Annotated in this window: 51 protein-coding genes and 1 riboswitch (1 of these 52 only partly in view); of the genes, 28 read left to right on the top strand and 23 right to left on the bottom strand. The window is 64.8% G+C overall.

Annotated elements, in window-relative coordinates; all coding sequences use genetic code 11:
- Positions 1-1067, bottom strand: partial view of an nSTAND1 domain-containing NTPase gene (locus tag HBF25_RS17015; RefSeq protein ID WP_166950506.1) — the 5' end (the start) only. Its footprint begins 2212 nt before the window's first position; 1067 of the gene's 3279 nt are visible here — the first part of the coding sequence; its start codon is at positions 1065-1067; its stop codon lies off the left edge, out of view.
- Between the two features lie 237 nt (positions 1068-1304).
- Between HBF25_RS17015 and HBF25_RS17010 the strand changes: the two genes are divergently transcribed.
- Genes HBF25_RS17010 through HBF25_RS17000 form a run of 3 tightly spaced genes read left to right on the top strand, consistent with a single transcriptional unit; the run spans position 1305 to position 2856 of the window.
- Positions 1305-1865 carry a response regulator gene (locus tag HBF25_RS17010; protein ID WP_166950504.1) on the top strand — a complete coding sequence of 187 codons (561 nt, stop codon included), beginning with the start codon at positions 1305-1307 and terminating at the stop codon, positions 1863-1865.
- 52 nt (positions 1866-1917) lie between these two features.
- On the top strand, positions 1918-2466 hold the full coding sequence (locus HBF25_RS17005; RefSeq protein ID WP_166950502.1) for a glycoside hydrolase family 108 protein: 549 nt from the start codon (positions 1918-1920) through the stop codon (positions 2464-2466).
- 3 nt (positions 2467-2469) lie between these two features.
- Complete coding sequence (locus HBF25_RS17000) at positions 2470-2856, top strand: hypothetical protein (RefSeq protein WP_166950500.1); 387 nt, start codon at positions 2470-2472, stop codon at positions 2854-2856.
- A 134-nt stretch (positions 2857-2990) separates the two neighbouring features.
- On the opposite strand, the gene HBF25_RS16995 is transcribed toward HBF25_RS17000, so the two are convergent.
- Entirely contained in the window at positions 2991-3941 is a 951-nt protein-coding gene (locus HBF25_RS16995; protein WP_166950498.1) for an MASE1 domain-containing protein, read from the bottom strand.
- A 117-nt stretch (positions 3942-4058) separates the two neighbouring features.
- On the bottom strand, positions 4059-4703 hold the full coding sequence (locus HBF25_RS16990; RefSeq protein WP_166950496.1) for a carbapenem self-resistance protein CarG family protein: 645 nt from the start codon (positions 4701-4703) through the stop codon (positions 4059-4061).
- Between the two features lie 222 nt (positions 4704-4925).
- On the opposite strand from HBF25_RS16990, the gene HBF25_RS16985 reads away from it, so the two are divergent.
- The 3 genes from HBF25_RS16985 (at position 4926) to HBF25_RS16975 (ending at position 10038) form a co-directional block, all read left to right on the top strand.
- Entirely contained in the window at positions 4926-9119 is a 4194-nt protein-coding gene (locus tag HBF25_RS16985; protein WP_166950494.1) for a cytochrome P450, read from the top strand.
- 395 nt (positions 9120-9514) lie between these two features.
- Complete coding sequence (locus tag HBF25_RS16980; RefSeq protein WP_166950486.1) at positions 9515-9718, top strand: hypothetical protein; 204 nt, start codon at positions 9515-9517, stop codon at positions 9716-9718.
- A 29-nt stretch (positions 9719-9747) separates the two neighbouring features.
- Entirely contained in the window at positions 9748-10038 is a 291-nt protein-coding gene (locus tag HBF25_RS16975) for a hypothetical protein (protein ID WP_166950484.1), read from the top strand.
- 519 nt (positions 10039-10557) lie between these two features.
- On the opposite strand, the gene HBF25_RS16970 is transcribed toward HBF25_RS16975, so the two are convergent.
- Genes HBF25_RS16970 through HBF25_RS16960 form a run of 3 tightly spaced genes read right to left on the bottom strand, consistent with a single transcriptional unit; the run spans position 10558 to position 12450 of the window.
- A complete protein-coding gene (locus HBF25_RS16970; protein ID WP_166950482.1) occupies positions 10558-11199 on the bottom strand; it encodes an NrsF family protein in 642 nt (213 codons plus the stop codon).
- On the bottom strand, positions 11196-11768 hold the full coding sequence (locus tag HBF25_RS16965; protein ID WP_208392646.1) for a sigma-70 family RNA polymerase sigma factor: 573 nt from the start codon (positions 11766-11768) through the stop codon (positions 11196-11198). The genes HBF25_RS16970 and HBF25_RS16965 overlap by 4 nt, the downstream gene beginning before the upstream one ends.
- A 40-nt stretch (positions 11769-11808) precedes the next feature.
- Positions 11809-12450 carry a DUF1109 domain-containing protein gene (locus HBF25_RS16960; RefSeq protein ID WP_166950478.1) on the bottom strand — a complete coding sequence of 214 codons (642 nt, stop codon included), beginning with the start codon at positions 12448-12450 and terminating at the stop codon, positions 11809-11811.
- A 130-nt stretch (positions 12451-12580) separates the two neighbouring features.
- Here HBF25_RS16960 and HBF25_RS16955 point away from each other — a divergent pair, with 130 nt between their 5' ends.
- The 14 genes from HBF25_RS16955 (at position 12581) to pnuC (ending at position 27406) form a co-directional block, all read left to right on the top strand.
- Positions 12581-12853, top strand: coding sequence for a BufA1 family periplasmic bufferin-type metallophore (locus tag HBF25_RS16955; protein ID WP_166950476.1), 273 nt, complete (start codon positions 12581-12583; stop codon positions 12851-12853).
- 4 nt (positions 12854-12857) lie between these two features.
- Positions 12858-13688: an MNIO family bufferin maturase gene (bufB, locus tag HBF25_RS16950; RefSeq protein WP_166950474.1), complete on the top strand. Its 831-nt coding sequence runs from the start codon at positions 12858-12860 to the stop codon at positions 13686-13688.
- Positions 13685-14437 carry an HvfC/BufC N-terminal domain-containing protein gene (locus HBF25_RS16945; RefSeq protein ID WP_166950472.1) on the top strand — a complete coding sequence of 251 codons (753 nt, stop codon included), beginning with the start codon at positions 13685-13687 and terminating at the stop codon, positions 14435-14437. Before bufB (HBF25_RS16950) ends, HBF25_RS16945 begins: the two co-directional genes overlap by 4 nt.
- Positions 14434-14907 (top strand): DoxX family protein, encoded by a 474-nt coding sequence (locus HBF25_RS16940; protein WP_208392645.1) that lies wholly within the window; start codon positions 14434-14436, stop codon positions 14905-14907. The genes HBF25_RS16945 and HBF25_RS16940 overlap by 4 nt, the downstream gene beginning before the upstream one ends.
- A gap of 94 nt (positions 14908-15001) precedes the next feature.
- Positions 15002-15268, top strand: coding sequence for a BufA2 family periplasmic bufferin-type metallophore (gene bufA2 / locus HBF25_RS16935; RefSeq protein ID WP_166950470.1), 267 nt, complete (start codon positions 15002-15004; stop codon positions 15266-15268).
- A 46-nt stretch (positions 15269-15314) separates the two neighbouring features.
- Positions 15315-16154, top strand: coding sequence for an MNIO family bufferin maturase (bufB, locus tag HBF25_RS16930; protein ID WP_166950469.1), 840 nt, complete (start codon positions 15315-15317; stop codon positions 16152-16154).
- A complete protein-coding gene (locus HBF25_RS16925) occupies positions 16151-16885 on the top strand; it encodes an HvfC/BufC N-terminal domain-containing protein (RefSeq protein ID WP_166950467.1) in 735 nt (244 codons plus the stop codon). Before bufB (HBF25_RS16930) ends, HBF25_RS16925 begins: the two co-directional genes overlap by 4 nt.
- Before the next feature lie 330 nt (positions 16886-17215).
- On the top strand, positions 17216-17434 hold the full coding sequence (locus HBF25_RS16920; RefSeq protein ID WP_166950465.1) for a hypothetical protein: 219 nt from the start codon (positions 17216-17218) through the stop codon (positions 17432-17434).
- Between the two features lie 202 nt (positions 17435-17636).
- A complete protein-coding gene (locus tag HBF25_RS16915; RefSeq protein WP_166950463.1) occupies positions 17637-18761 on the top strand; it encodes an efflux RND transporter periplasmic adaptor subunit in 1125 nt (374 codons plus the stop codon).
- A complete protein-coding gene (locus tag HBF25_RS16910; RefSeq protein ID WP_166950461.1) occupies positions 18754-21852 on the top strand; it encodes an efflux RND transporter permease subunit in 3099 nt (1032 codons plus the stop codon). The genes HBF25_RS16915 and HBF25_RS16910 overlap by 8 nt, the downstream gene beginning before the upstream one ends.
- Before the next feature lie 2 nt (positions 21853-21854).
- Complete coding sequence (locus HBF25_RS16905) at positions 21855-23351, top strand: efflux transporter outer membrane subunit (RefSeq protein ID WP_166950459.1); 1497 nt, start codon at positions 21855-21857, stop codon at positions 23349-23351.
- 9 nt (positions 23352-23360) lie between these two features.
- On the top strand, positions 23361-24494 hold the full coding sequence (locus HBF25_RS16900) for a phosphotransferase enzyme family protein (RefSeq protein ID WP_166950457.1): 1134 nt from the start codon (positions 23361-23363) through the stop codon (positions 24492-24494).
- A gap of 19 nt (positions 24495-24513) precedes the next feature.
- Positions 24514-24609: riboswitch (TPP riboswitch) on the top strand.
- A gap of 54 nt (positions 24610-24663) precedes the next feature.
- Positions 24664-26835, top strand: a complete 2172-nt coding sequence (locus HBF25_RS16895; protein ID WP_166950455.1) for a TonB-dependent siderophore receptor — start codon at positions 24664-24666, stop codon at positions 26833-26835.
- Positions 26825-27406: a nicotinamide riboside transporter PnuC gene (pnuC, locus tag HBF25_RS16890; RefSeq protein ID WP_425483503.1), complete on the top strand. Its 582-nt coding sequence runs from the start codon at positions 26825-26827 to the stop codon at positions 27404-27406. The genes HBF25_RS16895 and pnuC overlap by 11 nt, the downstream gene beginning before the upstream one ends.
- A gap of 855 nt (positions 27407-28261) precedes the next feature.
- On the opposite strand, the gene HBF25_RS16885 is transcribed toward pnuC, so the two are convergent.
- The 7 genes from HBF25_RS16885 to HBF25_RS16855 all read right to left on the bottom strand — a co-directional run bounded on the left by HBF25_RS16885 (position 28262) and on the right by HBF25_RS16855 (position 35217).
- On the bottom strand, positions 28262-29323 hold the full coding sequence (locus HBF25_RS16885; RefSeq protein WP_166950454.1) for an aldo/keto reductase: 1062 nt from the start codon (positions 29321-29323) through the stop codon (positions 28262-28264).
- A 686-nt stretch (positions 29324-30009) separates the two neighbouring features.
- Positions 30010-30927, bottom strand: coding sequence for a hypothetical protein (locus HBF25_RS16880; RefSeq protein WP_166950452.1), 918 nt, complete (start codon positions 30925-30927; stop codon positions 30010-30012).
- A gap of 66 nt (positions 30928-30993) precedes the next feature.
- Positions 30994-32076, bottom strand: a complete 1083-nt coding sequence (locus HBF25_RS16875; protein WP_166950450.1) for a DNA topoisomerase IB — start codon at positions 32074-32076, stop codon at positions 30994-30996.
- Positions 32077-32124: 48 nt separating this feature from the next.
- Positions 32125-33294 carry a class I SAM-dependent rRNA methyltransferase gene (locus HBF25_RS16870; protein WP_166950448.1) on the bottom strand — a complete coding sequence of 390 codons (1170 nt, stop codon included), beginning with the start codon at positions 33292-33294 and terminating at the stop codon, positions 32125-32127.
- Between the two features lie 30 nt (positions 33295-33324).
- Entirely contained in the window at positions 33325-33768 is a 444-nt protein-coding gene (locus HBF25_RS16865) for a hypothetical protein (RefSeq protein WP_166950446.1), read from the bottom strand.
- Positions 33769-33823: 55 nt separating this feature from the next.
- A complete protein-coding gene (locus tag HBF25_RS16860; protein ID WP_341778099.1) occupies positions 33824-34768 on the bottom strand; it encodes a serine/threonine protein kinase in 945 nt (314 codons plus the stop codon).
- Positions 34765-35217, bottom strand: a complete 453-nt coding sequence (locus HBF25_RS16855) for a hotdog fold thioesterase (RefSeq protein ID WP_166950442.1) — start codon at positions 35215-35217, stop codon at positions 34765-34767. Before HBF25_RS16855 ends, HBF25_RS16860 begins: the two co-directional genes overlap by 4 nt.
- Positions 35218-35249: 32 nt before the next feature.
- On the opposite strand from HBF25_RS16855, the gene HBF25_RS16850 reads away from it, so the two are divergent.
- The gene (locus HBF25_RS16850; protein WP_208392644.1) at positions 35250-36323 is read left to right on the top strand and encodes a 2Fe-2S iron-sulfur cluster-binding protein; all 1074 of its coding nucleotides are present in this window, start codon (positions 35250-35252) and stop codon (positions 36321-36323) included.
- A gap of 147 nt (positions 36324-36470) precedes the next feature.
- On the opposite strand, the gene HBF25_RS16845 is transcribed toward HBF25_RS16850, so the two are convergent.
- From HBF25_RS16845 to HBF25_RS16835, 3 genes are read right to left on the bottom strand one after another with little or no spacing between them, the layout of a single operon-like run.
- Positions 36471-36917, bottom strand: a complete 447-nt coding sequence (locus HBF25_RS16845) for a rhodanese-like domain-containing protein (protein ID WP_166950440.1) — start codon at positions 36915-36917, stop codon at positions 36471-36473.
- Between the two features lie 48 nt (positions 36918-36965).
- The gene (locus HBF25_RS16840; protein WP_166950438.1) at positions 36966-37379 is read right to left on the bottom strand and encodes a hypothetical protein; all 414 of its coding nucleotides are present in this window, start codon (positions 37377-37379) and stop codon (positions 36966-36968) included.
- Between the two features lie 29 nt (positions 37380-37408).
- A complete protein-coding gene (locus tag HBF25_RS16835) occupies positions 37409-37873 on the bottom strand; it encodes a YiiD C-terminal domain-containing protein (protein ID WP_166950436.1) in 465 nt (154 codons plus the stop codon).
- A gap of 127 nt (positions 37874-38000) precedes the next feature.
- Here HBF25_RS16835 and HBF25_RS16830 point away from each other — a divergent pair, with 127 nt between their 5' ends.
- Genes HBF25_RS16830 through HBF25_RS16820 form a run of 3 tightly spaced genes read left to right on the top strand, consistent with a single transcriptional unit; the run spans position 38001 to position 41236 of the window.
- Complete coding sequence (locus HBF25_RS16830; protein WP_250878959.1) at positions 38001-38771, top strand: uroporphyrinogen-III synthase; 771 nt, start codon at positions 38001-38003, stop codon at positions 38769-38771.
- A 45-nt stretch (positions 38772-38816) separates the two neighbouring features.
- On the top strand, positions 38817-39986 hold the full coding sequence (locus HBF25_RS16825) for a uroporphyrinogen-III C-methyltransferase (RefSeq protein WP_166950434.1): 1170 nt from the start codon (positions 38817-38819) through the stop codon (positions 39984-39986).
- Positions 39983-41236 carry a heme biosynthesis protein HemY gene (locus tag HBF25_RS16820; protein ID WP_166950432.1) on the top strand — a complete coding sequence of 418 codons (1254 nt, stop codon included), beginning with the start codon at positions 39983-39985 and terminating at the stop codon, positions 41234-41236. Before HBF25_RS16825 ends, HBF25_RS16820 begins: the two co-directional genes overlap by 4 nt.
- A gap of 2 nt (positions 41237-41238) precedes the next feature.
- Here HBF25_RS16820 and HBF25_RS16815 read toward each other — a convergent pair whose 3' ends face one another.
- From HBF25_RS16815 to HBF25_RS16800, 4 genes are all read right to left on the bottom strand, one after another.
- Positions 41239-42375 carry a hypothetical protein gene (locus HBF25_RS16815; RefSeq protein WP_166950430.1) on the bottom strand — a complete coding sequence of 379 codons (1137 nt, stop codon included), beginning with the start codon at positions 42373-42375 and terminating at the stop codon, positions 41239-41241.
- A 4-nt stretch (positions 42376-42379) separates the two neighbouring features.
- Positions 42380-44095: a molecular chaperone HscC gene (locus HBF25_RS16810; protein WP_166950428.1), complete on the bottom strand. Its 1716-nt coding sequence runs from the start codon at positions 44093-44095 to the stop codon at positions 42380-42382.
- A 106-nt stretch (positions 44096-44201) separates the two neighbouring features.
- Positions 44202-46397, bottom strand: coding sequence for a DNA helicase II (uvrD, locus tag HBF25_RS16805; RefSeq protein WP_166950426.1), 2196 nt, complete (start codon positions 46395-46397; stop codon positions 44202-44204).
- Between the two features lie 58 nt (positions 46398-46455).
- The gene (locus tag HBF25_RS16800) at positions 46456-46674 is read right to left on the bottom strand and encodes a hypothetical protein (RefSeq protein WP_166950424.1); all 219 of its coding nucleotides are present in this window, start codon (positions 46672-46674) and stop codon (positions 46456-46458) included.
- A 595-nt stretch (positions 46675-47269) separates the two neighbouring features.
- Between HBF25_RS16800 and HBF25_RS22570 the strand changes: the two genes are divergently transcribed.
- A complete protein-coding gene (locus HBF25_RS22570; RefSeq protein ID WP_166950422.1) occupies positions 47270-47956 on the top strand; it encodes a helix-turn-helix domain-containing protein in 687 nt (228 codons plus the stop codon).
- A gap of 483 nt (positions 47957-48439) precedes the next feature.
- Complete coding sequence (locus tag HBF25_RS16790) at positions 48440-49957, top strand: hypothetical protein (protein ID WP_166950420.1); 1518 nt, start codon at positions 48440-48442, stop codon at positions 49955-49957.
- Positions 49958-49975: 18 nt separating this feature from the next.
- On the opposite strand, the gene polA is transcribed toward HBF25_RS16790, so the two are convergent.
- Entirely contained in the window at positions 49976-52708 is a 2733-nt protein-coding gene (gene polA, locus HBF25_RS16785) for a DNA polymerase I (RefSeq protein WP_166950418.1), read from the bottom strand.
- 94 nt (positions 52709-52802) lie between these two features.
- Here polA and HBF25_RS22280 point away from each other — a divergent pair, with 94 nt between their 5' ends.
- On the top strand, positions 52803-53318 hold the full coding sequence (locus tag HBF25_RS22280) for a DUF2782 domain-containing protein (protein ID WP_243853290.1): 516 nt from the start codon (positions 52803-52805) through the stop codon (positions 53316-53318).
- 203 nt (positions 53319-53521) lie between these two features.
- Here the strand turns inward: HBF25_RS22280 and HBF25_RS16775 are convergent, their stop codons facing one another.
- Both HBF25_RS16775 and HBF25_RS16770 read right to left on the bottom strand, forming a co-directional pair.
- The gene (locus HBF25_RS16775; protein ID WP_166950416.1) at positions 53522-54220 is read right to left on the bottom strand and encodes a glutathione S-transferase; all 699 of its coding nucleotides are present in this window, start codon (positions 54218-54220) and stop codon (positions 53522-53524) included.
- Positions 54221-54424: 204 nt separating this feature from the next.
- The gene (locus HBF25_RS16770; protein WP_243853289.1) at positions 54425-55315 is read right to left on the bottom strand and encodes a LysR family transcriptional regulator; all 891 of its coding nucleotides are present in this window, start codon (positions 55313-55315) and stop codon (positions 54425-54427) included.
- A 110-nt stretch (positions 55316-55425) separates the two neighbouring features.
- Here HBF25_RS16770 and HBF25_RS16765 point away from each other — a divergent pair, with 110 nt between their 5' ends.
- The gene (locus HBF25_RS16765) at positions 55426-56421 is read left to right on the top strand and encodes a bile acid:sodium symporter family protein (protein ID WP_166950412.1); all 996 of its coding nucleotides are present in this window, start codon (positions 55426-55428) and stop codon (positions 56419-56421) included.
- Positions 56422-56571 lie beyond the last annotated feature (150 nt).

Raw genomic sequence — 56571 nt, 5'->3', positions numbered from 1 at the left:
AGGCCGGCCGCGCGGGCGGGAAGGCGGATGATCTGGGCCATCTCGCCCTGCGTCGGCGGCGCGAGGTCGTAGCTGCCGCCGTCGTGCTTCAGGGCCAGCAGGCCGGGGATGGCCATGAGCTGTGGATAGAAATCGTTGCGGCAGGTGCCGAGCACGATGACCCGGCCACTGCGCGCCAGGCGGTCGAGGGCGGCAATGGTCGCCGTGACCTGCTCGGAAGCCTGGGTGAGCAGGCCCTCCATGGCATCGACCACGAGCAACAGGCGGCCGTTGCCCGCTGGCACCTCGCGCTCGATGCGTTCGATGACAAAGTCGAGGTCGTTCACCAGCGCCTTGCCCAGGGCCGGGCGCTCGCTGTCCACGAAGACAGGGCGGCCCCCCGGTGCCCAGCGGCACAGCGCACCGGCCAGGGTATCCACCAGCGGCGAAGTAGGAGTGCGGGCCACGAACGAGGTCCAGGCCGTGGCGCGCAGGCCATCGTGACCGGCCTCGCCCAGCAGCGCCGGCACGATACCCGCCTGCACCAGCGACGACTTGCCGCAGCCGCTCGGGCCGGCCACCAGCACGAAGGCGCAGCCATCGGCGTCGCTGCGACGGATCGCCCGCAGCAGTTCCGCCGTGGCGCGGGCGCGGCCGAAGAAGACGTCGCGGTCGTCGCTGCCGAAGGCCAGCAGGCCGCGGAAGGGCGAGCCGTCGTTCCAACTGCGCCGGCTGACCGTGGCGCGCTCGCGGGCGTCGGCGAAGGCCACCTTCGCCACCACCTGGTAGCCGCGCTTGCGCACGGTGGCGATGTAGCGGGGCGAGCGGGCGTCGTCCTGGAGCGCCTTGCGCAGCAGGGCCATGGTCTTGTGGACCGGGTTGTCGCCATAGAACGTGCCCCGCCAGCAGGCGGCCAGCAACTGCTCGGTGCTCACCACTTCCCCGCCGGTACCGGCCAGGTAGGTGAGCACGTCGATCAGCTTCGGCTCCAGGACAACACGCTCGTCCTGCCGCTCGATGCTGCGCTGGGACGGCCGCACGGTCCAGTCACCGAAGCTGAAGAACGCCGGATCTTCGCTGCTTTGCATGTCTTCCCTTCCGCCGCCACCTCGAAAAAGGCGCAGCGGTAAGTCCCCGTGTCTAAAGGGTTTTGCAAACCGTAAGGTTTCCGGAAGGACGCGAAAGGGCCCTCACCCCGAGGGTGTGCCCACTGTCGCCTCCCATGGATTCCCCCCAATGCCTGGTTTCCCGCTGCCCGGTCACCACGCCTCTCGCATTCTGTCACACGCCTCCTGCTCATGCCGGGTGCCGGAAGGGGTATCGCCGTGACCACGGTGACCGTCCTTCTCGCCGACGAGCATGAGGTGGCCCGCGACACACTCGCGACCCTGCTCTCGTCGACCCCGGGCTTCCAGGTGGTCGGCGCCACCGACGACGGCCTCGAGGCCGTACGCCTGGCGATGGCCACCCGGCCGTCCCTCATGGTTTTCGACAGCTCGATGCGGGGCTTGAGCGGTTTGCACGCCGCCCGCCGGATCGCGGGGCTGTGCCCGGAGACGAGGCTGCTGTGCCTCACGGCCCAGGAAGAGGCCGGCGCCATCCGCTCAGTGTTCGACGCCGGCTCGCATGGCTTCGTCCGCAAGCGCGACGGGTACGAGGTGCTGATGGAGGCCATCGAGTCCGTGATGCGCACCCGCTACTACGTGAGCCCCGAGGTCGCGGCCTTCCTGCTGCACGGCAAGCGCTGGCAGCGGCTGGCCCCGGTCCAGGGCCGCCACGCGCCTGAATTCACCCCCGAGCTCGAAGCCCTTATGGCGCCGCCGGCCCCCGTGGCCCTGCGCTATCCGCGGCCGATGCCGCGACCCGGTCTGCGCGAACCCTGCTGACCCGACGCCTGAACCCTTTCCCATCCACGCCACTGTCTTACCGGAGAGACCCATGGCCGACTTTCAGCGCTTCCTGCCGACCCTGCTTCGTTTCGAGGGCGGCTACTTCAACGACATCACCGGCCCGGGGATCATGTACAAGGGCATCACCCTTGCCACCTTCCAGCATTGCGCCGAGCGCCTGCTGGGCATCGAGCCGACCCTGCACGCCCTGCTGGCCCTGACCGACGAGCAGGCCGGCACCATCTACAAGGCCCTGCACTGGGACGTGGTGGGCGGCGACCAGATCGCCTTCCAGCCCGTGGCGAATATCGTCTCCGACTTTCATGTGAGCTCCGGCGAAGCGGCCACCCGCCTGCTGCAGCGGATGCTCAACGGCCTGGGCGCGGCGCTGGCGGTGGACGGCCGCGTCGGCAAGGTCACGCTGACCGCCCTGGACCGCGCCGATCCGTACACCGTCTACACCCGCTACAAGCACGCCCGTGGGGAGTATTACCGTGAGCTGGTACGGGCGCGGCCGGTGCTTGCCCGTTACCTGCATGGCTGGCTGGAACGCGTGGCCGCCTTCCCGGATTTCCCGGCGGTGGAGCGGGAGCACTGAGCCATGATCGAGTGTGCCCTCGACACCTTGCTATATACGTTGCGCGACGCCGTGGAAAAAACCTCCGACGCCAACAGCGTCCGGGTGGACCTTCCCGGTGCCGGCGACCCGGCCAGCCCGCTGGTGCTGCCGATCGCCACCTTTCGCGATCATCGCCAACCGGACATGACCCTGCTGTCGCTGGAGTTCGACTGCTACCTGCGCCTGCGCCGCATCCGCGGCCAGCCCCTGCCGGAGCTGATCCTCAACCTGGGCAAGCCACGCTGGCGCTGGCTCAGCCGCAGCCGTCCCCACCGCATGCGCATCTCATATCGCGCCGTGGACGGCTGGCGCCCCCGGGTAGAGCTCGACGGCCGCCCCCTTCCGCTCAACTATCACGGTGAGGAATAAACCCATGGAACGTAGTGCAAAAATCCGCCGCATCCGCGTCCCGGTGGAATGGCAAGCGCTGGTGCTTGAGCAGCTTGATGGGCAGTACGCACCTGCTCGGCGCCGACCATATGTCGGAGGCCTCGTCGTATGCCTCATGGCGGTGCTGGCGACCGGCGCCATTTTGTTGCCAGGCTTCTGAGCCCGTCGGTGGCGGTCGAACGCCATGGCTTGCCTGAACCGAGAACCATGCATGTGGTCATGGTGAAAGCAATCACCGTCTGCGCAGGAACAAGCGACGGATCGTAGAAGTCGCTGGCGGTGAACATGAGGGCAACGACGGATAGCGTGCCGCCTATGGCGGCTCCATGCCAATGATGCCTGGCGGCGAGCATCAGGAGAGGGAGCAAGGTAGCCATCCGGCCGTAAACCAGTGCGCGGCCTCCGCTCACATGAACGTAGATGAGGATGAAGGCAAGCAGCGGTATCTGCAGGAACAGCACATCACGGAAAAGCCTGCTTTCACGAACGTGATGCCAGCGTAACGGAATGTCGAGAGCACGGTGTCGCTCTCTCAGCGCAAGGCATGCAGAAACAAGTGTCAACGCACCCAGGTAGTAACCCAGGAAGAAGGCAAGGGCTTCATCACCGGGTATGTGGTACAGAGAACCTCCATCCGGAGCGCGCGGCAGAAGGATGGATGCGCAGGATGCGACCGTCGTGGCAAGTGCGCTCAAGGCTACGGCGAGCCACATCCCGTTTATATCGATGTTACCGTCAGGCCGCTTCAATCGGGTGTATTGCGTGAACCACGCTACGATCGGCATGCAAAGAACGATGGGCGGCAGCGATGAGATCATGCTGTACGCCGGGCCGAATCGATCAACGGTGGTGATCGCCATGGCCGCAACGGGTAGTGCCTCGCCAATCACGAGTGCTGTCCAGTACCTGCGTGGCACCAGCAGCAGGCAGATCAGTCGAAGTCCCGCCGTCGGAACAAGGTGAGCGAGGGTAAGATTGCGAAGAATGTCGTACGTGCCCGTGTAAGCGGCGGTGATCGCAAAGTGGTGCCCCCAATAGACGGGCGCCCTGGATTTCCACTGCATGCGAAGTCCCCCCTTCGACTGCCAAGAACTACCTGCAACGTCCGTAATATCTCGCCGACCCGCAGCCTTGCGTCGTCTTCGGGATATTAGGAGCGATCGGGCTGTCTGTCGACGCCCTCAGTCGTGCGTATCCGAAAAGCCGCCCGTGCCGCTCTTCTCGCCGAGATGAAGCTCCCGGTCAAAGGCGACATTGACGTCGCAGTAGCGCTTCTTCGATTGGGTTTGCCGATCCTGCTTGAAATATAGCGCCGGCTGGCCAACATCCTGATCCTCGTTCTTCGTCAGGTTGAACCAGATGAAGTGAACCGGCGCGTCATCCGCATAGCTCTCGCCGAAATCGCGATGGGCCAGTACCAGGGTCTCGATCTTGCCATCGGCGGAGCGAAGCAGGCGGAAATCATCCAGCGTGCAATCCGCGCCACCACCGGCCGTGATGTTCAGCTTCTCGTCGTCCAGCTTGCCGTCGGGTTTCTTGAATACGGGAACGAGATTCCAGGTGGCCTTCGGATCGCCAGAGGAGCGAACGTAGAAGGTGATCACATCGAAGCTATGTGCATTGAAGTTATCGCGCCACGCACGCATGGCCATGGCGGGAAGTCCACCGAGCGTGATGGTGTTAGGTCCGTTGTTAACCGGGATAATCTTCGGAGTGCTGCCGGCGGCGAAAGCTGGCGCGGCGATCAACAGGGCGGAAATGATCGTGAAGGGGCGACGCATGGTTCGACTATCCTGGCCGGAATTCAGCCAGTCTAGCAATTCCATGAATATTCATTGGAATGCGCCCCGTCGCTGGCCGAACCAGGCATTCCTGCAGGCGTGAAATCCTGGCGTCGCACATGGCCGTCTTCGTTGCTAAAACATCATTGAAATCAATGACGTCATAGCCCGGTGCTTGATATCGCATATTGATATCTATTGTGGATACCGGGTGAGGGAGAGTAGGGCTCAGGCGTCACTGATGACGCCTTGATGGAGGCTGTGCCCATGAACCACGGAGAGGCTCTTCTGCACGAATCGATCCGTCGATGGGCGGAGCACGATCCGCTTCAGGTTGCCGCGACGTTTCTTGACGGCGATGGAAATATCACATCCAAGCTGACATTTTCCAGCTGGTGGCGCCGGGCGACACGAATGGCATACCGTCTTCGTCAGCTGTGTCCGGAAGACGAACGTATTTTGTTGCTTTTCGAGTCAGGTCCGGATTTCCAGGTGGCACTGCTAGCGTGCTTCTTGTCCGGGCATGTAGCTGTTCCGGCATATCCGCCAGACGCTCGACGCCTTGATCGGACCCTGCCGCGCCTAAGTTCCATGATTCGCGACGCGGACATCCGTATGGCGATAGGAAGCCATCAGGTCATTGCAGCCGCGAGGGCAATGTCCGCGATGGCCGATGGCATGGATCGAATCCGCTGGCTCAGCATGGCGGAGCTGGAAGATGACCAGGTCACGCAAGTGAGTGAGGATCATTGGCCTATCGATCCAGATGCCGTCGCAATGCTCCAGTACACATCGGGCTCCACCGGCCAACCGAAGGGAGTGATGCTTAGCCACGGTAATATCGCGGCCAATATGCGTATGACCCGGTACCGGGGACAGCTTGACGAACATCGCCGCATTGTCACGTGGTTGCCGGTATACCATGACATGGGGCTTGCCCTCGCCGTATTTATTCCCGCTGCATGTGGTTGTACCGCTTATGTCATGTCACCCGTCGACTTTCTCCGGACACCCTCCTGCTGGATGCTCGCGATAGATCGATTCAACGCGACGGATACCGGAGCGCCCAATTTCGCATTGGACTATCTTGTTGACCGCATCGGTACTTCAGCTCCTGGAACCTACGATCTGAGTACTCTCAAGATTGTCCTTATCGGGGCGGAGATGGTGAGGTCATCGACCATTGATTCGTTCCTTGGTTTTGCAACGGCGCAAGGCATGAATCCAGCCGCTCTCATGCCGGCCTACGGCCTGGCAGAAGCCGTTTTGTCCGTCGCCAGCGCGCCTTTCGGTGGTGGGGCCAAAGCATTATGCCTTTCGAAGGAAGCATTAAATGATGGGAGGGTGGAGGTTACGAATGCACCGGATGCGAAACGACTGGTATCCGTGGGCTGCGCCGTAGAAGGCGTTGATCTGCATATCGTCAATGCCATGGGCGAGGTCTGCGCTGGCGATGACACCGTGGGTGAGGTGTGGATTGCGGGCGCGATGGTGGCGCAGGGCTATCGAAATCATGCATCTGCTCCGGAGTTTGGTAATTCTCTGGCTGGTGATGGCAGGTCATGGATGCGTACGGGTGACCTGGGTTTCATTCACGAGGGCAATCTTTACATCTCCGGGCGCCTGAAAGACGTCATGGTCCTGCGAGGTAAAAATTACTATCCGCAAGATATCGAGGTAACTGCGGAGAGCGTGCCGGGCGTCACAAGAGGGGCGGTCATTGCCTTCTCCACAGGCGATGAGCAGGAGCGCGTGGTCGTTGTTGCTGAAATCGGCGGGGGAGCGCCGGAAAATGTGGAGGACATGGCTTGGTCAATTCGAACGGCGATACGCGATAACCACGGGTTCAATGCTGAAGTCGTCCTTGTGAAGACTCGTAGTATCGACAAGACGTCCAGTGGAAAGTTGATGCGGCGGGCATGCCGAAAACGCTATGAGCGAAATCAGCTGGACCTGATACCTATGGAAAATCGTGTATCGGCAGGTGATAAGGGAGGAGATCGACGCAGGGTTACGCCGGATGTTGGCAGGGACCAACTCAGGCACGAGCTTATCGATATGCTTGCCCAAAGCATGAATGGTATCGACTTCTCCATGCTTTCCGGGTCGGCCCGGATCACAAGTATTGGTATCGATTCGCTGTCGGTCATGGATATGGCGGGGCGGATTGAGAGTCGCTTCGGCGTAAAGATGCCTTTGGCTTTGATGATGGAGGACCTGACCTTCGATGAACTGATCGATGTCCTCTATCGAGGAGGGCGGCGGGAGGAATCCATGGGCGTTGTGGCGGATGGGAAGCGGTCTGTTTCTCTCGCCTCAATCAAGCCACCCTCGCCTGTTTTCTGCATTGGCGGATTGGGCGGTGCCGTCATGTATCTTCGGGAACTGGCTAAGGCGATGGCGCCACGTCATTCCTTGATGGGGCTTCAACCTCCGGGATTGCTTGAGGGAGAGGTGCCTGTAGGCTCCGTGGAAGAAATGGCAGCCATTTTCTTCGATGAAGTCCATCGATTGCAGCCCGAAGGGCCTTACATGCTGGCAGGGCATTCGTTCGGTGGCGTTGTGGCACTTGAACTCGCCAGGCAGCTGGATGCCAATGGCGATGTTGTCACGCATGTGGTTCTTCTTGATACGGTTCATATCGAGAACGGTGTCGATGAGTCCAGTCCTGCTGCTTCGGACAGGGACATGGCGATGTATGAGCTTCGGAACGTGCTAAGGCGATCCGGAGGAGAGCAGCGAGATGTCGAAGCCTGTCGCTCCTTCATGGAAAATCCGGATGATGTGAAATCTGTCGAGGTAGATAAGGCTGTCAACCAGAGTCATATCGTTCCATCAGGGGCAAGCGTGGAGCGCTTGCTTCAGGTACATGCGGCCAGTTTTCGTGCCATGTTGGCCTACCGCCCGAAATGGTACAGGGGGAAAGTGAGCCTTTTCAGGGCGAAAGAAGGCTTTCCCGGCGAGTCAATACATCCGTTGCGGCGAATAAAAGGTCATTTTATGGATGATGACCTTGGATGGATCCACTACTGCGGGCAGCTTGATATCGTGCCCGTTGATGGTGATCATTTTTCACTGGTATTGGGTGGGCATGTAAAAGATATTGCGGCGTTGTTGTGCAGCAGGGCCGAGGACGTGCCGCTTGCAAGTGCGGGTATGCGACACCGTCAGAATCCAAGGGAGGCCGGCGCGGCTCTGCAGATCAATGGCGGGAGTGTTCGGTTTGATCCCTTTCATTCTATGGCGGTAGATCATCCTTATCCTTTGTTGAGGCAGCTCTTGACAGCTGGACCGGTGCACAGGGATGTCACAGGGGTATATTGGATTACCGGATACGGCGTTGTATCGGAAGCATTGCGTGACAAACGCTATTCGGCCGATCTTCGTCATATGCAACTTCCTGATCGCCCGCTCCTTGATATCGGAGGCGACGGGCTCAAGCCATCGGTGCTTACTGGATGGTACCGGCAGCAGGAGCAGCTTCCACTGGCCCGTTTATATAACGACGTCATGCTGTTTGTGGATGACCCACAGCATGCGCGTTTGCGAAGTGCCTTTGGTAAGGTATTTCACGCCGATGCAATAAAACGGTGGTCATTCATCGCGCGTGATCGTGCGCGAACGCTTGTTGAAGCGATGGTTGCGTGCGAATCGCCAGACATTATTCGAGATGTGGCCCGTCCGCTACCGGTTAGCGTGGTGATGGACATTCTCGAAATACCAGAGGTCGACGAGTCGGCTATCAGGACCTGGGCGCACGATTTGTTCGTCGGACTTGATCCCTTGATTTCAGTCGATGATACGAGCCGCGTCGTTCAAGCGGAAAAGAATGTGCGGGCATATCTGGGGCGGCATGTCGATCAATGGTCCGGCGCCGAAGAAAGCTTCATGGGTAGGCTTTCGCGTATGGAAAGGAAGGGGGAGCTTTCACGTGACGAAGTCGTGTCAAACTGCGTCTTCTTGTTCACTGCAGGCTTTGAAACTGCGACTGCCGCCATTGGAAATGCCATGGCTGCCATGTTTGATCATCCCGAACAATTACGGTATGCCAGAAGCGGGCAGGTTCCCATGGTGACGCTTGTGGATGAGTTCCTCCGCTACGATCCGCCAATTTCCATGGTTCTTCGGATGACAAGGGAGGATGCCCTGGTCGGAGGTGTAACTATTCCCAAAGGTAATCCAGTCATCCTGAGTTTGATTTCGGCCAATCGAGATCCGGAAGTGTTTTCCAATCCGGACGTCCTGGATCTGAAGCGGAATGCAAGTCGACATGTTGCGTTCTCGCATGGCCCGCACTATTGCATCGGGGCGGCTCTGGCAAGAGTCGAAGTCGCGGCAGCGCTCGATGCACTACTTAGCCTGGATATCGAGCCGGAAGCTGGAGGGGCTGTCCGTAGACAAAGTCGCTTGCTCAATGGCTTTGAAAGCCAGCGGGTCCGGATCAAAGCTCGTGGCGGCTGATAACGTGTGGTGGATTTTAAGACACACACCTACAGACAATACGGAGTCGCTCTGATGCGTTACCACATGGTTGCCTGTGGATCGGATGCGAAGAAGCACAGGCAACCGTCGTTCACCCTTGCGGTGAAAGCGCCGCCCCCGGGTGCTTAGAACACTCCACGACCACTTACCTGCAACCCTGCTTAGAACAAGGTATAAGGTCATGGTGAGGTCTAGGTCATGACCCCGTCCGTCGCTTGGACGCGGCATTCTCACCCTGAGCGGCCTCTACCCATCGTTATCGCAGCTTGTTGTAGGAGCGCGCCTGCGCGCGACCGGTTGTCGCGAAAACCATCATCGTTTTGATACCACCGATCGCGCGCAAGCACGCTCCTACAGGGGGCGCGTGTCGCACGATGGATATCGAATCGATCAGCGCCAAAGCCGATGTGACCACGTGGCAGGCATATGCCGAGGCGATGCAGTCCGTCCTTACGGAATACATGGCCGAAACCGAATTGCTGAATCAACGCTGTGTGGCCCGGGCGATGTCCGGCGTCAACGTGCTCTATCGCATGGGCCTGCAATGCACCAGGCAGGCGAACGTGCGGCGTATGTGAGACGAGGTGCGTGCGCTGGGAGGGCCGAAATGATTGCGGGGCTGTGGGAAGTGGGTGTCGCGCTGGTGTTGCTGGTGGTGAACCTGCTTGTCTACATGAGCAGTTATGGCCAGAGCTGTTCGCTGGCGACGGGGGCGCGGATGTTTTCGGTGTTGTCGTTTGTGGCGTTTATCGCCGGGTCGTTTGCCGTGGGCGATATGGCGACGCACGGGTGTCTGCTGCCGCGGGAGGTGTGGCCGGGGATGGTGTTTGAAGCGGCGAGTGCGGGATTGGTGGGTGCGTCGCTGGGGACGGTTTGGCTTTGGGGGATGTCTCGGTAGCGATGCGCCTGACGACACCGTATCCCTGTAGGAGCGCGCCTTGCGCGCGACCGGTGGTATCGAAACGATGATGGTATTCGCGACAACCGGTCGCGCGCAGGCGCGCTCCTACAACAGCCTGCGATCACGTTTGGGAGAGGCGGCGGGGGCGGCCCTTGGCGCGACTTGATGGAGGTGAGGGGAGCGGGCGGATAAGGCCGCGTAGCGGGGCCGGCCAGGAAGGCCGGCCTTTTTCGCCGAGGCAGGAGCCGAGTCGAAAAACCCCGCACGCTCGCCGTGCCCGAAGGGGCGCTAGCCATAAGACACTGAGCCGCGCAGCGGCTCCTCCTTTCCCGAGGGACACCGCAGGCCGGCGCGCCAAGGGCCGCCCCCGTCGCCTCCAGGCGACCACGCCACACGCGCCGAGCGCGAGGCCGACAGGCGAGCCCACCCTACGGAGCGACGCACCACAAGGGCCGCTTTACTACGGAGCGACACCGTTCCAACCGGTCGCGCGCGAGGCGCGCTCCTACAGGGGGGTTACCAGCGGAGGGCGCGGGGGCCGATCAGGGCGCCGATGGCGGCGGGGACCAGCATGCCGACGAGATACCACAGGGCCCAGAAGGGGGGCGCCATTTCCGGGCAGTGCAGGCAATAGGCCACGGTTGCCGTCGCACCTGCGAACAAGCCCACGGCCGCCGCCGTTGCCCGGGGCCGCACCGGGGCCATGCCGCGTACCGCAAACAACATCGCGACGAATGCCGGCACCGAAAGCGTGGCGATCAGTATGGCGCACACCTTCCACGTATGCCCCATCACCATCGGCACGCGGTCTTCCATGTTTGCATGCGCAAGGATGCACACCGCTGCCACCCATGCGATGGCAACGGGAAACGCCACCACCGACCAGCGCGGCCCCATCGGCATGCCCGGGCGTGCAAGACGGCTCACGGCCCACAACGAAACCCCGGCAATGCTCGCGGCATACGCCATGCGACACCAGAACATGGGCAGGCGGATCGCGTCGGAAATATCAGGGCGCAGGCCAAGCATCGCCACCATGAGCAGCAACGCACCCGCCAGCCCTGCCAATGCAGCCAGCGCATACCGGCGTGCCGGCTGGTGGGGATCCACCGCCGGTGCCTCGCTGGCAAGCATGGCAATCAGGTCATCGGTTTTCATAAGGAACCTCGCAGGCTGGCGGCCAGGGCCTTCAGGCCCCGGTGCACGCCCACCTTCACAGCCGATTCGGACATGCCGCTCTTTTTGGCCGCCTCCGCCACGGACAAACCCTGCAGTTTCACCATCTCGATCGGCAACCGGTGGCGCTCAGGCAGGGATTCCAGCAAACGGCCCACGTCGCGCCGCGCATTGGCCGGCTCCACGTCCGAATCCACGAAGATGCGGGCATCGTCATCGAGCGGATCGTGCAGGGCCTCGCGGCGCGCGTGCGCGCGGAAAAAATCCATGAGCTTGTAGCGGGCAATCGCGTGGACCCAGCTGGTGAGCGGTTGATCCTCGCGATACGTATGACGCGCGTTGTGCACGGCCAGCAGGGTCTCCTGGAGGATGTCCTCCACGTCGTCCTGCGCACGCGGCAGGCGCCGGCGCAGGTAAGCGCGCATGAAACCCGTCAGGCCATCCAGGAAACGCCGGTACTCGGCCGCGTCGCCACGCAGGCCGGCGATGAAGCTGCCGCGCAACGCGATCTCGGCCGGCGACGGAGCCGGTGCGGTCGGGTTCGGAGTCATCGGCGGCGCATCCATGGGCGATGGTATAGCGGGAGCGTGCTCACCATCGCAACAGCCTCGGTCCCAGCCAGGCACCCGCCAGCGTCGGCAGCAGCATGCCCAGCACATACCAGGTGCCCCAGAAAGGCGCCGCCATCTCGGTGCAGTACAGCGTATAGACCAGCACGGCCTGCGCGCCGGCAAGCACGCCCGCCCCCATGCCCGCCAGCCGGAGCCGCGTGGGTGCCAGTCCGCGCACGGCCCAGAAGGTTGCCGCGAACGTGGGTAGCGACAGCGCAAGGATGTTGAAGGTGGCCACCCGCCAGGTATGCCCCAGCACCATGGGCATGCGCAGCGCGGCCGGGGCGGTTTCCAGTACCCAGGCCGAAGCGACCCAGACTGCCAGCAACGGCAGGGCCACCAGCAGCCATGCCCAGCGCGTGGGCTGCCCCGGTCGTGCCAGTCGCGCCGCCAGCAGCAGTGCCGCCGCCGCCACCGTCGCCGGAAACAGCGCCTTCAGCCAGAATACCGGGTTGTCGAGCACGGCGGGCAGGTCGTCGCGCATGCCGCCAAAGGTAAGCAGCAGGGCCAGGGCGACACCGACCCCCAGCGTCGACGACCACGCCAGCCGTCGCGCCACGGCGTGGCGGCGCACGGGGCGCAGGTTGCTGGCGAGGGTATCGATGAGGTCTCGGGTGTGCATGTCTGGCTATTCGCGCGCGCGAGGTCGCCGGTTACAGAATCGAAGCAAAAAAATTTGTAACCGATCCGCTCGCCGTGGCGAATGAATGGATGAACCCGGGCGCCGTGCCCGGCAAGTCCAGGAGATCGTCATGAACCATCGTCACGCCGCCTCGTTCGCCTTCGCCGTTGCTGCTCTCGTGGCCGGTGCCACCCATGCCGACGACGCGGCCCAGCCCAAGGTCGAAAAGTGCTGGGGCGTCGCCAAGGCCGGCCAGAACGACTGTGCCGCCGGTCCGGGCACCACCTGCGCCGGTACCGCCAAGGCCGACTACCAGAAGAACGCATGGAAGAACGTGCCGACCGGCACCTGCACGTCGATCCAGACCCCGAAGGGTCATGGCTCGCTCACCAAAGAAGCCTGATGCCATGAGCAGGCTCACCGCCGGTCTCGGCTTCAAGCCGCAGCACATCGACGAGGCCCTGGCCTGCGCCGAGCCCGGCGTGTGGCTGGAAGTGCATCCGGAAAACTACATGGTGGATGGCGGCCCACGCCTGGCCATGCTCGATGCGCTCGCACAGCATCACCCGCTGTCGCTGCATGGCGTATCGCTATCGCTGGGCTCGCCGGTGGCACCGGATACAAGGCACCTGGCACGACTGCGCCGCCTGGTGGATCGCGTGCAGCCCGCCATGGTGTCCGAACATCTTGCGTGGTCGTCGTGGGAAGGTCGTTACCTCCCCGACCTGCTGCCGTTCCCGCGCAGCACCGAAGCCTTGCTTCGTGTCGTGGAAAACGTGCAACGCACACAGGATGCGCTGGGTCGACGCATCGCCGTGGAAAACCCGTCGCATTACGTCGTGGTCGAAGGCCATGAGTGGAGCGAGACGGATTTTCTCGCGGAGCTGGCCCGGCGCAGTGGCTGCGGCTTTCTTCTTGATATCAATAACGTGCACGTCAGTGCGCATAACCTCGGCTATGACGCGCGGGAGTATCTCGATGCATTTGCCTTGCATGAGGTGATGGAAATCCACCTCGCGGGTTGCGCCGTGGATGAGTCGACAAACGGGAGCTTGTTGATCGACTCGCATGATGCCCCGGTGGATGACGCGGTGTGGTCGCTCTACGCTGCCGTGATCGCGCGCGGTGGACAGCGTCCCACGTTGATCGAGCGCGATGGCGACGTGCCGTCGTTCGCTACCTTGCTGGATGAACGCTCGCGCGCGCACCACCTGCTGCGTCATGGGGAGGTCGCATGAGCGGGCTTGCCGATTACCAGCGACGTTTCCTGCATGCGCTCGGCGATGCGGAAAGCCATTTCCTTCCGGCACGCCAGGCCGGCTTCGATGTGTATCGCAACACCACGCTGCGTGCGGGTATCGATGCACTCGAAGCAAACTTTCCCTCTGTGGCCTGCCTTGTCGGTCGCGACTGGTTTCGTGCTGCGGCGGCGGCATACGTCGAGATGTCGCCTCCGGAAGACCCTCGCCTGATGTTTTACGGCGACCTCTTTCCCGCGTTCCTCGATGCTGCCGAACAGACAGCCGATGTTCCCTATCTCGGCGACGTTGCCCGGCTGGATCGCCTGTGGACCGAAAGCCAGAACGCCGCCGACGATATTCCGATGCCGTCGGCGATGTGGGCCGAACTCACGGAAGACGGGTTGTCATCGGTGACGTTGCGACCGCATGCGTCGCTGCGGTTATTCCGATCACCGCACCCGGCCGTCACCATCTGGCGCGCAAGTCGCGAAGGCCGTGCCGTTGAAGGTGAGCTGGCATGGCAACCCGAACACGCCGTGGTGGTTCGCGCGCATATGCAGGTCACGGTGCATGACGTCGGTGCGCCCTGCCTGATGTTCATCGAAGCCTGTGCGTCAGGCAGCACGCTCGCCGAGGCTGCCGTGCACACCCATCGTTTTCACCCCGACGCCGCCATCGACCGCATCCTCGCCGGATGCCAACTGGCCGGTCTCTTTGTCCTTGCGCATGGAGAAACCAACCCATGAACCGTCACGATGTTGCCGCGATGCAGCAAACCTTTTCCCTGCGGGATCGCTGGAATGCCCTGGCCGATCGGGTTAGCGGGTGGATCGGGCACGACCTGCTGGCCGTGGTCTCCCGAGTCTCGATTGCCGCCATCTTCTTCCAGTCCGGGCGGACCAAGGTCGAGGGCTTCCTGACCCTTACGGAAAGCACTTATGAGCTGTTCCGCACCGAATACAAGCTGCCCCTGGTGCCGCCGGAGGTGGCGGCCCATATGTCGGCCTATGTGGAGACCTTTGTGCCGATGCTGCTTGTGATGGGCCTCTTCACGCGGGCGTCAGCCCTGCTATTGCTGGGCATGACTACGATCATCGAAGTGTTTGTCTACCCGGATGCATGGCCCACGCACTTGTCCTGGGCGGCCATCCTGCTGTATCTCATCGCGCGTGGTGGCGGTCGTCTGTCGCTTGATCGCGTGTTCCGCATCCACTGACGGTATTTGTCCGTATACGTGTGTAACCGAAACCGCAGCGGGCACGAATATCCTCGTGCCACTACGGCACAACCCCAAACCACGGAGTACTTCCATGCAGACCTCGACCAGCAGCATCGCCGCCGCCGCCGCCCTCTTCGCCGTCTCGGCCGTCGCCATCTCGGTTCCTGCCCAGGCCGCTGAAAAGGCTGGCGATACCGTGCATTGCTACGGCATCAACAGCTGTAAGGGCCAGTCGGATTGCAAGACCGCCAACAACGCCTGCAAGGGCCAGAACACCTGCAAGGGCCAGGGCTTCAAGGAAGTGTCGGCCGCCAAGTGCACGTCCGCCGGCGGCAGCACCACGGCTCCGGCGAAGTAATCCGCCGGTCCGGCCGCCATGGGGCGGCCGGACCACCGGGGTCTGTATGAACACCTCTTCGCTTCCCAGCTTCCACGGTTTCGGTCTCGGCCTGCGCATTCCGCATTACGCCGATTTCCTCGAACAGGTGCAGCCTGTCGATTTCGTGGAGGTCATCTCCGAGAACTTCATGGTGGAGGGCGGCCGCCCGCTCGACGTACTGTCGCGTATCCGCGAACGGCATCCGGTGGCGCTGCATGGCGTCTCCATGAATATCGGCGGCGAAGGCCTCGACCGCGACTACCTGCGCCGCCTGCGTCATCTGGCCGACCGTGTCGATCCGTTGTGGGTGTCGGATCACCTGTGCTGGACCGGTATCGCCGGCTTCAACTCCCACGACCTGCTGCCGCTGCCGTATACCGAGGAAGCGCTTGCGCTGGTCGCTGACAACGTGAAGCTCGCCCAGGATGTACTGGGGCGCCAGCTGGTGCTGGAAAACCCGTCCACCTATCTTTCGTTTCCCGATGCGGCCCTGAGCGAGGCAGGCTTTCTTGCCGAGCTTTGCGCGCGCACCGACTGCTATCTCCTGCTGGACGTGAACAACATCTACGTCAGCACCACCAACCACGGCCTGGACCCGGACGACTGGCTCGAACGCCTTCCGCTCGATCGCGTGCGCCAGGTGCATCTTGCGGGCCACAGCCAGGGTCGCGACATGCTGGTGGATACGCACGACGCGCCGGTTCCTGATTCGGTATGGGCCTTGTACGAACGCTTCGTCGCCCGCCTGGGCGAGGTGGCCATCATGATCGAACGCGACGACCACATTCCGCCGCTGGGCGAACTGCTTGCCGAAGTGGCACACGCCCGTGACCTTGCCGCCGCGTCGCGGCGACAGGCGGCATGAACCTGCGCGACTGGCAAAAGGCCTTCGTGGCGGCGTTGGCCCGTGGGCTTGTGCCTTCGGATACCGATCCGCGCGGCATGGCCGTCTACGCCAACAATTACCGCGCGCAGCTTCTCGCCAGTCTGGGCGAGACGTATGAAAAGACAAGGCTCTGGCTCGGCGACGATGCCTTCGACGCGGCGGCATCGCGTTACGTCGATGCTAACCCGCCTGCATCGTGGACGCTGGATGCCTACGGCGAATCGTTCATCCAGCAACTGGAGAACGAATACTCCATCGATCCCGAGATCGCCGAGCTGGCCTGGCTCGACTGGCAGCTGCGTCGCGCTTTTGCCGGCCCCGATGCCGTTGCCGTACAGGTCGGCGAACTGGTGGCCGATGACTGGGACCGCGTCGAGTTCGATTTCGTGCCGACATTGCGTATCCGCCGGATGCGCAGCAATGCCGTGGCCATCTGGCGGGCCATTGCCGACGGCGTCGATCCCCCCGTCTCCATGTTCGTGGAAGACGGGGTAGGGGCCCGGGTATGGCGGCAGGGCCTGTCACCACGCTTTGCCAGCATGACGGCCGACGAAACGGCCTGCCTCGACCTGGCACTGGCCGGTGCGAGCTTCGGCGAGATCTGCACCTGGCTGGGGCGCACCCACGAAGGGGAGCAGGCGGCCCGTATCGCGGGTGGTTGCCTGGGCGCCTGGACCGCCGAAGGCATGATCCGCAGCCTGCGCGCCTGACGGTTTTCCCCAGGTTCTTGCGAACCGGCATATAGAGTGCGTAAACAGTCGGAAAAGAGCGCCGAAATGCGTTGACTCCGCCGCATCGCAGCAAGACAATGCCCACACCCGGCAGCCCCTTGCTGACGGGCCCTCCGTCCACCCAGACAAAGGCATATGGACACCTACCCTAGTCGCCACGTCGACAGCCGCTCGCTTCGGTTGCCGACAAAGCATCACAACCCGATTGCCTGCGGCGACCGCCAGCGGTCGGCCGGCGCTTTCCTCGACTAGGGAAGACCGGCCCACTCCTTGCGGCAGCCACAGGCGCCGTACCCGAGGAGATGGGCCATGAAGCTCGTTAACGCTGTCCTCCACCTGCTCGCCGCAGGTCGTTTCGCACCGGACCGTCGCGTCCGTCCGCATACCTGGCATATCACCGTTCCCGCGTCGCACGCCGATGCGCAGGTGCCTGCATCCGTCATCGACATGCATTGGGAAACCGATCCCGGCTGCGGCCGTCCGGTAGCCCGCTGGCATGGTCACGCCACGTCCCACATCGCGGCCTGACCGCTCGTTATTCGAGGAGAACGACGACCTTGGACCCAGACCCTAGTCCCCGCTCCAGCCAGCCGTCGTACTGACCGCCGTTTCTCCGGACGCGGCGGACAGTAACGATTCCACCGCGGACGGGCCTTCCCTTCCGCATGCCCACGACGCTCACCTTACCGGTGGGCGCCGTGGGTGCGTTCGTTCGCCCAAGGGAATTTCCATGCTTTTCCGCACGCCCGCATTTGTCGCCCGCGCTTTTCTCGCGTCCGCTATCGTCTTCCTGCTTGCCGGCTGCTCGCATGGTGCAGCGGAGCAGGATGCCGCGCCCATCGTGATCAATGACCACGGTATCCGCCGCGTACCCGAACACTCGCCGTTGCGTGACCGTCTGAAGGTGCAGGCGGTCGCGGTGCGCGACCTTGCCCATGCACTCACGGCCCCGGCCATCGTCGAAGCCGATCCGAGTCACACACTCAACATCCTGCCGCCGGTCACCGGGCGCATCGTCGAACTGAAGGTGGCGCTGGGTGACCGTGTCACGCGCGGCCAGGTGCTGGCCGTGATCGCTTCGGGCGATTACGCGCAGGCATCCTCCGACGAGGCACGCGCCCGCGATGCCATGGAGCTTGCCAGCAAGGCCATGGAACGCGCCAAGGGCGTGAACGAAGCCGGCGGTGCCGCGCAGAAAGATCTCGAAGCCGCGCAGAGCAGCTATGCGCAGGCGCAGGCCGAATTCCAGCGGGCATCCAGTCGCCTTGCCTCGCTGGGCAGGGTGAGCGGCACGGGCAGTGCGCGTGGCGTGGCCGTGGTGTCGCCGGTGGATGGCAGCGTGACGGCACTGTCGGCTGCCGTCGGCGGTTTCGCGAACGATCCCAACGCCTCGCTGATGACGATCACCGACCTGGGGCATGTGTGGATCACGGCGAATGTCGCGGAGAACGACGTCCATGAAGTGGCCCGCGGCCAGCAGGCCGAGGTGACGCTTCCCGCATGGCCGGGGCGTTCCTTCCATGGTGTGGTGCAATCGGTGAGCGATGTGCTCGATCCCGACTCGCGCCGCGTGAAGGCGCGCATTGCCGTGCCGAACGAACAGGGCGAACTCAAGGCCAACATGTACGCCACGGCCACCTTCGACGTGCCGCGCGTGCAGGCCGTGCTGGTGCGGCAATCGGCACTGCTGATGAACAACGACGATGTCACCGTGTTCGTGGAGACCGCGCCGTGGACGTTCACCCGCCGCGCCGTGGTGCTCGGTGGCGACGAAGGCGACGAAGCCCGCATCGTGAAGGGCCTCGCGCCGGGCGATCGCGTGGTGACGCTCGGCGGAGTGCTGATCAATGATTGATCGTTTCATTGCCTGGTGCCTGCACCGCCGGGCCATCGTCTTCGGCGTCTCGCTGCTGGTGCTCGTCTACGGCTATTACGCCTGGACGCAGCTGGCGGTCGAGGCGTATCCCGAGCTGGCCGACGTCACCGCGCAGGTCACCACCCAGGTGCCCGGCCTCGCCGCGGAAGAAATCGAACAGCAGATCACCACGCCGCTGGAGCGCGGCCTCGCCGGCACGCCCGGTGTGGTCAGCATGCGTTCCAGCAGCACCTTCGGCCTGTCACTCATCACGCTCACCTTCCGCGAAGGCGCGGAGGATTACTGGTCGCGCCAGCGCGTGACCGAACGCCTGGCCAACGTCACGCTGCCACCGGGCGTCACCCCGACGCTCGATCCGGTATCCGGTCCGGCGGGCGAGATCTATCGCTATACGCTGGATTCGGACTCGAAGAACCTGATGGAGCTGTCCGAAATCCAGCGCTGGAAGGTCATCCCCGCGCTGCAACAGGTGCCGGGCGTGGCCAATGTGGACAACTTCGGCGGCTTCACCAAGGAGTTCCAGCTCGAAGTCGATCCGCAGAAGCTGTTGCAGTTCGGCGTCGGCATGAATGACGTCATCAATGCACTCAGCGCCAACAACACCAATGCCGGTGGTGGTCGCGTCACCCGCGGCGAGCAGTCGTATGTGATCCGCGGCGAAGGCCTCATGCGCTCGCTGAAGGACATGGGTGACATCGTGGTCACCCAGCACAACGGCGATCCCGTGCGGGTGAGCGACCTGGGCAAGCTTCAGTACGGGCACCAGATCCGTGAAGGTATTCTCGGCAAGGACAATAACCCCGATGCCGTCGAAGGCATCGTGGATCTGCTGCTCCACGAGAATCCGTCGCAGGTGCTCAAGGGTATCCACGCCCGCGTGGATCAGCTGAACAAGGAGCTGGCACCGCAGGGCGTGCGCATCGTGCCCTATCTGGATCGCGACGAACTGGTGCAGTCCACCGTGGAGAAGGTATCGCACACGGTGATCGAAGGCGTGGGCCTGGTCTGCATCGTGCTGATCCTGTTCCTGGGCAGCCCGCGCAGTGCGATGGTGGCCGCCGTGACCATTCCGTTCGCGCTGGTCACCGCCTTCATCGTGATGCACTTCACCAGCATGCCCGCGAACCTGTTCTCGCTGGGCGCCATCGACTTTGGCGTGATCGTGGATGGCGCCATCGTGGTTACCGAGGCGATCCTGCGCAAGCGCGAATCGCGTCCGGAAGGCTGGCTGCACGAATCCGATGTGCTGACGGCCACGAAGCAGGTGGCCCGTCCGATCTTCTTCGCCACGCTGATCATCATCACGGCTTACGCGCCGTTGCTCGCGTTCGAGCGTGCCGAGGGCAAGCTGTTCTCGCCGATGGCCCATACCGTGGGCTACGCCTTGCTGGGTGCGCTGCTGTGCTCCATCGCCATCGTTCCGGCGCTGGCCTGGCTCGCCCTGCGCAAGCCGCGCAAGATGTTCCACAACAAGCCTCTTGAACGTTTGCAGCATGGCTACCGGCGTACGCTGGAGCGACTGCTAGGCCGCCCGCGCATTGCCTATGCCATTGCGCTGGGAGCACTGATTGCGGTGGTATCGCTGGGCGCCACCATCGGCCGCGAATTCCTTCCCGACCTGGACGAAGGTTCGCTCTGGGTGCAGGTGCAGCTGCCCAGCGGCCTGTCGCTGGAAAAGGCCAGCGAGATGGCGAGCGAGTATCGCCGTGCGGTGAGCGAGTTCCCGGAGGTGAGCCATGTCGTGACCCAGCTGGGTCGCAACGACACCGGTAGCGATCCGTGGACCCCGTCGCATATCGAATCGGGTGTGGTCCTGAAGCCTTACGACCAGTGGCCGTCCGGCGAAACCAAGGCCGAGTTCATTCGTCGTCTGAACAAGCGACTGCAAGCCATTCCCGGCATCAGCGCCGGCATCAGCCAGCCGATCATCGATGGCGAGAACGATATGGTGGGCGGCGCGCACAGCCCGCTGGTGCTGCGTATCTATGGCGACGACTTCAAGGAGCTTCGCCGCATCGGCGGTGAGATCGTGGACGTGTTGCACGACACGCCGGGAACCGCCGACGCCTCGATCTTCCAGGAACCGCCGATTCCCCAGCTGACGGTCACCGTCGATCGCGACGCGGCGGCGCGCTATGGCATCAATGTGTCGGACATCAATACGCTGATCCAGACCGGCGTGGGTGGTGCGGCCATCACGCAGGCCTATGTGGGCGATCGCGTGTACAACGTCACCGCGCGCGTGCCGCACGGTATCGCCGCCGATCCGGAGTCGCTGGGACGCCTTGTGCTCACGGCGCCTTCCGGTGCGCGCGTGCCGCTGGCCATGGTCACCCACATCACGATGCAGACGGGTGAGAGCACCATCGCCCACGAGCAGACGCGCCGGCAGATCACGATACGCATCGACAACCGTGATCGCGCGCTGTCGGAGTACCTGGCGGATGCCCAGCAGCGCATCGCGTCGAAGGTGCATTTCGATGCATCGACCTACACCTTGCAGTGGGCTGGCCAGTTCGAGAACCAGCAGCGCGCGCAATCGCGCCTGGTGCTGGTGATGGGCCTGGTTCTGGCAGTGATGGCCGTGTTCCTGTTTGCCGAGTTCGGCAACCTGCGTCAGGCCCTGCTCGTGCTGGCAGTGGTGCCACTGGCGACGCTGGGCGGCCTGATTTCGCTGCATGTGAAAGGAGAAACGCTGAACATCGCGACAGCCGTGGGCTTTATCGCCTTGTTCGGCGTGGCGGTGCAGAACGGCATCATCATGGTGGCCAACTTCAATCGCATGCGACGTGACGGCCATGACGTGCGCGAAGCGGTGCTTTCCGGCGCAAGCGAGCGTTTCCGTCCCGTGCTGATGACGGCCACCGTCGCCAGCGTAGGCATGTTGCCCGCCGCGCTTGCCACCGGTATTGGTACGGACGTGCAGCGTGGCCTCGCCACGGTGGTGGTGGGTGGCCTCGTGGTCGCGACCTTGCTGACCTTGTTCATCCTTCCCACTTTCTACGATGTGCTGGAGCGTTCCGTGGAGCGCCGTCGCCGCCGTCATGCGCGGCCCGGGCAGGAGATCTGATCATGCGCCAGTTCATTCAAGCCAGGGGATGCACGCGCCTGTTGCTGCCCCTGCTTCTCGTCGGGCTCGCCGGCTGTGCGGTGGGTCCGGACTTCCAGCGTCCCGACGCGCCGAAGGCCACGGCATACGAGCCGCATCCCAGACCAATGACAGGGCACGCCGCGCAGCACATCGTGGAAGGCATGGATATTCCCGGCCAGTGGTGGACGCTGTTCCACGACAAGCAGCTGGATGCGCTGATCGCCGACGCGCTGGCGCATAACAGTGACGTGACCGCCGCACATGCAGCGCTGCGCCAGGCGTGGGAAAACGTGAGGGCCCAGCGCGGGGCCTATTTCCCCACGGTGAACGGCAGCGTGAACAGCACGCGCCAGGATACGGCGGCGGATGTCGCCAGCGGTGCCGCGTCCAATGCCAGCCTGTACAACCTCACCACGGCGCAGCTCAGTGTGTCGTATTCGCCCGATATCTGGGGTGGTACGCGACGCCAGGTGGAATCGAGCGTGGCGCAGGCCGAGGCGCAGCGCTTCCAACTGGAGGCCACGTATCTGACGCTGACCAGCAACGTGGTGAATGCCGCCATCGGCGAGGCGTCGCTGCGCGAGCAGATCGACGTCACCCAGCGCATCATCGACGCGCAGGGTCGCATCCTCGAAACGCTTCGTCGCCAGCGTGCGCTGGGTGACGTTTCCGATGGTGATATCGCCGTGCAGGTGGCTGCGCTGGAACAGAGCAGGGCGACGCTGCCGCCGCTGGAAAAGCAGCTGGCGCAACAGCGCGACCTGCTGGCCGTGCTCACGGGCCGGCGTCCGGACGAACCGGTGCCGGCGGTGTTCACCCTCGAATCATTGCACCTGCCGAAGGAACTGCCGCTCAGCCTTCCGGCGAAGCTGGTGGAGCAACGCCCCGACGTGCGCGCGGCCGAAGAAGCCCTGCATGGCGCCAGCGCCGATGTAGGCGTGGCGGTCGCGGCACGCCTGCCGGACCTCCAGATCACGGCCACCGCCGGCACCACGGCAGAGAAGACCAGCCAGCTGTTTGCGGGCAGCACCGGTTTCTGGAGCCTGGGAGCGGGCCTGACCCAGCCCCTGTTCGACGGCGGCGCGCTCAAGCACAAGCAGCGTGCGGCGGAGGCGGCCTATGACCAGGCAGCGGCGCAGTACCGCGGCGTGGTGCTGGCAGCCCTGCAATCGGTGGCAGACACTCTTCATGCCATCCGTGCCGACACGCAGGCCCTGCTGGCGGCCCAGCGGGCGGAGCGCGCGGCGGCAAGCAGCCTGTCCATCCTCCAGCAGCAGCTGAGCCTTGGCGACGCCAGCCAGTCGCAGGTGCTTGCCAGCGAACTGCTCTGGCGGCAGGCCCTGTTGTCGCTGGCACAGGCCAAGGCCACCCGCTTGTCCGACACCACGGCCCTGTTCCAGGCACTGGGTGGCGGCTGGTGGAACCGGCACGACGACGCGGATACCGCGTCGGCCACGACGGAGCAGCCGCACGGGTAAACTCCCGGGATGATCGACGACGTCCACCTTACCCACGGCCTTGCCGGCGACGAACTGGAACCCGACTGGCCGCCGCTGGTCGCTCCCGAGGTGGGCGTCGTCCTTGAACACTATCCGCAGCTGGGCGGCCTGCGCGCACTGGCCTGGCGCAGCCCCCGGCCGCTGTCTGCCGCTGCGCTGGTCGATACGGCGCAGGGGCGCGTCTTCATGAAGCGCCACCATCGCAGCGTGCGCACGCCGGCACAGCTGGAAGAAGAGCACCATTTCTCGGCGCACCTGCGTGCGCGAGGTATGCCCGTGCCGCGTGTGCTTGCCATGGAAGATGGCGCCACGGTCCTGAAGCAGGGCCAATGGGTCTACGAGATCCACGACCCGGCACGCGGTCGCGATATCTACCGCGATGCGTTCTCGTGGTCGCCTATCGGCGGGGTAAAGCATGCATGGGCGGCGGGCGCGATGCTTGGCCGGCTGCATCTGGCCGCCGAAGGCTATGACGCGCCCCAGCGATCCACCGACATCCTCGTGGCCCGCGCGGAAATCCTTTCCGATCCGGACCCGGTGGCGTCCATGGCTGACCAGCTGGCGCACCGGCCGCACCTGGATGCCTACCTGCGCCGGCACGACTGGAAAACCCAGGTCAGCACCGCCATCGCACCCTGGCATAGGAGTGCCTGGGATGGCATCGCGCATCAGGCGCCGCTATGGACGCACGGCGACTGGCATGTGTCGAACCTCTGCTGGAGCGACGATGGCGACGCCGCCACGATCACCGACGTGCTGGACTTCGGCCTGTCGGCGCGCACCTTTGCCTTGTTCGACCTCGCGACCGCCATCGAGCGCAATGCCATTGCATGGCTGGACGTGGCGCGTGGTGACATCGCACGCACGGATCTTGCCCTGGCGCTGCTTCGCGGCTACCGCTCGGTAAGGCCACTCACGGCCGAAGACGTAGCCCTGCTTGCCGACGTGTTGCCGCTGGTGCATATCGACTTCGCACTGTCCGAGGTGGAGTATTTCGAGGGCATCACGCGCCGCCCCGACCACGCCGACGTGGCCTATCACACCTTCCTGCGCGGCCATGCGGCCTGGTTTGCCGGGCCCTACGGCCGGGCCTTCCTGGACTTCCTGCGCTACGCCGTCTGACGATTCGTGGTTCAATAGGCGCCTGAAGCGGGGGTGCCGGGCGAATGCCGGCTGAGAGAGTCCCTTGGAACCTGATCCGGTTAACACCGGCGTAGGGAGCTTGCAGGACCACGGCCGTCTGCGCGGCATGCGGTCCGCCGTCGCTTCGTCCGTAGCCACGAAGACGACGATGAACCCCTCCCGCACCCCGCTTTTCCTTGCCCTGCTTGCCGCCGCGCCGTTCGCGCGGGCAGCCGACGATGCCGCGCCGCAGGCGCGCACCCTGCCCACGATCGACGTGCATGCCACCACTGCCAACGGTTACCAGGCCGCCAGTTCGCAGCTGGATACCTTCGGCAGCTTCGGCAGCGCGAGCCTGCACGACACGCCGGCCGCGATCACCGTGATTACGCGCGCGCAGATCGACGACCGCCAGCCCCGTTCGCTGAGCGAACTGGTGCGCGGCGATGCCGCGATCAACGACAACTACGCGCCGGTGGGTTACTACCAGGATGTCTCCATCCGTGGTTTTCCGCTCGATCTGGCCACCGGCTTCCGTTTCAACGGCATGCTCATGTCAGGTGAACAGCGACTGGCGCTGGAAGGCAAGGAGCGCGTGGAAGTGCTCAAGGGCCTGGGCGGACTGGAAGCCGGCGTGGTCGAGCCCGGTGGCCTGGTCAACTATGTGAGCAAGCGTGCAGCGGACGTCCATACGGTCACCGTCGGCACGGATTCGCATGGTTCGTCATACGAAGCGCTGGATCTCGGTGCCTGGTTCTCGCCGTCGTTCGGGATGCGCGTGAACGCGGCCAACGAGCAGACCCACTCGTATATCGAGCATGCCAATGGTCGGCGCAGCTATGTTTCCATCGCGGCAGACTGGAAGATCAGCGAGCGTGCCACGCTGCTGCTCGATACGGATTACCAGACCAGCGGCCAGCGTTCGGCATCAGGCTACCAGCTGCTCGGTGGCACCACGATTCCCGGGCATCCCAGTCGCACGCGCCTGCTGGGGTACCAGCCCTGGCAGCAGCCGGTGGGTATTCATTCGAGCAATACCTCGCTGCGCTTCAATTACCGCTTCAGCGACAAGTGGAACGGCCAGCTGTCGGCAGGGCATAGCCGCACTGCCATCGACGACAACGTGGCGTTTGCCTATGGTTGTGCGTATGCCGCCGCCTGCGCAAACGGTTCGCCGGGTTATTTCTTCGCGCCGAACGGCGACTACGACGTCTACGATTTCCGTAGTCCCGACGATACCCGCGTGAACGACGAAGTGCGCGCCGTTCTTACCGGCAGTTTCGCCACCGGCAGCGTGGATCACGAGCTGAACGTGGGCGCCAGCAGTTTCCGTCGCACGATGGATCAGCGTCCTTACGTGTACGACTACGTGGGTACGGCGAATATCGACGATCCCGAGCCGCCGGTGTTCGCACCATCGCCCAACCAGCCCGGTCCGTCGGCGCGCCGGCTCACCAGCTGGCAGCGTACGTTGTTTGCCATCGACCGCGTGCATCTGGGCGAACAGTGGCAGGTGCTGGCGGGTGCGCGCCTGGTGCGTCTGGACGAAACCGCTTATGACAGCAGTGGCGTTGAGCAGCGACATACGCGTATGACCAAGACGCTGCCGCAGGCCGCCGTGCTCTGGCAGCCCACGGCGCCGCTGACCACCTATGTCAGCTACGGCGAGGGCCTGTCGCTGGGTCGCTCGGCGCCGTACTGGACGAGCAATGGCGGCACGACGCTGGCATCGTTGCATTCGCGGCAGATCGAGGCGGGCGCAAAGTACGCCGTCAGTGATTCGCTGGACCTTCAGGCGGCGGTATATCGCATCCGTCAGCCCTATCAGTTCGCGAGCCCGGATAGTTCGGCCTCGGGCTTCACCTTCGTGCAGATGGGCCAGGAGGTGCATACGGGCGTCGAGCTGAACCTCGCCGGCCGCCTCACCGACAACCTGCGCATCACGGCCAGTGCCAATGCGATACGCGCACGTGCGGAAAACACGGGCATTGCCGCTTACGAAGGCCATCAGGTAATCAACGTGCCGCGTTGGCGCACGGCGGTGTATGCCGACTACAGCCTGCCGTTTGCGCCGGGCCTGGCCGTGCTTGGCGGCTGGCGCTATGTGGGTACGAACGTTGCCACGCCAGATGGCCGCACCAGTGTGCCGGCCTATCATGTGTTCGATGCGGGGCTGCGCTATGTCACTGCCATCGATGCGCATGCGCTCACGATCCGCCTCAATGTCGACAACGTGTTCAATCACTTCTACTGGCGAGATACGGGCAGTTCGGGCGGCGACCGTTACCTGTTCCCGGGCATGCCGCGTCTGGCGCGCCTGTCGGTGACGTATGACTTTTGAGCTGTCGGTCTTCGAGGTGTCTGCTGCGCTGGTGAGCGCGGCGGGCGTATGGCTCACGGCACGGCGCAGTCCCTGGTCGTGGCCCGTGGGGCTGGTGTCCGTGATTGCCTATGCGTGGATCTTCATCGAGGCGAAGCTGTATTCGGATACCTTGCTGCAGGTGGTGTTCGCCGTGTTGATCCTCTACGGCTGGCAGCGATGGATGCGTCATCTTGACGATACGGGGCATGTGCGCGTCACGGCGCTCGACAGGCGCAGTGCGATCCTGCATCTGGCCGTGGGCACGCTTGCTGCTCTGGCGCTTGGCTTCGGCATGCATCGCTGGACGGATGCTGCGCTGCCTTGGCTGGATGCGGCGCTTACCGCGTTCAGCCTCGTTGCCCAGTGGTGGCAGGCACGTCGGCATGCTGCTGCGTGGTGGTTGTGGATCGTGGTGGATGTGATCTATGTGGGCGAGTACGTCTATAAGGATCTACCGGTAACGGCCGTGCTGTACGCTGGTTTCGTCGTGCTGGCGTCGATGGGTCTGCGTGCCTGGCGCCAGGACCTTCGGACGCATGCCGTCACTTGATGTCTCTTATTCCTCCCCTCACGTCGTCCCTGCGAACGCAGGGACCCAGTGCGGTGCAATCGATTTGCGCGACAGTGCCACCTACACACGGGCTGATGCAGCGTGGCGGTGTTTACTGGTGAACCGTGGCGCTGGGTTCCTGCGTTCGCAGGAACGACGGATTGGGAGATTGCGATGCCCTGCCTACCCCTCACGTCGTCCCTGCGAACGCAGGGACCCAGTGCGGTGCAATAGGTTTCCGCGAGCGGGTTACCTACACACAAGCCGATGAAACGTGGCGGTGTTTACTGGTGAACCGTGGCGCTGGGTTCCTGCGTTCGCAGGAACGACGGGTTACGAGATTGCGATGCCCTGTCTACCCCTCACGTTGTCCCTGCGAACGCTTCGGACCCAGTGCGGTGCAATAGGTTTCCGCGAGCGAGTTACCTACACACAAGCCGATGAAACGTGGCGGTGTTTACTGGTGAACCGTGGCGCTGGGTTCCTGCGTTCGCAGGAACGACGGGTTGCGAGATTTCGATTCCTTTCCTACCCCTCACGTCGTCCCTGCGAAAGCAGGGACCCAGTGCGGTGCAATAGGTTTCCGCGAGCGGGTTACCTACACACAAGCCGATGAAACGTGGCGGTGTTTACTGGTGAACCGTGGCGCTAGGTTCCTGCGTTCGCAGGAACGACGGGTTGCGAGATTGCGACTCCCTGTCTACCCCTCACGTCGTCCCTGCGAACGCAGGGACCCAGTGCGGTGCGGTGGGTTCTCGCGAGAGGGTTACCTACACACAAGCCGATGCAACGTAGCGGTTTTTACTGGTGAACCGGTGCGCTGGGTTCCTGCCTGCGCAGGAACGACAGTCGGGCCTACTTTTTGTCCAGGTGTGGACGCAGCAGTGGCATGTCGGCTTCGCTGAGGCGGTCCGATGCCGTGTACAGCTGGTGCCAGTACGGGTAGAGCAACGGCGGGGCGCTGACATCATCCAGACGCTGACGCTCTTCGGCGGTGAGCTTCAGTTCGGCCGCTGCGAGATTGTCGCGGAACTGCACCTCGGTACGGCCACCGATTACCAGAGACGTCACGGCCGGACGCTCCAGCAGCCACGCCAGGGCGACCCGCGCCGCCGATACGCCACGCGCCTCGCCGATCGACACCAGCACGTCCACGATGCGCCACAGACGCTCTTCATCGCGGATCGGCGGCTCCGTCCAGCCGGCGAGCTGGCGTGAACCTTCCGGAGCCTTCGCATCGCGACGGTGCTTGCCCGAGAGCAGGCCCGCAGCAAGCGGACTCCATACGAGTACGCCCAGTCCCTGGTCGATGGAGATCGGCAGCAATTCATACTCGGCTTCGCGCGCTTCCAGCGTGTAATGGATCTGCTGGGCAACAAAGCGCTGGCGATGTTCGCGCTCGCTGATACCCAGCGCCTTCATCAGATGCCACGCCGAATAGTTCGAGCAGCCGAGGTAGCGAACCTTACCCTGCTTCACCAGCGTATCGAGTGCTTCGAGGGTTTCTTCCAGCGGCGTGAGTCCGTCCCACTGGTGGACCTGGTACAGGTCGATCACGTCGGTACGCAGGCGACGCAGGCTGGCCTCGCACTCGCGGATCAGGTGATGACGCGACAGGCCGACGTCGTTCGGGCCGTCGCCCATGCGGAAGCGTGCCTTGGTGGCGAGCAGCAGGCCTTTCGGGCGCTTGCCGTTGAGCACTTCACCGATGATCTCTTCCGAGCGGCCAGCGGAATACATGTTGGCCGTGTCGAGCAGGTTCACGCCCGCATCCACGCACATGTCGATCAAGCGGCGGGCTTCGTCGACGCCACTGCTGCCGACGGTGGCGAACTTGCCTTCGCCACCGAACGTCATCGTGCCCATCGTCAGCGTGGAGACCTTGAGGCCGGAACGGCCAAGCAGTCGGTATTCCATGGGAAACCCTTGGGTGATTGGGATTCCTACGAAAGTACGTCCACCATGGCGGGGCGTAAATTGAAACGTTTTCAGTGCAGCGGTGATTGGTGTGCAGTGGCGTCGCCGTTGCGGTGTGCCGGGGATTATGTAGGTAACATGATCGCGACAACCCATTGCATCGCACTGGGTCCCTGCGTTCGCAGGGACGACGTGAGGGGTGGCAGGACATCCCAGTCTTTTAGCCCGCCGTTAACCCATTGCACCGCACTGGGTCCCTGCGTTCGCAGGGACGACGCGAGAGGTAGGCAGGACATCCCAGTCTTTTAGCCCGTCGTTAACCCATTGCACCGCACTGGGTCCCTGCGTTCGCAGGGACGGCGTGAGGGGTAGGCAGGACATCCCAGTCTTGTAGCCCGTCGTTCCAGCGAACGCTGGAACCCAGCGCCCCGGTTTACCAGTAAACACGACCACGCCACATCGGCTCGAACCCTCATCCATCCACGATGAGATAAATCGCATCTCCCGGATGCCGTTTTTCAGAATCCTTCCATAGGTACCGCTTCCGAATCCGCACACCATGGCCACGCCGTCACAGCGGATTGGCCGGGTCCATCAGTGGGTGGCCGGGACAGGCCAGCGTGGCGGTGGCGGTCGGGGCGTGGGACGCGCCCCGGCCGCTTCTGTTTCGGCAAGCCAACCCGCGATCACTGCCGCGGCGTCGCACCCCAATCCTCGGTGCTGAACGACAGGTGCAGCACCGTGCGGGTGCCGTCTTCCAGCGGCGGGTGGTAGTCGAGCACCGTGCAGCCGGTAGCCAGCTGGCGCTTGGCCGCCAGGGCCATCACCTTGCTCATGGCTTCACCCACGATGGGCTGGCCGCTCTTGTTGGTGCGCAGGGCCACGCGGTAGCCATCGGCGCTCACGCCATCAGCCATCTCAGGAGGCGGCGACTGCCCGGGCGCCAGGCCCACTACGTCCATCTGCCGGCCGCAGCCGCCCACGCTCACCACTTCCACGCCATCGAGCAGGTTGCGGATGAACTTGTCCGACGTATCGACCAGCGAATCCACCGCATCCACCGTGGTGGTCAGGCGGATCTTGGTGAAGTAGAGCTTGCGGTAGAACAAATAGGTGCGCGAGGTAAGCATGTCCTGCTGCGCGTCGAACACGATCGGCAGGAAACGCCCTTCCAGTTTGCGGCCGCCCGAAAGGCTGGCCGTGTACGGAATTTCGTCGCCCCACCACACGTTGCGGTAAATCTCCTGCTTCTCGGCAAAGTTGACCGATTCGCGGAAGTCATCCACCGCGCGCTTGAGCATGCGGCTGCCATCGCCGTCGCCGGCGGGATAGATAAAGACGTCGGCGGCGATCCAGTCGGCGTGGTCGATCTGGTAGCGCAGCGAAACACCGGCGGCGATGTCGCCTTCGTCGGCGTAGTTCTTAACGGCTGCCAGGGTGGCATTGCCCATGCGGCGCGGCGCGATGATCCAGGTGTCGTCGATCACACCCCGATGCGCGGGTATGCCCGGAATCGGAGCGGGTGCGTCGGGCGCTTCCTGCGCATGTACCGTGATGGCCAGGCCCATGGCCGCCAACAGGGGGATCACCTTCCACCGCGACATCGTCAACACAGCCCCTGATAAATCCAACGCGAATCCCCGTGTGCGCACTATAGCCATCCGTGAGCGTCAGCGGGAGCGGGTAACGGCACGAAGGCGCCGACGAAGGAAGGCCAGCGTCGAGGCTTCCAGCTTGCGGATGAAACGCGGATCGGTGGGTGGCACCCTACGTTGCAGTTCGCCGTCGAGCCATCCGGCGAACACCTCCGGGTGGATGTAGGAGCTGCGGCATACCGCAGGGGTGTTGCCGAGCACCCCGGCCACTTCTTTCACGGCGCCGGCCAGCGTTGCCTTCAGCGCACGTTCGCCTCCTTCCTCCGGTAGCGGCGTGCCCGCCAGGATTGCCACCGCATGCACGGTGCCACCCCAGGTGCGGAAGTCCTTGGCAGTGAATTCGCCGCCGGTGGCTTCGCGCAGGTAGTCGTTGACCATGCCCGAGTCCACGGGCTGGCGCTGGCCGTCGTCGTCGATGTACTGGAACAGCCGCTGCCCGGGCAGCTCCTGCACGCGGCGTATGGCCTTCACCAGCCGTCGGTCGTCGAGCACCACGTCAGCCCACTGGCCGCTCTTGCCGCGGAAGTGGAATTCGATGCGGCCCTTGTGGACGGCGACATGGCGCGAACGCAGGGTGGTCAGCCCGAAGGAATGGTTTTCACGCGCATAGGTGTCGTTGCCCACGCGGATCATGGTTTCTTCGAGCAGGCTCACCACCAGCGCCAGCACCTTGTCGCGCGGCAGGCCGGGCAGGGCGAGATCCTTGCGCAGGCGTCGGCGCAGCCGGGGCAAGGTGGCTCCGAAATCCAGCAGGCGTTCGAACTTGCCGCGGTCGCGCTCCGCGCGCCACTTCACGTGGTAGCGATACTGCTTGCGCCGACGCGCGTCGCGCCCCGTGGCCTGCAGGTGGCCGCGCTCCTGCTGGCAGATCCACACCTGGGTGTAGGCCGGGGGAATGGCCAGCGCGCGGATACGCGCCAGCGTGGCCTCATTGGTAATCCGGCGTCCGCGCGGGTCGGTATACACGAACCCGCGACCCCGCCGGCATCGCGTGATGCCGACATCGGTATCGCAGACATACACCAGCCCCGCCGCCTTCGCGTGCGCACGTTCTACAGTGGGCACCACGAGGGCGCCGGCGGGCGGTTTCCTGGACATGGCCGGCAGTGTGGGCCGGCGCACGATCAAGGCATGGTGAATGAGTCGTCAGTCGACCCTGCAGAAAACCGCCTTGAGGTAACGGTTCTCCGGCACGTTGCTGGCTACCGGATGATCGGCGCCCGCACCGGCCACATGCAGCAGCTGGATTTCGCGCCCGGCATTGAGGGCCACGCGACGGATCATTTCGATGAAGTCGTCTTCGCCGACGAGGCCCGTGCACGAGCAGGTGAGCAGGATGCCACCCGGGGCCAGCACGTCGAGCGCCGTGCGGTTCATCGCGAAGTACTTCTTCAGCGCGTTGACGACCTGGTTGCGGTCGCGGGTGAGCTTGGGCGGATCGAGCACCACGGCATCCCAGGTGCGTCCGGCCGCGATGGCAGCGCGCAGCCACTCGAAGACATCGCCCTGCTCGAAGCTGGCTTCCACGCCGTTCATGCGGGCGTTTTCGCGGGCGACATCGAGGATGGCGGCATCGGCATCGACACCGATGGCTTCGCTGGCGCCGGCCTTCATGGCGTGCACGGCGAAGCCGCCGGCGTTGCAGCACAGATCGAGCACGCGACGGCCGCGGGCCAGCTCGGCGAAGCGGCGACGGTTGTCGCGCTGGTCGGCGAAGAAGCCCGTCTTGTGACCCAGGCCCGGCGCGGCGTGGAAGGCGAGGCCATGCTCGTGCACGTCGACGGCAGAGGGCGCGTCGTTCGAGCGTACGTCGAAGGATTCCTGGCGCTGCACGTGCTGCTCGGCGAACCAGTACAGCGAGGCGCCGGGGAAGTGCCGCAGCAGTTCGGCATGGATGGTGTCGCGGAAGCGCCACATGCCGGCGGCGAAGTACTCGACGACCAGGTGATTGGCGTAACGGTCGACGACGAGGCCCGAGAGGCCGTCGCCTTCGCTGTGGACCACGCGCCAGGCGTCGCTGACGTCGTCCAGGCGCAGCAGTTCGCGGCGAAGCTCCACCGCACGGGCCAGGCGCGCGGCAATCCAGCCGGCGTCGATGGTCTCGTCGGGCGAGGTCGTGAGCATGCGCAGGGCCACGCGGGCGTGGCCGTTCCAGAAGCCGCGGCCGACGAAGCGGCCTTTTGCGTCCACCACCTCGACGACGCTGCCGGGCGGAATGCGCCCCTCGGGTTTGACGATCTGTGCGGACCAGACCCAGGGATGGCCCGGAACGCGGTCGGTTTTGAGGGAGATGACGGGGGTGGTGGGCGTATTCATCGCCCAATGATATCGCGGAGCCGGTAGGCGTTACCGGCCGTATCGCAGCATCAGCCAGGAAACCAGGGCCAGCAGGTTCACACCGATGTGCGCGGCGGAGGGGCCGCCCAGGGCCAGCAGCCAGCCATGCTCGGCGATGGCCCAGTCGAAGCCCAGGCGCGGCGAACGCTGCAGGGTGAAGGAGAGGTTCGCGAAGGCGCCGGCGGAAAGCGCGTAGCTGAAGACGGGCGTGGCGACCAGCGGCACCTGGAGGAACTGCGCCCACACCGACATCTGCGTGCCACGGCCGTCGTTGCTTGCCAGCAGCACGCCCGCGACGAGGATGAAGCCGAACATCAGCACGCCCAGTACCGTTACCACGGCGTCAAGGCCATTCATCCGCGAGCCCAGCAGGTGGTCGAACTGGCGGACCAGCCCATAGAGGCCGCCGGCGATCTCGAAGACGGCGATGATGCGGGTGAAGAACGATTGCATGCGGGATCCCTGGAACGACGGACGGGGGATTATGACGATGAAGGGTGAGCGCAGGCTAAAGCGCGTCCGCGGCCTCGTGCAGGTCGGCCACGTGCTGCTCCCACCAGCGCGGTTTGGCCGCGAAAGGGAAGGCGGCAGGAAAGGCCGGATCGTCCCAGCGTTCGGCGATCCAGCCGGCATAGTGCACCTGGCGCATGGCGCGCAGCGCGGGCACCAGGGCGAGTTCGGCCGGGTCGAGGTCGCGGAACTGGGCGTAGCCTTCCAGCAGGGCGTCGAAGGTGACCGGATCGGAGGCGAGCATCCATAGGTCCTGCATCGCCGGGCCCATGCGGGCGTCGTCCAGATCCACGAAATGCGGACCGGCATCGGTCCACAGCACGTTGCCCGGGTGGCAGTCGCCATGCAGGCGGATGCGGCGCATGGGGCCCACGGCTTCGAAGCGGTTGGCCACCGCATCGTCCACGCGACTGACGGCGTCGCGATAGGCGTTGGCCAGGTGCGAAGGCAGCAGCGACGAGGCGAGGGCGGCACGGGCTGGGTTTTCGATCATCGACGCGCGGTCGAGCGTGGCGCGATCGTGGAAGGTTTCGCGTGAGCCCACCGCATGCATGCGCCCGATCAGGCGCCCCAGCCATTCGAGCTGGTCGGTGGATTCCAGCGACGGTGCCCGTCCGCCTCGGCGCGGATACAGCGCATAGCGGAAACCCTCATGACGCAGCAGCGTCTGGCCGTCGAAGACCAGCGGGGCGACCATGGGAATCTCCGCTTCCACCAGTTCCTGCGCGAAGGCGTGTTCTTCGAGGATGGCCGCATCGCTCCAGCGCCCGGGGCGGTAGAACTTCGCCACCACGAAGCCGCCGTCTTCCAGTCCCACCTGGAAGACGCGGTTTTCGTAGCTGTTGAGCGTCAGCAGGCGCCCGTCGCTCCACGAGCCCGCCGCGTCGACGGCAGCAAGCACGACATCGGGTGTCAGCGAGGCGTAGGGCGCGGCGCGGCTCACGAGCGCAGGTTTCCCGGGGCACCGCCCGGCGAGGGGATCACGGCCATGGTCAGGCGCGACAGGCAGACCAGCTTGCCGGCTTCGTCCTCGATGCGGATCTCCCATACCTGGGTGGTGCGGCCCAGGTGGGCGGCCTTGGCCGTGCCGGTGACGAAGCCGCCGCGTACGCCTCGGATGTGGTTGGCGTTGATGTCGAGGCCCACGGCGACTTCCTTCTCGACGTCGAGGGTGAGCAGGGAGGCCGTGCTGCCGAGGGTTTCGGCCAGCACCACCGAGGCGCCGCCGTGGAGCAGGCCGAAGGGCTGCTTGGTGCGGTGGTCCACCGGCATGGTGGCGCGCAGCCAGTCGTCGCCGACCTCGATGAAGCGGATGTCCAGGGTCTCCATCATCGTGCCGCGGCTCCAGGCATTGATGTGGGCGAGATCGGTGGATTGCTTCCAGATGGTCATGGGCAGGCGCTTTGGCTTAAGGAAAGGACCCATTGTCCTATAATGGGCGCGTGCCCACCGTAACCCTTACAACGTCCGGCAAGCGCTTTGACGCGTCCGGCGACGAAACCGTGCTCGAAGCCGCCCAGCGTGCCGGCATCGCGTTGCCCTATTCGTGTCGCGGCGGCGTCTGCGGCAGCTGCAAGGCCACCCTTGTGCAAGGGCATTGCGCCTATCCGCACAACCCGCCGGTGGCCTTGAGTACCGATGCCCGCGCGCATGGCGCGATCCTGCTCTGCCAGGCAGTGCCGGTGGGCGATATCGCCATCCGTGCGCGTGAGATCGCCTCCGTCGAGGACATTCCGCATCGTCGCGTGCAGACCGAAGTGGTGGCCCGCCGCGAGCTGGCGCCCGAAGTGGTGGGCGTGTGGCTGAAGCCGGTCGATGGCGACCGCCTGAACTGGCTGCCGGGGCAGTATCTCGACGTGATTCTCGAAGACGGCAAGCACCGGCCGTTTTCCATCGCCAACGGTCCCGTGGCGGACGGCAGCATCGAGCTGCACGTGCGTTATGTGCCGGGGGGCGGGTTCACGTCGTGGGTGTACGAATCGCTGAAGATCGGCGACCGCCTGGTCATCGAGGCGCCGCTGGGCACCTTCGTGCCGCGTGAGGACTCCGAGCGGCCCATGTTGTTCATGGCCGGTGGTACGGGATTCGCGCCGGTGAAGGCCATCGTGGAGCATTTCATCGAGCTGGGTACGCGCCGGCCGATGCATGTGTACTGGGGCGCGAGACAGGCCGAAGATCTCTACCTGGCCGACATGGCCCGGGAGTGGGAGCGCCGGGTGCCTGACCTGCGGTTCACGCCGGTGTTGTCCGATGATGCGGCGGCAGAGGCCTCGGGTGCGCGCGCGGGGTTGGTGCATGAGGCTTTGCTGGCCGATCACGCCGATCTTTCCGGCTTCGACGTCTATATGAGCGGGCCGCCCGCCATGATCCAGCTGGGGCGCGAGGCCTTCGCGGCGGCCGGGTTGCCGGATGACCGGCTGTATTTCGATTCGTTCGACCTGGCGCCTGATGTGCTGGCGGAGATCCTGCGCGGAAGGGCGGGGATTCACGGGCTTTGAGGGAGCCGGCGGATTTTTTCCCGGACCGGTCGCGCGCAAGGCGCGCTCCTACAAAAGCCCCCAGCGAGCGCCCCCAAGCGATACGCCCCCAGCCCAACGCGACCGTTGTAGGAGCGCGCCTCGCGCGCGACCGTCCGGGCGAAACCCTTACTTCTTGCCTTTGGCCACCGGCAACTGCGCGTTCTGCCAGGCGTAGGTACCGCCTTCCAGCACGAAAACCCGCGTGAAACCGGCCTTGATCAGGCGGTTGGCCGCCTTGCCCACGCTGCGGCCGTCCTTGTCGATCAGCACCACCGGAAGCTCCTTCGCCTTGGAAAGATCCTTCTGGGTTTCCGGGTCGAACTGGCTCATCGCCACGTTCTTGGCGCCCGGGATATGCGCCTTCTCGAAATCGGCGCTGGCCGAGAGATCGATGATGAGCGGGGTGTCGCGGTTGATCAGCTGGGTGAGGGCAGCCGGGGTCAGGCTCTTCCACTTGCGGAACAGGCGGCTGGCCTCCCCGACGATCAGCGCGATCAGGATGGCCACGAAAAGGGCCACCAGCGCGAGGTGGTTGCTCGCGAATTCGGGCAGCTTGTGCAGTACGTCGTTCATCCGGTCTTCCAGGGCCGCAAGGGATCAAAACATCCGATTATATCGGGTTCAGTGCGGCGAGAAGTCGGGCAGCCCCGTCATGAGGTACCAGCGGTTCTTTTCGCTGTCGTAATGCCAGCGCTGGCGATCGACGATGCTGCGCTCGGCCTGGGTGTTCAGGTTCACTACGCTGACCTGGACCACCTGCACCACCTCGTTCTTGCCCTCGGCCTGGGGACCGCCGCCCTCGTCGTAGGACGTGACGCGCAGCTGGGCGAGGCGGCTTTGCTCAATGGAGCTGAGCGGGTGCGCTGCGGCGTAATCCGGGTCCACGAAGGCCTGGGCCGTGGTGAAGTCGCCCCAGCGGATGGCCGATCCGTAACGCATAAGCGTCGTGGTCAGCGAATCGCTGCGCTTGTCGGAGGCGCAGCCGGCCAGCAGGGCCAGGGCGGCGACCAGGACGGGTAGGACGATACGGCGCATGGCAGGTTCCATCGGGGCTTCGGCCGGCATTATGCCCGGCGCTTGGCCACGAAGCGCGCTTCAAGCGTGGCGGCCGGCCTGCCGTCGTCGCCGGGCACCACGCAGGTGAAGTCGCCGCGGGTACGGCCACGGGCATCCAGGGTGGCAAAGAATACGTTCCAGTCCCCACGGGGAGCGAGACGGGCCTCCGCCTCGATATCCCCCCAGACCGGCGCGAGATAACGGATCGTCGAATCGCCCACGAACAGGTCGCAGTCATGCCCGCGCTGGCGCAGCGAGGCTTCGACGAGGGCCCAGCAGGCCAGGGTCATCACGCTGGCCAGGCTGCCGCCGAAGGCACAGCCCTTGTCGTTGATGTTAGGCCCCAGCGGTGCGGTCATGCGCAGACACTCGCCGTCGAAGCCGGCGAGGTGGATGTCCATGGCCCGGGCAAGCGGGATGCTGCCGAGGATGAAGGCCTCGAGAGCCTTGAGGGAGTCGTCGATCGCAATCATAAGAGCGGAAGTCTACGGGGGCATATCGTCCGTTCGCACCCGTACGGGGGATTCCCCCCATACCTTCGGCAGTGGTGACATGTATCCCATGTTCCTATGCTGGCCTGTCACACCGCAGGATGCTTCCGTGAGCCGTACACAACCTCTCCGCAACGTCACCGTCGTCATCACCCGACCCGCCGGTACGGCGGGGCCGTTGTCCCGCCGGGTACGCAAGCTGGGCGGGATTCCCGTCGCCGTGCCCGGCCTGTCGCTGCGTGCCACCGCCGACGCCTCCGCCACGCATGCGTCGCTGCGCGAGGCGCTCGAGGGCGACACCCTGCTGTTCACCAGCCCGGCCGCCGTGCGCTTCGCCGCCGATCTGCTGCCCCTGGCGACCCGGGCCACCGTGATTGCCGTGGGGCGGGGCACCGCCCGCGCGCTCAAGACCGCCGGCATCACCGATGTCCATTTCCCTGATTCGCGCCAGGATAGCGAGGGCGTGCTCGCCCTTCCGGAACTGGCCGACATCGCCGGCCGTCGTGTTGCCCTGGTGGGCGCGCCTGGCGGTCGTGGCCTGCTGCGCGAGCAGCTGGCCGCCCGGGGCGCCAGGCTGGACGAGATCCACGTGTATCACCGCGTGGCGCCGCGGATCGACCGCCGCCACATCGATCCCCTGCTGAAGCTCGGCAAGCGCTCCGCCGTGCTGCTTTCCAGCGCCGAGGCCCTGGAGCACCTGCAACGTTCGCTCATCGCCCCGGCATGGCGGCGGCTGGTTCAGGCGGTCGCCGTGGTCAGCAGTGAACGGCTGCGGGGAATCGCCATGGCGGCAGGTTTCGAGCGGGTGGCCGTGGCACGTTCGGCCCTGCCGGCCGACCTGCTGGAAGCGGCCACGGGAGTGTCCTTCACCCGCCGTTGAACGATGTCTTCCGTGCGTTCGCGTATGGCCTGCTAGGATGCCGCCATGACGACCGAGACCCCAACGACCGAAACCGCCCCGGCCGCTACGGCCCCGTCCAGCCCCCGCCCGGCGCGGGCACCCGACCCCGCGCCCCGGCGCGGCGGCGGTGCGCTGGCGATCAGCATCCTGTTGTCACTGGCAGCGCTCGGTGCTGCGGGTTACACGGGCTACACGCTATGGCACATGCGCAGCGACCTGGGCGCCGCCAATGGACTGCGCGGCCAGGTGGATACCTTGCAGAAAGCCGTCGATGGCCTGCGCGACGACAATGCCAGCCTGCGTCGTCGCCTGAGTGATGCCGATGGAGTGAATCGTTCCGCACGTGAAGAAATGCTCGGCGTATCCGAGCGTACGAAAAATCTCGAAGACGCCGTCGCCAATCTCTCCGAGCGCAGCCTGAGCGGACACGACGCGATGCTGCTCGACGAAGCCGAATCGCTGCTGCGCATGGCAAAGGAGCGATTCGCCCTGTTCGGCGACGCAAGCGGCGCGTTGTCTGCCTACGATCTCGCAGACAACGCCTTGTCCGGGGTGAACGACAGCGCCTTCTCCGCCGTGCGTCGCAGCCTGGGCGCCGAGCGCGATGCCCTTTCGGCGGTGGCTCCGAAGGCACGCGCCTCCGATCTCGCCACGCTGGCCGACCTGCGTGCCACGTTGCCGACCTTGCCGCTGCGTTCGTCCGACGATCGTCAGGCCAGTGCGGGTGAGCGCACGTTCTGGCAGCGTGCCGGCGATGCGCTGGGTGGCATCGTCAAGGTGAGTCATGACGACGGTACGCCGCTGGGCATGGCCGATGAACGCATTGCCCGTGAACTCGCGGCGCTGGACGTGGCGCATGCCGAAGCTGCCGTACTTGCGTATGACGACATCGGTCGCAATGCCGCGCTGAAGCGTGTCGATGAAAGCCTCGCCGCGCGCTTCGATACGAATTCGCCTGACGTGCAGGCGGCGCGTGCACGTATCGCCGCGCTGCTGGCCAGCCAGTCCAGGGGTGCCGCTCCGCAGCTTGGCGCCGCCCTGGGCGAACTGCGCAACCTGCGTTCGGTGCATGCGCTCAACGACAAGCCGGCAGTAGCGCCTGCCGCCCCGGCGCATGCAGCCAGTGCCGCCGCTCCGGTAGCGGCACCTGCCGTGTCCGGCACGGCCGCCACGCCGCACAAGGACTCGCCATGAAGCCCTGGCGCTGGATCATCGGTCTCATCCTGGTCGCGGTGATCGCCGCGTTCGGCTGGCACTGGGTCGCGCAAGACCCGGGCTATGTGCTCATGCACTGGCGTGGCACCAATGTGCAGATGACGCTGGTCACGCTGCTGGTGATCCTCATCGTGGCCTGGGCCGTCATCGCTGCGCTGGTCGCCCTGATCCGCTGGCCGTTTGGTGCCCTGACACGCCGCCATCGTCGGTTGAGCCGTCGGCGTCTCGCCGATGGCCTGGTATCGCTGATCGAGGGGCGCCACGGTGAAGCGGAGCGCGATCTCCATCGCGCGGCACGCTATCCCTCCGTGCGCGGCCCGGCGTTGCTCGCTGCGGCCGAATCGGCCGAGCGCCACGGGGATTCGACCCGTGCGCTGGAAACCCTCGACGAAGCGGCACAGGAAACCCCGCGCGCTGCCCGGGTGCTGCGTGCACGCCTGCTGCGTCGTGCGGGCCGTTCGTCCGAAGCGGTGACACTGCTTGCCGCCGAAGCGGATACCGGCGAGCTTACGCCGGCTGGCTGGATCGAATATGCCGAGGCCGCGCTGGAATCGGCCGAACCGTCGCGCGCCCTGCGCGCGCTGGGGCCGTTGCAGAAAAGTGGCGAGATCGGCGCAAAGGCTTATGCCGTGCTCGAAGCTCGTGTCATTCATGCCTATGTACTGGCTGCCCACGATGGAGCTTCGCTGTCGGCCTTGTGGTCGCAGCTGCCCAAGGGCCAGCGTCGCCTGCCCGCCGCCGTCGATGCCTATGCGCGACAGGCCGCGCGCTTCGGCCAGGGCATGGCCGCCATGGACGAAATCGAAACGGCGTTGCGTCGCGAGTGGTCGCCGCAACTGGTCGCCACGTACGGCAGCCTGGGCGCCGAAGACATCGCGCAGCGCCTGCGCAAGGCAGAAGCCTGGGTAGACACGCATCCGAACGACGCGGTGCTGCTCACGGCCCTGGGGCGCATGTGTGCCCGTTCATTGCTGTGGGGCAAGGCACGTCCTTACCTGGAGCGTGCGCTGGCGATCGAGCCCTCGGTGGATGCCTGGGAAGCACTTGGCGACACGTTCCTTGCCGAGAAGCTTCCGGAACTGGCGCAGCGTTGCTATCGCAATGCGCTGGCGCTGGCACACGGCGAGGCCACCGAGGCACTGCCGGAGATTCGCGATCGTCCCATCGACACGCGGGTTACGGCGGTGGAAGAACGCGACGCCCACGGCGTGCCGCGATTGTCGCCCTGATCTCAGTGCGAATCGGTGCGAGGGACCGGATGCCAGTAACCGTTCCTCTCGCACTGCTCACCTCGATGGGTCAGTTCGCGAACGGCCCGGTCGGTGATTCCTGCGAAGGCATCCTTGCGGGATAACTGCCGGTAGAGATCCGCACAGGTCTCCGGCGTATCGTCCTGGCCCGACCAGGGCAGGCTAAACGTCGCCAGGCCGTGGTCGTTGAAGATGGCCTGCCCCAGGTGGCTGAGTGCGCCGAGTGCGATGACCAGGCCGAACCACGGCAACGAGAAGCGCCGACGCACTTTGGCGGGTGCGCGTGGCTTTGCCTGTGTCGTGGCCTTTTGCCGGTATTTTTGCTGTACGGGCGTTGCGAGTGCCTCGAACGACGCCTTCCACGCACGTGCCACTGTATGGTGCAGGTGCAGCCCGATCCACTGGGGATACTGCGTGCAGAGTCGGTCCACGACGGGCCAGTGCCCGGCAAGTGGCGCATCAATGGGCACGGCGGCACGGATGACCGGATCGAGCCATTGCCTGCGCTGCACAGGGTCGCCCTGCATCCACAGACTCTGCTGCACGATGACCGCTTCGACCCACTGGCCGCGTTCGCCCAGGGGCGCGAGCTGGCCGATGTCTTCCCAGTGGAACAGGGCCGTGGCGGCATCGAACAACGCGGCGCGATGAGGCAGGTCTTGTCCCGCGATGAGGTCGATCAGGCGTTCTTCCAGTTCGCCCGGTGCATCGATGTAGCGTGTACGCAGTTCGGCAATCGTGCGTTCCAGCAGATCGACGGCATGCGCGGCGTCGCCCGTCCTCACTCCCGAGACGAAGGCCTCGGTCAGCAGGGCAGCTTCGCGGCGTGCATCGCTGCCTGCGGAGGGTGCTGATTCATCGGTACCGGTGTTGCCGCCCTCCGCCTGCGCGTCCTGCGAGGCGGCCTCGTGGGACGGCGTGTCCGCGTCGTGTTCCTCCGCGCCGACCTGTTCGCACCATGCGCGGGCCGTTTCATAGGCTTCGCGCAGCCGGGCGAAGCCATCGGGATCGGCCGATGGATCGATGCGACGCAGCGCCTGCGCATAGGCGCGGCGCACGGCGGCTACGTCCGCATAGGGCGGCAGCCCGAGTGCCTGCAGGAACCACGGTCCTTCCATGCGATCAGTTCACCGGGTCTGGTGCGAAATGACTGCCAGCCTCGATGGCTTTCAGGGCATCGCGGAAGTGATGCACGTCACGTGCGATGGCGCGTTCGTCCTGCGTGGCAAGAGTCTGTTCAAAACGCAGGATCATCTGGCCCACCTGGTCACGAGCTTCGCCCAGCAGCAGTTCGTAGAGGCGCTCGGCTTTCGCGAGCAATGTGCGGTTTTCCAGGGTGTCACGCGGATGAATCTTCAGCGCGGACAGCTCGGCAAGACGTCGCCCGATTTCCTCCGGTGACATATGAGCCTGCCCGCTTTCGATGACCAGGCGCTGCACCGTGGCCGTGGCGACCACGGTGACCTCGACCTCAAGCAGGCCGTTGACGTCGTAGGTGAAGCGGACATCCACGCCCTGGTCGTGCCCCGGTCCTGGTTCTACCGGTACTTCCACTTCTCCCAGCGGGATATTGTCACGGACCAGCCGTGACTCGCCCTGGTAGACGCCGATGCGGATGGTTTTCTGCTGTGGCGACATGGGAAAGAAACGCTGCACGCGGCTGACGGGAACCACGGTGTTGCGCTGGATGATGGGTGCGTAGAAGCCTTCCGCATGGCTGCCGTTATCCAGGCGTCGCGCGATGTCGGTGCCAAGCGTGTAGGGGCACACGTCGGTCATCACCGTTTCTTCCAGCGCCTTGTCCTTCATCTTCAGTCCGGCCTGCACGGCTGCACCGAGGACCACCACCTCGTCGGGATTGAGGCCCACGGCAGGAAACCGGCCGAACATGCGCGTGGCGAGCGCGCGGATCATGGGCATGCGCGTCGCCCCACCCGCGAGCACGATATTGTCGAGATCGGCCGCGCGGATGCGGGCATCGCGCAGCGCCCGTTCAATGGGACGCCAGAGCCTGTCGAGCAGGGGCTGGGCCAGCTTCTCGAAGGTCGGTGCATCGAAGGCCACGACGGCGGCGTGGTCCTGCCAGTGCACGTCGATGCTTGCGTTGCCGCTGGCGCCGAGTTCGCGCTTGGCCGTTTCCGCGCGGGCAACGAGCCGCTGCATGAACGTCGCGTCGGCACGTGCCTGGTCTGGAATGCCATGGGCGAAGGCCTGCTCGACGAGCAGGTGGGTGAAGTCTTCGCCGCCAAGCATGTTGTCGCCTGCACTGGCACGCACTTCCATGACACCGTCGAACATTTCAAGGATCGAGACGTCGAACGTACCGCCGCCGAGATCGAAGACCAGGAACTGCGTTTCCGCCCGGCCTTCGTGCAGCCCGTAGGCCAGCGCGGCGGCCGTGGGTTCGTTGAGCAGTCGTTCGACTTTCAGGCCGGCCAGCTCGCCGGCCACCCGGGTGGCCTTGCGCTGGGCATCGGAAAAATACGCCGGCACGGTGATCACGGCTTCGGTGACCGGCTCGCCGAGAAACGCTTCGGCATCTGCCTTGAGTGCCCGGAGTACCAGGGCAGAGAGTTCTTCCGGACGATAGTCGCGCTCGGCCACGCGCTGGACGCGCGTGCTGCCCATGTATCGCTTGAACAACGACGCCGTGCGCAGCGGATGGGTTTGCAGGCGCTCGCGCGCTGCCTCCCCGATCAGTACCTGTCCGTCGTCGTCGATGCCGACGCACGACGGCGTGAGCACCGATCCGAGCGGATTCGGCACGAGGCGGGGGCCGCCGTCTTTCCAGACGGAGACCAGGCTATGGGTGGTGCCCAGATCGATTCCGACGATCATGCGATGCGTTCCCTTGGCGGCATGCACCGCGCTGCACGTGCTCTCCCTCGATCACGGCGATGCGCGCCGCCGTCGGGCGACGCGCTGCGTCTGTCGTTGGAGCCCCTTACAACGCGGTCAGGTTCGCATAAGCGTAAACCAACCACTTGCTTCCTTCATCCTGGAAGTTCACCTGCACACGCATGTGCGCGCCGGCGCCCTCGGCGCTGACGATGGTGCCTTCGCCGAATTTGGGGTGGCTCACGCGCTGTCCCAGGCGCACCGGCATCGGTTCGTCCAGCGAGGGGCTGGAGAAGCGATCGGCGAAGGCGGGTCGGGACACCTGCACGCGGGGGCGCAGTTCGTCGATCAGCTCGCCGGGGATTTCGCCGAGAAAGCGTGAAGGGCGTGCAAGCATCTCGGTGCCGTGCATGCGGCGGGATTCGGCATGCGACATGTAGAGCTTGCGGCGTGCGCGCGTGATGCCGACATAGGCCAGGCGGCGCTCTTCTTCCAGGCGGTTGTCCTCCTCGGTGGAGCGCTGGCTGGGGAAGAGTCCTTCCTCCATGCCCACCAGGAACACGATGGGAAATTCGAGCCCCTTGGCCGAATGCAGGGTCATCAGCTGCACGCAGTCGTCCCACGCCTCGCCCTGGCCTTCGCCCGCTTCCAGTGCCGCGTGCGACAGGAAGGCGGAGAGCTCGTTGAGGCCGGCGTCGGTGTCTTCCGGCGTCATCTCGAAGCGGCTGGCCACGTTCACCAGCTCGTCGAGGTTTTCCACGCGGGCCTCGCCGTTGCCACGCTTGTCGTTTTCGTAGAAGTCGCGCAGGCCGGTATGCACGATGGCATGCTCGATCTGCTCCGCCAGGCCCAGGGCGTCGTTGCCTTCGGCGCCGCCATCGCCACGGAAGGTGACCTGCAGGTTGTCGATCAGGCCGAGGAAGGCCCTGACGGCGTTCTTCGCCCTGCCGGCCAGCGAGCCGGTGGACACTTCGTTGAGTGCGGCCTCCCACATGGAGCTGCTTTCGGCACGGGCGCGGCGGCGCAGCTCGTCGAGCGTGCGGTCACCGATGCCGCGCGGCGGCGTGTTCACGGCGCGCTCGAAGGCGGCATCGTCGTGGCGATGGGATGCCAGGCGCAGATAGGCCAGTGCGTCCTTGATTTCGGCGCGTTCGAAGAAGCGCAGGCCACCGTACACGCGGTAGGGGAGGTTGCGCTGGATGAGCTGTTCTTCGAAGTTGCGTGACTGGGCATTGGAGCGATACAGGATGGCGCAGTCGCGCGCATTGCCGTGTTCGGCGATGTACTCACGGATACGCTCGATGACGAAGCGTGCTTCGTCCTGTTCGTTGTAGGCCGCGTACAGCGCGATGCGCTCACCTTCCTCGCCGTCCGTCCACAGCTGCTTGCCGAGGCGTCCGCCATTGCGGGCGATGACGGCGTTGGCTGCGTTGAGGATGGTGGAGGTGGAGCGGTAGTTCTGCTCCAGGCGAATGGTTCTTGCGCCGGGGAAGTCGTGCAGGAACTGCTGCACGTTTTCTACCTTCGCACCGCGCCAGCCGTAGATGGCCTGGTCGTCGTCGCCCACCACGAAAGCCTGGCCCTTGTCGCCGGCCAGCACGCGGATCCACGCGTACTGGAGCGTGTTGGTGTCCTGGAATTCGTCGATCAGCAGGTAGCGCCAGCGATCCTGGTAGTGGCGCAGCACCTGCGGGTCTTTCAGCCACAGTTCGTGCGCGCGCAGCAGCAGTTCGGCGAAGTCGACGAGGCCGGCGCGCTGGCACTGCTGTTCGTAGGTCTTGTAGATCTCCACGAAGGTGCGCGTCACCGGGTGGTCGCGGTGTTCGATGCTGTCGGGGCGGCGGCCTTCGTCTTTCCACTGGTTGATCTGCCAGGCGGCCTGGCGGGGCGGGAAGCGGGCTTCGTCCAGGCCCATACCGGCGATGACCCGCTTGATGATGCGTTGCTGGTCATCGGAGTCGAGGATCTGGAAGCCTTCGACCAGCCCGGCCTCGCGCCAGTGGCGGCGCAGCAGGCGATGGGCAATGCCGTGGAAGGTGCCCACGGTGAGGCCCTGGGTGCCGCCGGGAATCAGGTTGTCCAGGCGGGCGCGCATCTCGCCGGCGGCCTTGTTGGTGAAGGTGACCGCGAGGATGGCCCACGGCGGCACGCCCTGGGCCTGGGTCAGCCAGCCGATGCGATGGGTGAGCACGCGGGTCTTGCCGGAGCCGGCGCCCGCGAGGATCAGGTAGTGCCCGGGTTCAGCGCCGACGGCTTCACGCTGGGCATCGTTCAGGGAGTCGAGAAGGTGGGATACATCCATCCGCCCATTGTAGCCGGGGCGGCCTGCGGGGCGCCCGCCTGGCGGGCGCCCACGCCGTTCAGCGCTTGCGGGCGATACCGGCCACGGCCACAAGGCCGCCGATCACGATGCCTGCGATGCCGACCCACTGGGGGAGGGCCTTGTCGTGGGTTGCGGTGATCTTCGCCGAGCCAACCTGCGCCAGGGTATCGGTCTTGCTGTAGCTGCCGTTGCCCACCGTCACCCAGATGCCCAGGCCGATGAGGATGATGCCGACGATGATGAGTCCTGCTCGCATGGATGCCTCCCTAGTCGAAGTGGGACGCAGCATGCCGAGGGGGATGTGAAGGGATCTGCAAGGGGGGGCGCAGGCTGTTGTAGGAGCGCGCCTGCGCGCGACCGTTCGTGCGCAGCACTTCGTTTCAACGGAAACCATGGGGCGCGCAAAAAACTGGCCGGATCTTGCAGGCAAAAAAAAGCTCCGGAAGCCAGGGGAGCTTCCGGAGCCGGAGGAGGGCTCGACCCAGGGGAAAGCCGGGCCCTACCGCAGGGTTACCCCAGGGAGGTGGGGTACACCGATGGGACGCCGTTGCGTGCGTCCGAAGCTATAGACGTCCGGGAATCGCAAAAGTTGCAGTCGGCGAAAAAGAAAAAGTCAGCCATCGTTCATGCTCGGAAGACGCAACGAAATACTTACGTTTGGACGGCTGTTTGTACAACGTGTCCGCGGACGCGGCGCTCGTGCTCGCGGACATGCCATGCCTGCACGGCGGCGCATGAAAGCGCCATATCTGCATGGCACGGGCCTTGCTGAGCACGGACGTCCCCCGAGGTCTTCCGTCTATATGTCGTACTTATCGATTCCTGCGTTTTCGTCCCGGTACCGGGTCGTCGTGGACACGGCCCTCGCGCGGGCTTCCATTGATGACGAAATCGATCTGGCGGATAGCGATCCCGGTGATTTCACGCAGGTGAATGCAGAGGGCGAGGAAGCCACCCTGCTGATTGTCTTCAACCCGGACCAGCCGGCACGGGGCGTGCTCGTGCGAAGGGCCCGGGCGGAGGCAGACGGCGCGGACAAGGCATCTCCCATCGTGGGTGCGCTGATCGATGCCATGCTTCAGGAGCTGCATGACGAGGCCGCGAATCCGACCGTGCTGGCACATGCCGCCCTGGCCTTGCGGGCCAGCCTGCCCGTGCCGTCGCTGGCTCATGCGTCGGAAGCGGCCTCGGGCAGCCTGGCCGCATGGCGTCTGGACCGGGCCATCTCGTATATGGATGAGCGCCTGCACCTGAGCGTGAAGACGCCGGCCGTGGCCCGGGCCTGTGGGCTGACGGTGAATCATTTTTCCCGGGCATTCGCCCGGGCCACGGGCATGCCGCCTCACCGGTGGCTGATGAAGCGTCGCATCGAAAGGGCGCAGCGTCTTTTGCGGGACAGTAATCGTTCGCTCGGGGATATCGCCGCAGCCTGTGGTTTTTCCGAGGCGGGGCATCTGTCCCGGGTTTTTGTCCGTACGGTGGGCGTGCCGCCTGGCACCTGGCGCCGTTGGGTGTTGAAGGGGATGGCCGAGGCCTGAGTCATCCGCACGTCATGACGATCGTCGATATTCCGTCCAAGACAGCGGCTGGCCCAGGAGCCATGCTGCTCACCGATTCACGCCCCGGGCAGTTGCTGGCAGGACGCCATGGTCCTGGCCATCGCCCGGAAGCTTCCAGATAAAACAACCATAAGGTGGACGAGGGCGCCGGAGTGCGTCCGCTTCCCGCCAAATCTCCCCACATCGCCGTCCGCCCCTCCCCGGGAGCGGGCGGCTCTTTTTTGCCGATTCACCATCCGGGTTACGTCGATCCCTTGCCGGATCGGCCCGTATCGCCGCATTGGCGCGCGCGGATACTTCGCGTGCTCGCCTGGCTCAGCTGCCGGGCGGATGTGGAAGGACAGGGGATACATCGGACAGGCATGCGACCCCGCGACCCGCCAGGGCCGCGTGGAGGCATGCGCGCCGGCTTCCCCCTCCTTTCTTCCCGAAGACCCGCCGGCATTCCGTGGAGGAAAGTGCATGAAACGTTTCAACCGACTGGTGCTCGCCCTGGCCTGTGCCTCGCTTGTCGTGGCATCAGGCAGCGTGGGCGCACAGACCGCCAGGAGCGCGTTCGACGCCAAGACCATGCCTTCGTTGGCAGCGATGCAGGCGGCGACGCCATTTCAGGAAAACAACGGCTACCTGCCGCCATCCAGCTATACGGGCCCGGTGTTTTCCCTCAGTCACGATTGGCCGAAAGTCGCGCGTTTTCAGGCGGGCCCTCCGCCGTGGAGAAAGGCGATCAACAATGGCCGCATCAACGTGCATAACGCGGAGGCTTACGCGAACGCCTTGAAAGAGGCCGTCACGCCCAACGCGCGCAAGCTGATCCTGGATTACGCCAACTGGGATGCCGCCAAGGCCGGCTGGTACAACGAACCGTGGCTGGGCAGCCTGCGCGATGCGATACACGGCACCTACCAGGCAGGTCAGTTCGGCAGCAGCGTATTTCCGGGTACGGGGCTGAAGGTTACCTTCCAGACGAACGTGGTGACCTACTACGATTCCATCGCGGCGCTGACGCTCAGGAACTTCTGGGGCGCCGATGCGATGAAGCCGACGCTGGACACGCAGCACTCGCAGTTCCTGGAAGACGCCATCATCGTCAAGGCGGCCGTGTTCTCGTCCACGGACAAGACCCAGCCGACGGACTGGTGGCCGGTGCTGAAGGGTGCAGCGCAATGGCCCATGATGATTCCGGTCAATCCGGAGGCCGATCCACCGGAAGATCCCACCCTGTGGACGGGCTACGTCACGCAGTTCGACATTATCGTCAAGGACAAGCAGTCCTCGCCGGACACGGGCTGGGTATTCATGACGCTCGTCTATGACGCCAATGCACCGGGCAAGGACGCGTGGGACAAGATGGTGCCCCTGGGCGTGCAGTGGGGCAATGACGAAGCGGCCGGTGCCGATTCCAGGAAGCTGGTGGAGAACTGGAACAATCCGAAGGCGCCGAAATATTCCACGCAGACACTGGGCTGGGGTGATCGTCTCTCGGGGCCGAATGACGGTGCACGCAACAACATCACCTTCAATGGCAAGGCGTACGTCAATTACCCCAATTCCAGCTGCATGAGCTGTCATAGCACCGCTGAGTGGAGCACGACGAAGAACCGCATGATGTCGTTCCTGCTGCCGTCGTACTACGCGGATGCCAATCCCGGCTTCAAACTGTGCAACCAGCAGGGCAAGGACGATCCGGAAGGTACCTACATCTGCTCGCCGCCGCCGGGTTCTGCCGCATGGATGAAGTGGTTCAAGAACCGCAAGGGCGATGTCGCCATGGATCCGGGTTCGTTCGCCACGGACTTCGACGAGGTGTTCTCGTTCAAGGCGCTGAAGCTCTGGTACACGGCCACCAATCCGAAGAAGGAGGCCGCGCCGCAGCTGAAACTGTTGAGCCGGCCGGGTGAGACGGTGAGGTTCAATCAGTACACGGGTGCGCCATTGCCGAAGACCGACAATGTCCCGAAGAGCGACAACGGCAACTGACCCGTCGGGGACGGGGCGCTAGTGCGCCTCGTCCCAGTTTGCGCCCACGCCGATGTCCACCTGCAGCGGAACACTGAGTTCCGCTGCACTGGTCATGAGGCGTTCGACGTTTGCGCGCACGTCATCCACGGCATCCTCGCGCACCTCGAATACCAGTTCATCGTGTACCTGCATGAGCAGGCGCACGTCGTCGCGTGATTCGGTCCATGCGGCCACGGCGATCATCGCGCGCTTGATGATGTCGGCGGCGGTGCCCTGCATCGGGGCATTGATGGCCGCGCGCTCGGCACCGGCACGCAGTGCCTGGTTGCGTGAGCTGAGGTTGTCCAGGTACAGGCGGCGACCGAACCAGGTCTTTACGTAGCCGTCCTGGTGGGCCTGTTCGCGGGTGGCGTCCATGAAGGCGCGCACGCCCGGATAGCGCGAGAAGTAGCGTGCCATGTAGTCGGACGCTTCGCCGCGGTCCACGCCGAGCTGGCGGGCCAGCCCGAAGGCGCTCATGCCGTACATCAGGCCGAAGTTGATCGCCTTGGCCGCGCGGCGCTGGTTGGTGGTGACTTCATCCGGCGTGACGCCGAATACTTCCGCCGCCGTGGCACGATGCACGTCGCCGCCTTCGGCAAAGGCGCGCACGAGGCCTTCGTCGCCGGAGAGGTGGGCCATGATGCGCAGTTCGATCTGCGAATAGTCGGCCGCCAGGATGCGCCAGCCTTGCGGGGCGACGAAGGCCTGGCGGATGCGCCGGCCTTCTTCGGTGCGCACCGGGATGTTTTGCAGGTTGGGGTCGGACGAGCTGATGCGGCCCGTGGCGACGGCGCCCTGGTGGTAGCTGGTATGCACGCGGCCGGTGCGCGGGTTGACGATGCCGGCCAGCTTGTCGGTATACGTGGAACGCAGCTTGGCCAGTCCGCGATAGTCGAGGATCACGCGCGGAAGCTCGTGCGCGTCGGCGATGGCTTCCAGGGCTTCCTCGTTGGTGGAGGGCTGGCCGGTCGGCGTCTTCACCTTTACCGGCAGGCCCAGTTCGTCGAACAGCACGGCCTGCAGCTGCTTGGGCGAATCGAGGTTGAAGTCGTGTCCGGCCACCGCATAGGCCTGCTGCTGGAGTTCGACCATGCGCTTGCCCAGCTGCTGGCTCTGCTTGCGCAGCTCGTTGGCGTCGATGAGCACGCCGGTGCGTTCCATCTTCGCCAGCACGGGCACGAGCGGAATCTCGATGTCTTCGTATACCTTGCGCAGCGATGGCTCGGCTTCGAGCTTCGGCCACAGGGCGTGGTGCAGGCGCAGGGTGATGTCCGCGTCTTCGGCGGCGTAGCGGCAGGCGGTGTCGCAGTCGACCTGCGAGAACGGAATCTGCTTGGCGCCCTTGCCGGCCACCTGTTCGTACTTGATGGTGGTGTAGCCGAGGTAGCGGTTGGCCAGGGAGTCCATGTCGTGGCGCGTGGCCGTGGCGTTGTACACGTACGACTCGAGCATGGTGTCGTGCGCAAGTCCGCGCACGTTCACGCCGTAGTGCGAGAGCACGTTGATGTCGTACTTGCCGTGCTGCCCCACCTTGGGACGCGTGGCGTCTTCCAGGATGGGCTTCAGGGCGCCGAGCACATGCTCGCGCGAAAGCTGCTTCGGCGCGCCAGGGTAATCGTGTGCCAGCGGGATATACGCCGCCTTGCCCGGTTCCACGGCCAGCGACACGCCGACGATCTCCGCCTGCATGGCGTCGATGCTGGTGGTTTCCGTGTCGAAGGCGATGAGCGGGGCGGTTTCGAGTTTTTCGACCCAGCGGGCGAAATGTGCTTCGTCGAAGACGAGCTCGTATTCGGCCTCTCCCGCGAACGGGGCGGCTTCAGGGGTAGTCGTGGCAGCGGTCGGTGCTGCAGCGACCGAAGAGGCAGCCGGCGCCGGCAGGTTGCCGGAGTCCAGGTCCTTGAGCGCCGCCTTGAAGTCGTAGCGGGCGTACAGCTCGCGCAGGGCCTCGACGTCGCGCTCGCGCATCGTGAGGTCGGCCGGGCCCTGGTTCAGCGGTACGTCGGTGCGGATGGTGACCAGCTCGCGCGACAGCGGCAGGCGCGGGATGGCCGCGCGCAGGTTTTCGCCGATCTTGCCGCCGATGCGGTCGGCAGCGGCGAGTAGCGCGTCGAGGTTGTCGTATTCGGCCAGCCACTTGGCGGCGGTCTTGGGGCCGCACTTTTCCACGCCGGGCACGTTGTCTACCGTGTCGCCCACGAGGGTGAGGTAGTCCACGATCTGGTCGGGGCGCACGCCGAACTTGGCGATGACGCCGTCGGTGTCCATGGTGGTGCTGGTCATGGTGTTGACCAGCAGCACGTGGCCGTCCACGAGCTGGGCGAAATCCTTGTCGCCGGTGGAGATCACCGTGTGGATGCCCGCGGCGGCGGCCTGCCGTGCCAGCGTACCGATGACGTCATCGGCCTCGACCCCGGGAATGCACAGGATCGGAAAGCCCAGCGCGCCTACGATCTTCATCATGGGCTCGACCTGGGCGCGCAGGTCGTCGGGCATCGACGGCCGGTTGGCCTTGTAGTCGGCGTAGAGATCGTCGCGGAAGGTGCGTCCCGGCGCGTCGCAGACGAAGGCGACGTAGTCGGAACCGGCCTTCATCGTGGTGCGCAACATGTTGACGATGCCGAACAATGCGCCGGTGGGTTCGCCATGGGCATTGGTCAGGGGCGGCAGCGCGTGGAACGCGCGGTACAGGTACGAAGACCCGTCGATGAGCGTGAGCGTAGGCATCGGTGGATTCTCTCATGGCACGACGTGTGCCGCCTGTTCACGTGGATTGGGGTATGCCGCTTGGTATGCTCGCAGGCCCGCAAGGAGACCTCCCATGAACCGCACGCACGCCCTCGTCGCCGCGCTCGCCATCGCCCTGGCGCAGACCGCCACGGCGCAGACCGCCCAGGATCCCCAGCTGAAGGCCTTGCCGCCTCCGACGATCAATGACCCGGGCCACAAGGAAGGCGAGCCGGACCGTTCCGGCCAGAAGCCGATCGAGCGTCCGGTGACCTACGATGAAGCTCAGGGTGGGCAGGCCACGCCGGCCACCTCCGATGCGATGGGGCGCAAGGTCTCGGCGGACAATCTTCCCTCCCTGGACGGCCGCGGCGATCCGCCGCCGCAGGTGTCGGTACACCAGGAAGGCGACAACCGGGTCGAGGAGTACCGCAGTGGCGGCAAGCTCTACCAGGTGATCGTGACGCCCAAGAACGGCGTACCACAGTATTACAGCGTGGACGACCAGGGCCGTCGTCACGAAGCCGGCGGCCGCAACGGGCCGGTGAGCCCGGTGCAGTACAAGGTCTATGAGTGGGGCGCGCCGCAGAAGCCGGCGGGGTCGAACTGACCACTTAATGAAACCCGGGCCGGTGCGAACTTGCCGTTCGTTCCGGCTTGCGGCTTCGCCGCGTCGCGCGCAAGGCGCGCTCCTACACAAGCCGCCCTGCACAACAACGGCTCCTGTAGGAGCGCGCCTCGCGCGCGACCGGCCCGAAGCGACACACACAAGGCCCGCCGCTTTTTGTAGGAGCGCGCCTTGCGCGCGACCGGTCAGCCATCAAGCTCCGGGTAATGCCGGAAAATCCCCGTGGTGTTGAACGCCACCCGCCGCTCCGAGGCGAGATAGGCAGCAATGTTCGGCCGCTCGGCCACCCGCCTGGCCAGATCCCGCAACAGCGGCACTTTCTGCTTCGCCAGCGCCTTCGGAAAGGCGTACTCCAGCCCCGCCATCACCTGGAACAGCGACAGGTCCACATAGGAATGCTCGCGTAGCGGAAACCGCCCGCCACCCCGTTCGATGGCCTTCTCGAAATACCCCAGGTACTTCGGAATCCGCGACTCGCGGAAGTCCTTCGAACGCCGCTTCGCCTCGTCACGCTGGTCCTCGTAGTAGAGGCCGCCAGCCACCGGATGGTGGGTGTCATGCACTTCGACGATGAAATCGGTGATGGTCAGTTCGAGCTGGTGCGCGTAGATCCGCTTCGACTCGCTTTCCGGCACCAGGTTATGGCGCGGGCCGAGGTACTGGAGGATGTTCGCCACCTGGGCGATCACCAGCCGGCCGCTCTTGAGGAACGGCGGGGCGAAAGGCAGGGCACCCTCCTGCTCGCCGTTGAGGAAGGGCGTCATCACGTCGTCCCCTTCGATGCGCGCCACGTCGGTATAGGCCGCTCCGGCATCTTCCAGGCACAGGCGCACGAATTCCCCGCGACCCTGCAATCCCGTCCAGTAGTACAGCTGGTAACTCATGGGCACCCTCCGGCGTGAAAGCCCGAGCATGCCTGCCGGGCGTTTAAGCGGGCGTGAGTGCGGTGGCGGGGTGGGTTGTGGCTTCGCCGCGTCGCGCGCAAGGCGCGCTCCTACACAAGCTGCTCCGTGAGGGCGCGAGTCCGAGGCGCCGTTGTAGGAGCGCGCCTTGCGCGCGACCGGTCAAAGCGACTGGCTGCACGACATTCAACGCCCCACGGGAGACAGCGCGGCAGCTACCTCACGAAACGCCTCCCACACCGTCTGTGCAGGCGGTGACAGCGATCGCGCCCTGCGTCGCAACAAGGTCACCTCACGATGCACCTCGGGCGTCAGCGATCGCACGGCGAGCCCAGGCCGCAAGGCATCCAGCGACAGCGCTGGCGTGACGGTCACCCCGAGCCCCGCCTCCACCATGCGGAAGGCGGTATGCGGGTGACCTACCTCAAGGGTGATATCCACGGGAATCTGCCGCCGGGCGAACACCTCGTCGATAAGCCGCCGGCTGCCAGAAGCATGGTCGAGCAGGATCAACGGCTGACCGGTCAATGCCTTCCAGGGAACGGCTTCCCGCTCGACGAAAGGATGATCCTCACGGCACACGACCAGAAACGGATCGCGTAGGATCGTCTGCGCATCGAATTCCTCGGTGGTGGCCGGTTCCACGGTGAGCCCGAAATCCACCTCACCACCGCGCACGGCATCCAGCACCTGGGCCTGGCTCTGGTCGCGCAGCAGGATTTCCAGCGCCGGGTGTTCCTGGGCGCAAAGGGCGATGCAGTTGGGCACCAATCCGGCAGACACCGTGGGCACGGCGGCGATCCGTACGCGGCCGCGCAGCGGATCGGCCTGAGTACGCGCATGGGCCAGCACCCCGTCCAGTTCGTCCAGCACGCGGGAGACAGCCTGTTCCAGATAGCGTCCGGCCTCTGTCGGCACCACCTCACGGGTGCTGCGATCGAACAGGCGCACGTCCAGTTCGGCCTCCAGGTCCGCGATAAGCCGGCTGACGGCCGGCTGGGTCAGGTGCAGGGCGTCGGCAGCGCGGCGGAAATGCCGGTGGCCCGCCACGGCGAGAAAGGCACGGAGCTGGCGCATCGAGACATTCATGCGATAAATATATCACCGAATCAGATAAAACGATTTGCCTTATCAAGCCTGCGGCGCTGCAATACGCAACATCCTTCACTTCGCACCGTCACGCCGCCATGCGCCGCTTCCTGCCCGATGGATTCACCCTGTCCCTGATTGCCACGGTTCTGCTGGCGAGCTTCCTGCCCTGCCGGGGAGCGGCGGCGCAGGTCTTCGAGGTGCTGACCGACGCGGCCATCGCCCTGCTGTTCTTCCTGCATGGCGCCAAGCTGTCGCGCGATGCCGTGGTGGCCGGCATGACCAACTGGCGCCTGCACCTGACCGTGCTTGCCAGCACCTTCGTGCTGTTCCCCTTGCTCGGGCTGCTGCTGAAGCCGGTGCTGTCGCCGCTGGTCTCGCCCGATCTCTACCTGGGCATCCTGTTCCTGTGCACACTGCCCTCGACGGTGCAGTCATCCATCGCTTTCACCTCGATCGCGCGCGGCAACGTGCCGGCGGCCATCGTCTCGGCCTCTGCGTCTAGCCTGCTGGGGATCTTCATCACGCCGCTGCTGGTGGGCCTGGTGATCGCCGGTACGGGGCAGGGCAGCCTGTCGTGGCATTCGGTGGGCGTGATCGTGTTGCAGCTGTTCGTGCCGTTCGTGGCCGGTCAGGTCGCACAGCGCTGGATCGGCGGCTGGGTGCGTCGCCATGCGGCGCTGCTGACCTATGTCGACCGTGGCTCGATCCTGCTGGTGGTCTATACCGCGTTCAGTGCTGCCGTATTGCAGGGCCTTTGGCACCAGCTGCCGCTGCCCATCCTGGCAGGCCTCATCGTAGCGAACATCGTGCTGCTGGCGGTGGCGCTGCTGGTGACGCGCTACGGTGCGCGTGCGCTGGGTTTTGGTACGGAAGACGAGATCACCATCGTGTTCTGCGGCTCGAAGAAGAGCCTGGCCTCGGGCGTGCCGATGGCGAAGGTGCTGTTCGCGGGGCATCCGCTCGGACTGATCGTGTTGCCGATCATGTTGTTCCACCAGGTGCAGCTGATGACCTGTGCGGTGCTGGCTCGTCGTTACGCGATGCGCAAGGAATCCGATGTTGTAGGAGCGCGCCTCGCGCGCGACCGGTGAGGCGATAACGATAAACGTTGCCGTACGGCCGGTCGCGCGCAAGGCTGTAGTGGCCGGGTTTTTCAGGACCACCGATAGGAGCAAACTTCTCCTACGAGGTGATTCATGGGTCATAGAAAAATATCCGCGGCCATCAAGGTCGAGGCCGTG

It is taken from the genome of Luteibacter anthropi, from assembly GCF_011759365.1.
GTDB lineage: Bacteria > Pseudomonadota > Gammaproteobacteria > Xanthomonadales > Rhodanobacteraceae > Luteibacter > Luteibacter anthropi.
Note: the sequence above shows the minus strand (reverse complement) of the source record. Positions and strands in the feature narration are given on the sequence as shown.

What these genes read in the sequence shown, in the direction of transcription:
- HBF25_RS16960 (WP_166950478.1), bottom strand. Translation starts at nt 12,450, where the DNA reads ATGCACACCCGAGACCTCATCGATACCCTCGCCAGCAACCTGCGCCCC.
- HBF25_RS16985 (WP_166950494.1), top strand. Translation starts at nt 4,926, where the DNA reads ATGAACCACGGAGAGGCTCTTCTGCACGAATCGATCCGTCGATGGGCG.
- HBF25_RS16975 (WP_166950484.1), top strand. Translation starts at nt 9,748, where the DNA reads ATGATTGCGGGGCTGTGGGAAGTGGGTGTCGCGCTGGTGTTGCTGGTG.
- HBF25_RS16815 (WP_166950430.1), bottom strand. Translation starts at nt 42,375, where the DNA reads ATGGAAGGACCGTGGTTCCTGCAGGCACTCGGGCTGCCGCCCTATGCG.
- HBF25_RS16770 (WP_243853289.1), bottom strand. Translation starts at nt 55,315, where the DNA reads ATGCGCCAGCTCCGTGCCTTTCTCGCCGTGGCGGGCCACCGGCATTTC.
- HBF25_RS16970 (WP_166950482.1), bottom strand. Translation starts at nt 11,199, where the DNA reads ATGAAAACCGATGACCTGATTGCCATGCTTGCCAGCGAGGCACCGGCG.
- HBF25_RS16875 (WP_166950450.1), bottom strand. Translation starts at nt 32,076, where the DNA reads ATGTCCAGGAAACCGCCCGCCGGCGCCCTCGTGGTGCCCACTGTAGAA.
- HBF25_RS16955 (WP_166950476.1), top strand. Translation starts at nt 12,581, where the DNA reads ATGAACCATCGTCACGCCGCCTCGTTCGCCTTCGCCGTTGCTGCTCTC.
- HBF25_RS16855 (WP_166950442.1), bottom strand. Translation starts at nt 35,217, where the DNA reads ATGACCATCTGGAAGCAATCCACCGATCTCGCCCACATCAATGCCTGG.
- HBF25_RS16820 (WP_166950432.1), top strand. Translation starts at nt 39,983, where the DNA reads ATGAAGCCCTGGCGCTGGATCATCGGTCTCATCCTGGTCGCGGTGATC.
- HBF25_RS16915 (WP_166950463.1), top strand. Translation starts at nt 17,637, where the DNA reads ATGCTTTTCCGCACGCCCGCATTTGTCGCCCGCGCTTTTCTCGCGTCC.
- HBF25_RS16840 (WP_166950438.1), bottom strand. Translation starts at nt 37,379, where the DNA reads ATGCGCCGTATCGTCCTACCCGTCCTGGTCGCCGCCCTGGCCCTGCTG.
- HBF25_RS16765 (WP_166950412.1), top strand. Translation starts at nt 55,426, where the DNA reads ATGCGCCGCTTCCTGCCCGATGGATTCACCCTGTCCCTGATTGCCACG.
- HBF25_RS16990 (WP_166950496.1), bottom strand. Translation starts at nt 4,703, where the DNA reads ATGGAATTGCTAGACTGGCTGAATTCCGGCCAGGATAGTCGAACCATG.
- HBF25_RS16845 (WP_166950440.1), bottom strand. Translation starts at nt 36,917, where the DNA reads ATGAACGACGTACTGCACAAGCTGCCCGAATTCGCGAGCAACCACCTC.
- HBF25_RS16910 (WP_166950461.1), top strand. Translation starts at nt 18,754, where the DNA reads ATGATTGATCGTTTCATTGCCTGGTGCCTGCACCGCCGGGCCATCGTC.
- HBF25_RS16865 (WP_166950446.1), bottom strand. Translation starts at nt 33,768, where the DNA reads ATGCAATCGTTCTTCACCCGCATCATCGCCGTCTTCGAGATCGCCGGC.
- bufB (WP_166950469.1), top strand. Translation starts at nt 15,315, where the DNA reads ATGAACACCTCTTCGCTTCCCAGCTTCCACGGTTTCGGTCTCGGCCTG.
- HBF25_RS16895 (WP_166950455.1), top strand. Translation starts at nt 24,664, where the DNA reads ATGAACCCCTCCCGCACCCCGCTTTTCCTTGCCCTGCTTGCCGCCGCG.
- HBF25_RS16790 (WP_166950420.1), top strand. Translation starts at nt 48,440, where the DNA reads ATGAAACGTTTCAACCGACTGGTGCTCGCCCTGGCCTGTGCCTCGCTT.
- HBF25_RS16800 (WP_166950424.1), bottom strand. Translation starts at nt 46,674, where the DNA reads ATGCGAGCAGGACTCATCATCGTCGGCATCATCCTCATCGGCCTGGGC.
- bufA2 (WP_166950470.1), top strand. Translation starts at nt 15,002, where the DNA reads ATGCAGACCTCGACCAGCAGCATCGCCGCCGCCGCCGCCCTCTTCGCC.
- HBF25_RS16880 (WP_166950452.1), bottom strand. Translation starts at nt 30,927, where the DNA reads ATGTCGCGGTGGAAGGTGATCCCCCTGTTGGCGGCCATGGGCCTGGCC.
- HBF25_RS16920 (WP_166950465.1), top strand. Translation starts at nt 17,216, where the DNA reads ATGAAGCTCGTTAACGCTGTCCTCCACCTGCTCGCCGCAGGTCGTTTC.
- HBF25_RS16925 (WP_166950467.1), top strand. Translation starts at nt 16,151, where the DNA reads ATGAACCTGCGCGACTGGCAAAAGGCCTTCGTGGCGGCGTTGGCCCGT.
- HBF25_RS16825 (WP_166950434.1), top strand. Translation starts at nt 38,817, where the DNA reads ATGACGACCGAGACCCCAACGACCGAAACCGCCCCGGCCGCTACGGCC.
- HBF25_RS16965 (WP_208392646.1), bottom strand. Translation starts at nt 11,768, where the DNA reads ATGACTCCGAACCCGACCGCACCGGCTCCGTCGCCGGCCGAGATCGCG.
- HBF25_RS16940 (WP_208392645.1), top strand. Translation starts at nt 14,434, where the DNA reads ATGAACCGTCACGATGTTGCCGCGATGCAGCAAACCTTTTCCCTGCGG.
- HBF25_RS16905 (WP_166950459.1), top strand. Translation starts at nt 21,855, where the DNA reads ATGCGCCAGTTCATTCAAGCCAGGGGATGCACGCGCCTGTTGCTGCCC.
- HBF25_RS17000 (WP_166950500.1), top strand. Translation starts at nt 2,470, where the DNA reads ATGATCGAGTGTGCCCTCGACACCTTGCTATATACGTTGCGCGACGCC.
- HBF25_RS16885 (WP_166950454.1), bottom strand. Translation starts at nt 29,323, where the DNA reads ATGGAATACCGACTGCTTGGCCGTTCCGGCCTCAAGGTCTCCACGCTG.
- HBF25_RS16775 (WP_166950416.1), bottom strand. Translation starts at nt 54,220, where the DNA reads ATGAGTTACCAGCTGTACTACTGGACGGGATTGCAGGGTCGCGGGGAA.
- HBF25_RS16980 (WP_166950486.1), top strand. Translation starts at nt 9,515, where the DNA reads ATGGATATCGAATCGATCAGCGCCAAAGCCGATGTGACCACGTGGCAG.
- HBF25_RS16835 (WP_166950436.1), bottom strand. Translation starts at nt 37,873, where the DNA reads ATGATTGCGATCGACGACTCCCTCAAGGCTCTCGAGGCCTTCATCCTC.
- HBF25_RS17005 (WP_166950502.1), top strand. Translation starts at nt 1,918, where the DNA reads ATGGCCGACTTTCAGCGCTTCCTGCCGACCCTGCTTCGTTTCGAGGGC.
- HBF25_RS16810 (WP_166950428.1), bottom strand. Translation starts at nt 44,095, where the DNA reads ATGATCGTCGGAATCGATCTGGGCACCACCCATAGCCTGGTCTCCGTC.
- HBF25_RS16995 (WP_166950498.1), bottom strand. Translation starts at nt 3,941, where the DNA reads ATGCAGTGGAAATCCAGGGCGCCCGTCTATTGGGGGCACCACTTTGCG.
- bufB (WP_166950474.1), top strand. Translation starts at nt 12,858, where the DNA reads ATGAGCAGGCTCACCGCCGGTCTCGGCTTCAAGCCGCAGCACATCGAC.
- HBF25_RS16900 (WP_166950457.1), top strand. Translation starts at nt 23,361, where the DNA reads ATGATCGACGACGTCCACCTTACCCACGGCCTTGCCGGCGACGAACTG.
- uvrD (WP_166950426.1), bottom strand. Translation starts at nt 46,397, where the DNA reads ATGGATGTATCCCACCTTCTCGACTCCCTGAACGATGCCCAGCGTGAA.
- HBF25_RS16870 (WP_166950448.1), bottom strand. Translation starts at nt 33,294, where the DNA reads ATGAATACGCCCACCACCCCCGTCATCTCCCTCAAAACCGACCGCGTT.
- polA (WP_166950418.1), bottom strand. Translation starts at nt 52,708, where the DNA reads ATGCCTACGCTCACGCTCATCGACGGGTCTTCGTACCTGTACCGCGCG.
- pnuC (WP_425483503.1), top strand. Translation starts at nt 26,825, where the DNA reads ATGACTTTTGAGCTGTCGGTCTTCGAGGTGTCTGCTGCGCTGGTGAGC.
- HBF25_RS22280 (WP_243853290.1), top strand. Translation starts at nt 52,803, where the DNA reads ATGAACCGCACGCACGCCCTCGTCGCCGCGCTCGCCATCGCCCTGGCG.
- HBF25_RS16945 (WP_166950472.1), top strand. Translation starts at nt 13,685, where the DNA reads ATGAGCGGGCTTGCCGATTACCAGCGACGTTTCCTGCATGCGCTCGGC.